Annotated in this window: 52 protein-coding genes and 5 pseudogenes (1 of these 57 running past the window's edge); 25 read left to right on the plus strand and 32 right to left on the minus strand. The window is 44.4% G+C overall.

Going from position 1 to position 57,671, the window contains the following annotated elements:
* The first annotated feature begins 584 nt into the window (after positions 1-584).
* Positions 585-2,057: a group II intron reverse transcriptase/maturase gene (gene ltrA, locus ACMAZD_RS17555; protein ID WP_435247182.1), complete on the plus strand. Its 1,473-nt coding sequence runs from the start codon at positions 585-587 to the stop codon at positions 2,055-2,057.
* Positions 2,058-2,263: 206 nt separating this feature from the next.
* Here ltrA and ACMAZD_RS17560 read toward each other — a convergent pair whose 3' ends face one another.
* Entirely contained in the window at positions 2,264-2,551 is a 288-nt protein-coding gene (locus tag ACMAZD_RS17560; protein ID WP_435249985.1) for a putative quinol monooxygenase, read from the minus strand.
* The gene (locus tag ACMAZD_RS17565; RefSeq protein ID WP_017092320.1) at positions 2,544-2,783 is read right to left on the minus strand and encodes a DUF2798 domain-containing protein; all 240 of its coding nucleotides are present in this window, start codon (positions 2,781-2,783) and stop codon (positions 2,544-2,546) included. The genes ACMAZD_RS17560 and ACMAZD_RS17565 overlap by 8 nt, the downstream gene beginning before the upstream one ends.
* A gap of 86 nt (positions 2,784-2,869) precedes the next feature.
* On the opposite strand from ACMAZD_RS17565, the gene ACMAZD_RS17570 reads away from it, so the two are divergent.
* A complete protein-coding gene (locus ACMAZD_RS17570; RefSeq protein ID WP_435249986.1) occupies positions 2,870-3,727 on the plus strand; it encodes a LysR family transcriptional regulator in 858 nt (285 codons plus the stop codon).
* 291 nt (positions 3,728-4,018) lie between these two features.
* A complete protein-coding gene (locus ACMAZD_RS17575; protein ID WP_435249987.1) occupies positions 4,019-4,267 on the plus strand; it encodes a hypothetical protein in 249 nt (82 codons plus the stop codon).
* A 101-nt stretch (positions 4,268-4,368) separates the two neighbouring features.
* Here the strand turns inward: ACMAZD_RS17575 and ACMAZD_RS17580 are convergent, their stop codons facing one another.
* Both ACMAZD_RS17580 and ACMAZD_RS17585 read right to left on the minus strand, forming a co-directional pair.
* Positions 4,369-5,202, minus strand: coding sequence for a recombinase A (locus ACMAZD_RS17580; RefSeq protein WP_435249988.1), 834 nt, complete (start codon positions 5,200-5,202; stop codon positions 4,369-4,371).
* A 70-nt stretch (positions 5,203-5,272) separates the two neighbouring features.
* A pseudogene (locus ACMAZD_RS17585) lies at positions 5,273-5,556 on the minus strand (mechanosensitive ion channel domain-containing protein); the annotation flags it as partial.
* Between the two features lie 280 nt (positions 5,557-5,836).
* Between ACMAZD_RS17585 and ACMAZD_RS17590 the strand changes: the two are divergent.
* From ACMAZD_RS17590 to ACMAZD_RS17605, 4 genes are all read left to right on the plus strand, one after another.
* Positions 5,837-6,085, plus strand: coding sequence for a hypothetical protein (locus ACMAZD_RS17590; RefSeq protein ID WP_102436510.1), 249 nt, complete (start codon positions 5,837-5,839; stop codon positions 6,083-6,085).
* 980 nt (positions 6,086-7,065) lie between these two features.
* The gene (locus ACMAZD_RS17595) at positions 7,066-9,129 is read left to right on the plus strand and encodes a protein-disulfide reductase DsbD family protein (RefSeq protein WP_435250551.1); all 2,064 of its coding nucleotides are present in this window, start codon (positions 7,066-7,068) and stop codon (positions 9,127-9,129) included.
* A 3-nt stretch (positions 9,130-9,132) separates the two neighbouring features.
* Positions 9,133-9,702 (plus strand): protein disulfide oxidoreductase, encoded by a 570-nt coding sequence (locus tag ACMAZD_RS17600; protein WP_435249989.1) that lies wholly within the window; start codon positions 9,133-9,135, stop codon positions 9,700-9,702.
* A 123-nt stretch (positions 9,703-9,825) separates the two neighbouring features.
* On the plus strand, positions 9,826-10,545 hold the full coding sequence (locus ACMAZD_RS17605; RefSeq protein ID WP_435249990.1) for a thioredoxin domain-containing protein: 720 nt from the start codon (positions 9,826-9,828) through the stop codon (positions 10,543-10,545).
* A 310-nt stretch (positions 10,546-10,855) separates the two neighbouring features.
* Here the strand turns inward: ACMAZD_RS17605 and ACMAZD_RS17610 are convergent, their stop codons facing one another.
* Positions 10,856-11,875 (minus strand): succinylglutamate desuccinylase/aspartoacylase family protein, encoded by a 1,020-nt coding sequence (locus tag ACMAZD_RS17610; protein ID WP_435249991.1) that lies wholly within the window; start codon positions 11,873-11,875, stop codon positions 10,856-10,858.
* Positions 11,876-12,249: 374 nt separating this feature from the next.
* Here ACMAZD_RS17610 and ACMAZD_RS17615 point away from each other — a divergent pair, with 374 nt between their 5' ends.
* The 3 genes from ACMAZD_RS17615 (at position 12,250) to ACMAZD_RS17625 (ending at position 14,981) form a co-directional block, all read left to right on the plus strand.
* Positions 12,250-13,248 (plus strand): porin, encoded by a 999-nt coding sequence (locus tag ACMAZD_RS17615; RefSeq protein ID WP_102277456.1) that lies wholly within the window; start codon positions 12,250-12,252, stop codon positions 13,246-13,248.
* A 155-nt stretch (positions 13,249-13,403) separates the two neighbouring features.
* Positions 13,404-14,294 carry a DMT family transporter gene (locus ACMAZD_RS17620; protein ID WP_435249992.1) on the plus strand — a complete coding sequence of 297 codons (891 nt, stop codon included), beginning with the start codon at positions 13,404-13,406 and terminating at the stop codon, positions 14,292-14,294.
* A 69-nt stretch (positions 14,295-14,363) separates the two neighbouring features.
* Complete coding sequence (locus tag ACMAZD_RS17625) at positions 14,364-14,981, plus strand: glutaredoxin domain-containing protein (RefSeq protein ID WP_102277454.1); 618 nt, start codon at positions 14,364-14,366, stop codon at positions 14,979-14,981.
* Between the two features lie 160 nt (positions 14,982-15,141).
* On the opposite strand, the gene ACMAZD_RS17630 is transcribed toward ACMAZD_RS17625, so the two are convergent.
* The 3 genes from ACMAZD_RS17630 to ACMAZD_RS17640 all read right to left on the minus strand — a co-directional run bounded on the left by ACMAZD_RS17630 (position 15,142) and on the right by ACMAZD_RS17640 (position 17,158).
* Positions 15,142-15,276: a hypothetical protein gene (locus ACMAZD_RS17630; RefSeq protein ID WP_017105644.1), complete on the minus strand. Its 135-nt coding sequence runs from the start codon at positions 15,274-15,276 to the stop codon at positions 15,142-15,144.
* Between the two features lie 236 nt (positions 15,277-15,512).
* Positions 15,513-15,863 carry a hypothetical protein gene (locus ACMAZD_RS17635; RefSeq protein ID WP_017105643.1) on the minus strand — a complete coding sequence of 117 codons (351 nt, stop codon included), beginning with the start codon at positions 15,861-15,863 and terminating at the stop codon, positions 15,513-15,515.
* A 101-nt stretch (positions 15,864-15,964) separates the two neighbouring features.
* Positions 15,965-17,158 carry a multidrug effflux MFS transporter gene (locus ACMAZD_RS17640; RefSeq protein ID WP_435249993.1) on the minus strand — a complete coding sequence of 398 codons (1,194 nt, stop codon included), beginning with the start codon at positions 17,156-17,158 and terminating at the stop codon, positions 15,965-15,967.
* Positions 17,159-17,266: 108 nt separating this feature from the next.
* On the opposite strand from ACMAZD_RS17640, the gene ACMAZD_RS17645 reads away from it, so the two are divergent.
* On the plus strand, positions 17,267-18,163 hold the full coding sequence (locus tag ACMAZD_RS17645; RefSeq protein WP_102351486.1) for a LysR family transcriptional regulator: 897 nt from the start codon (positions 17,267-17,269) through the stop codon (positions 18,161-18,163).
* Between the two features lie 175 nt (positions 18,164-18,338).
* The gene (locus ACMAZD_RS17650) at positions 18,339-20,204 is read left to right on the plus strand and encodes a putative bifunctional diguanylate cyclase/phosphodiesterase (RefSeq protein WP_435249994.1); all 1,866 of its coding nucleotides are present in this window, start codon (positions 18,339-18,341) and stop codon (positions 20,202-20,204) included.
* A 206-nt stretch (positions 20,205-20,410) separates the two neighbouring features.
* On the opposite strand, the gene ACMAZD_RS17655 is transcribed toward ACMAZD_RS17650, so the two are convergent.
* A complete protein-coding gene (locus ACMAZD_RS17655) occupies positions 20,411-21,700 on the minus strand; it encodes a peptidoglycan DD-metalloendopeptidase family protein (RefSeq protein ID WP_435249995.1) in 1,290 nt (429 codons plus the stop codon).
* A gap of 383 nt (positions 21,701-22,083) precedes the next feature.
* On the opposite strand from ACMAZD_RS17655, the gene ACMAZD_RS17660 reads away from it, so the two are divergent.
* Entirely contained in the window at positions 22,084-23,031 is a 948-nt protein-coding gene (locus ACMAZD_RS17660) for an IS30 family transposase (protein ID WP_435248156.1), read from the plus strand.
* Positions 23,032-23,092: 61 nt separating this feature from the next.
* Positions 23,093-23,389 carry a hypothetical protein gene (locus ACMAZD_RS17665; protein ID WP_435249996.1) on the plus strand — a complete coding sequence of 99 codons (297 nt, stop codon included), beginning with the start codon at positions 23,093-23,095 and terminating at the stop codon, positions 23,387-23,389.
* Positions 23,390-23,528: 139 nt separating this feature from the next.
* On the opposite strand, the gene ACMAZD_RS17670 is transcribed toward ACMAZD_RS17665, so the two are convergent.
* From ACMAZD_RS17670 to puuE, 12 genes are all read right to left on the minus strand, one after another.
* Positions 23,529-24,047: a hypothetical protein gene (locus ACMAZD_RS17670; protein ID WP_435249997.1), complete on the minus strand. Its 519-nt coding sequence runs from the start codon at positions 24,045-24,047 to the stop codon at positions 23,529-23,531.
* 291 nt (positions 24,048-24,338) lie between these two features.
* Positions 24,339-24,812: a GNAT family N-acetyltransferase gene (locus ACMAZD_RS17675; protein ID WP_435249998.1), complete on the minus strand. Its 474-nt coding sequence runs from the start codon at positions 24,810-24,812 to the stop codon at positions 24,339-24,341.
* Positions 24,813-24,862: 50 nt separating this feature from the next.
* Complete coding sequence (locus ACMAZD_RS17680; protein WP_435249999.1) at positions 24,863-26,098, minus strand: MFS transporter; 1,236 nt, start codon at positions 26,096-26,098, stop codon at positions 24,863-24,865.
* Between the two features lie 38 nt (positions 26,099-26,136).
* Positions 26,137-26,640 carry an RDD family protein gene (locus ACMAZD_RS17685; RefSeq protein ID WP_435250000.1) on the minus strand — a complete coding sequence of 168 codons (504 nt, stop codon included), beginning with the start codon at positions 26,638-26,640 and terminating at the stop codon, positions 26,137-26,139.
* A gap of 84 nt (positions 26,641-26,724) precedes the next feature.
* On the minus strand, positions 26,725-27,189 hold the full coding sequence (locus ACMAZD_RS17690) for a DUF2846 domain-containing protein (protein WP_435250001.1): 465 nt from the start codon (positions 27,187-27,189) through the stop codon (positions 26,725-26,727).
* Positions 27,190-27,522: 333 nt separating this feature from the next.
* The gene (locus ACMAZD_RS17695) at positions 27,523-27,996 is read right to left on the minus strand and encodes a GrpB family protein (protein ID WP_435250002.1); all 474 of its coding nucleotides are present in this window, start codon (positions 27,994-27,996) and stop codon (positions 27,523-27,525) included.
* Between the two features lie 16 nt (positions 27,997-28,012).
* On the minus strand, positions 28,013-28,252 hold the full coding sequence (locus tag ACMAZD_RS17700; RefSeq protein ID WP_435250003.1) for a hypothetical protein: 240 nt from the start codon (positions 28,250-28,252) through the stop codon (positions 28,013-28,015).
* A gap of 300 nt (positions 28,253-28,552) precedes the next feature.
* Entirely contained in the window at positions 28,553-29,872 is a 1,320-nt protein-coding gene (locus ACMAZD_RS17705) for a urate hydroxylase PuuD (RefSeq protein ID WP_435250004.1), read from the minus strand.
* 14 nt (positions 29,873-29,886) lie between these two features.
* On the minus strand, positions 29,887-30,447 hold the full coding sequence (locus tag ACMAZD_RS17710; protein ID WP_004732859.1) for an ureidoglycolate lyase: 561 nt from the start codon (positions 30,445-30,447) through the stop codon (positions 29,887-29,889).
* A 14-nt stretch (positions 30,448-30,461) separates the two neighbouring features.
* The gene (alc, locus tag ACMAZD_RS17715; RefSeq protein WP_435250005.1) at positions 30,462-31,448 is read right to left on the minus strand and encodes an allantoicase; all 987 of its coding nucleotides are present in this window, start codon (positions 31,446-31,448) and stop codon (positions 30,462-30,464) included.
* A 122-nt stretch (positions 31,449-31,570) separates the two neighbouring features.
* Positions 31,571-32,086 (minus strand): 2-oxo-4-hydroxy-4-carboxy-5-ureidoimidazoline decarboxylase, encoded by a 516-nt coding sequence (gene uraD, locus ACMAZD_RS17720; protein WP_371724933.1) that lies wholly within the window; start codon positions 32,084-32,086, stop codon positions 31,571-31,573.
* Positions 32,087-32,109: 23 nt separating this feature from the next.
* Positions 32,110-33,030, minus strand: coding sequence for an allantoinase PuuE (puuE, locus tag ACMAZD_RS17725; protein WP_435250006.1), 921 nt, complete (start codon positions 33,028-33,030; stop codon positions 32,110-32,112).
* A gap of 410 nt (positions 33,031-33,440) precedes the next feature.
* On the opposite strand from puuE, the gene uraH reads away from it, so the two are divergent.
* From uraH to ACMAZD_RS17740, 3 genes and pseudogenes are all read left to right on the plus strand, one after another.
* Positions 33,441-33,794, plus strand: coding sequence for a hydroxyisourate hydrolase (gene uraH / locus ACMAZD_RS17730; RefSeq protein ID WP_102280338.1), 354 nt, complete (start codon positions 33,441-33,443; stop codon positions 33,792-33,794).
* Positions 33,795-34,061: 267 nt separating this feature from the next.
* Positions 34,062-35,405, plus strand: coding sequence for an NCS2 family permease (locus tag ACMAZD_RS17735; protein ID WP_435250007.1), 1,344 nt, complete (start codon positions 34,062-34,064; stop codon positions 35,403-35,405).
* 432 nt (positions 35,406-35,837) lie between these two features.
* A pseudogene (locus ACMAZD_RS17740) lies at positions 35,838-36,090 on the plus strand (hypothetical protein); the annotation flags it as partial.
* Between the two features lie 39 nt (positions 36,091-36,129).
* On the opposite strand, the gene ACMAZD_RS17745 reads toward ACMAZD_RS17740, so the two are convergent.
* From ACMAZD_RS17745 to gcl, 5 genes and pseudogenes are all read right to left on the minus strand, one after another.
* The gene (locus ACMAZD_RS17745; RefSeq protein WP_435250008.1) at positions 36,130-36,738 is read right to left on the minus strand and encodes a TetR/AcrR family transcriptional regulator; all 609 of its coding nucleotides are present in this window, start codon (positions 36,736-36,738) and stop codon (positions 36,130-36,132) included.
* A 209-nt stretch (positions 36,739-36,947) separates the two neighbouring features.
* Positions 36,948-38,258 carry a glycerate kinase type-2 family protein gene (locus ACMAZD_RS17750; protein ID WP_435250009.1) on the minus strand — a complete coding sequence of 437 codons (1,311 nt, stop codon included), beginning with the start codon at positions 38,256-38,258 and terminating at the stop codon, positions 36,948-36,950.
* A 319-nt stretch (positions 38,259-38,577) separates the two neighbouring features.
* Positions 38,578-39,474, minus strand: a complete 897-nt coding sequence (locus ACMAZD_RS17755; RefSeq protein WP_435250010.1) for a 2-hydroxy-3-oxopropionate reductase — start codon at positions 39,472-39,474, stop codon at positions 38,578-38,580.
* A gap of 37 nt (positions 39,475-39,511) precedes the next feature.
* The gene (hyi, locus tag ACMAZD_RS17760) at positions 39,512-40,288 is read right to left on the minus strand and encodes a hydroxypyruvate isomerase (protein WP_435250011.1); all 777 of its coding nucleotides are present in this window, start codon (positions 40,286-40,288) and stop codon (positions 39,512-39,514) included.
* A gap of 153 nt (positions 40,289-40,441) precedes the next feature.
* Positions 40,442-42,215, minus strand: a pseudogene (gene gcl, locus ACMAZD_RS17765) (glyoxylate carboligase).
* Between the two features lie 303 nt (positions 42,216-42,518).
* Here gcl and aceB point away from each other — a divergent pair.
* Positions 42,519-44,144, plus strand: a complete 1,626-nt coding sequence (aceB, locus tag ACMAZD_RS17770; protein WP_435250012.1) for a malate synthase A — start codon at positions 42,519-42,521, stop codon at positions 44,142-44,144.
* 102 nt (positions 44,145-44,246) lie between these two features.
* A pseudogene (locus ACMAZD_RS17775) lies at positions 44,247-44,688 on the plus strand (GlcG/HbpS family heme-binding protein).
* Between the two features lie 143 nt (positions 44,689-44,831).
* Here the strand turns inward: ACMAZD_RS17775 and ACMAZD_RS17780 are convergent.
* Together ACMAZD_RS17780 and ACMAZD_RS17785 are read right to left on the minus strand one after the other, a co-directional pair.
* Positions 44,832-45,269 carry a DoxX family protein gene (locus ACMAZD_RS17780; protein ID WP_435250013.1) on the minus strand — a complete coding sequence of 146 codons (438 nt, stop codon included), beginning with the start codon at positions 45,267-45,269 and terminating at the stop codon, positions 44,832-44,834.
* Between the two features lie 364 nt (positions 45,270-45,633).
* On the minus strand, positions 45,634-46,116 hold the full coding sequence (locus tag ACMAZD_RS17785; protein ID WP_004732835.1) for a MarR family winged helix-turn-helix transcriptional regulator: 483 nt from the start codon (positions 46,114-46,116) through the stop codon (positions 45,634-45,636).
* A 123-nt stretch (positions 46,117-46,239) separates the two neighbouring features.
* Here ACMAZD_RS17785 and ACMAZD_RS17790 point away from each other — a divergent pair, with 123 nt between their 5' ends.
* Positions 46,240-47,133: a DMT family transporter gene (locus ACMAZD_RS17790; protein ID WP_435250014.1), complete on the plus strand. Its 894-nt coding sequence runs from the start codon at positions 46,240-46,242 to the stop codon at positions 47,131-47,133.
* An 80-nt stretch (positions 47,134-47,213) separates the two neighbouring features.
* On the opposite strand, the gene ACMAZD_RS17795 is transcribed toward ACMAZD_RS17790, so the two are convergent.
* Entirely contained in the window at positions 47,214-48,479 is a 1,266-nt protein-coding gene (locus tag ACMAZD_RS17795) for an MFS transporter (RefSeq protein WP_435250015.1), read from the minus strand.
* A gap of 91 nt (positions 48,480-48,570) precedes the next feature.
* On the opposite strand from ACMAZD_RS17795, the gene ACMAZD_RS17800 reads away from it, so the two are divergent.
* The 4 genes and pseudogenes from ACMAZD_RS17800 to ACMAZD_RS17815 all read left to right on the plus strand — a co-directional run bounded on the left by ACMAZD_RS17800 (position 48,571) and on the right by ACMAZD_RS17815 (position 53,974).
* A complete protein-coding gene (locus ACMAZD_RS17800) occupies positions 48,571-50,307 on the plus strand; it encodes an SgrR family transcriptional regulator (protein ID WP_435250016.1) in 1,737 nt (578 codons plus the stop codon).
* Positions 50,308-50,540: 233 nt separating this feature from the next.
* Positions 50,541-51,458, plus strand: a complete 918-nt coding sequence (locus ACMAZD_RS17805) for a DMT family transporter (protein ID WP_435250017.1) — start codon at positions 50,541-50,543, stop codon at positions 51,456-51,458.
* 251 nt (positions 51,459-51,709) lie between these two features.
* Positions 51,710-52,551: pseudogene (locus ACMAZD_RS17810) on the plus strand (helix-turn-helix domain-containing protein).
* Positions 52,552-52,636: 85 nt separating this feature from the next.
* Positions 52,637-53,974: an MATE family efflux transporter gene (locus ACMAZD_RS17815; RefSeq protein WP_435250018.1), complete on the plus strand. Its 1,338-nt coding sequence runs from the start codon at positions 52,637-52,639 to the stop codon at positions 53,972-53,974.
* A gap of 60 nt (positions 53,975-54,034) precedes the next feature.
* Here the strand turns inward: ACMAZD_RS17815 and ACMAZD_RS17820 are convergent, their stop codons facing one another.
* Together ACMAZD_RS17820 and ACMAZD_RS17825 are read right to left on the minus strand one after the other, a co-directional pair.
* Positions 54,035-55,387, minus strand: coding sequence for a sphingomyelin phosphodiesterase (locus tag ACMAZD_RS17820; protein WP_435250019.1), 1,353 nt, complete (start codon positions 55,385-55,387; stop codon positions 54,035-54,037).
* A gap of 386 nt (positions 55,388-55,773) precedes the next feature.
* The gene (locus ACMAZD_RS17825) at positions 55,774-56,196 is read right to left on the minus strand and encodes an organic hydroperoxide resistance protein (protein ID WP_435250020.1); all 423 of its coding nucleotides are present in this window, start codon (positions 56,194-56,196) and stop codon (positions 55,774-55,776) included.
* A gap of 130 nt (positions 56,197-56,326) precedes the next feature.
* Here ACMAZD_RS17825 and ACMAZD_RS17830 point away from each other — a divergent pair, with 130 nt between their 5' ends.
* The gene (locus ACMAZD_RS17830; protein ID WP_435250021.1) at positions 56,327-56,785 is read left to right on the plus strand and encodes a MarR family winged helix-turn-helix transcriptional regulator; all 459 of its coding nucleotides are present in this window, start codon (positions 56,327-56,329) and stop codon (positions 56,783-56,785) included.
* Positions 56,786-57,297: 512 nt separating this feature from the next.
* Here ACMAZD_RS17830 and ACMAZD_RS17835 read toward each other — a convergent pair.
* Positions 57,298-57,671 carry the final stretch of an MFS transporter gene (locus ACMAZD_RS17835; RefSeq protein ID WP_435250022.1) on the minus strand. It continues 808 nt past the right edge of the window, so 374 of the gene's 1,182 nt are visible here — the last part of the coding sequence; the start codon falls outside the window, past its right edge — the gene reads right to left on this strand; it ends in the stop codon at positions 57,298-57,300.

Consider the following 57,671-nt stretch of genomic DNA (forward strand, 5'->3'; position numbering starts at 1 on the left):
TTGTCCGTGCGACGTGAAGTCGCATGAAGCGCTGTTCACCGCGATAAGAGTGAACCGTTTGTATCACCAGACGACCCTAAGGCTCTGAATAAAGCAGCGAGCCTGACAATGTAACGAAGTTTGGCACTGTGCCAAACGGGAGCAAAACCGTGAGGGAATGCTCCTCCTGATAACCACGAATTGGGTGAGTGCTAGGGAATCAGTATGATGAACGAAAGTGAATCCATGTAAGGTGCGTCATATTTGAAGCAGCGGAAGTGGTTAATACGCTGTGGCCAAACGGCGATGGGAGTAGGAAAGAGGTTGGACAATACTCTTTCGTGATCGATAGGCTCCTCGCACTATAGTGGGCATCTACCCTGATATTGCGCGACATGCGGAACACGGTAAGCCAGTATCGTTCCTTCGGGAAAGCTGTCTGTGAAGAGAGCCGATAGCGGTGCTGGTAAAGGAGGTTGGAAAAAGCGAATGCTGCATTGTAATGATGCAGATACAGACGGATATCTGACACGAAAGTGTGCCCACTTCCAACTGGTCTCCCATTGCAAGATGATTTGGAAAACTTTATTTAAGAAGGAACGCAGATGATCTCTTCTCATGAAGTGAGTGCCCCTTCTGGCAGCGCCCAATGGCAATCCATCGACTGGAAAGCGGTTGAGCGCCATGTGTTAAGGCTCCAGATGCGCATTGCAAAAGCAATCCGAGAAGGTAAACACGGTAAGGCGAAAGCACTACAGTGGATACTGACTCACTCGAAAGCAGCAAAACTTCTCGCTGTTCGTCGAGTATCACAAAACAAAGGCAGTAAAACGCCAGGAATTGACGGCGACATCTGGAACACCGATGCACGTCGAATGGCGGCAGTCAGCTTACTGAGCAGAAAAGGCTATCGAGCTAAACCGCTCAGAAGAATCTATATCCCGAAGAAAAACGGCAAACTTAGACCATTAGGTATCCCGTGCATGATAGACCGAGCGCAACAAGCGTTACATCTTCTAGCACTAGAACCTATATCGGAAACAATTGCCGACCCTAACAGCTATGGCTTTAGACCTAACCGAAGCGCAGCCGATGCAATACAGCAGTGCTTCAAATGCCTGTGCAAAAAGGGAGCAGCACAATGGGTTCTTGAGGGAGATATCAAAGCTTGTTTCGACAAGATAGGTCACCAGTGGCTACTTGATAATGTCCCGACAGACAAAAGGATGCTCAAGCAATGGCTGGAATGTGGCTATATAGACAAAGGGCTATTCTACAAAACGGCAGAGGGAACACCACAAGGCGGGATAATTTCACCCACCCTGATGTTGCTCACTCTTGTCGGACTAGAAAAGTTAATTAAGTCTATCGCTCGCAAGACAGGCAGCAGAGTAAACTTTATAGGTTATGCTGACGACTTTGTTATCACGGGGTCTTCAAAGGAAGTCCTAGTGAATGACATTAAGCCGCAACTGATGGCTTTCTTACAAGAAAGAGGTTTAGCGCTTTCTGAAGAGAAAACGCATGTGACTCATATTAATGATGGCTTCGACTTTCTTGGCTTTAACGCCAGAAAGTACAAAGGAAAACTGCTCATTAAACCGAGTAAGTCCAACGTATTATCATTCTTACGAAACATGCGTGACCTCATTAGAAAACACGCAACAATCCCAGTAGCCGATCTCATCAAGATGATGAATCCAAAACTACGAGGATGGGCGAATTACTATCGCCATTGTGTTGCTAAACAAACCTTCGGCTATGTTGGACATCAGATGTTTCTAGCGTTATGGCGATGGTCAGTCAGGCGTCACCCAAACAAGGGACGTAAATGGATCGCACACAAGTACTTTCTAAACTATCAAGGGCAATGGATTTTCCATGGCTGGTTTAAAAAGGATGGACTGTATGGCGTGATCCGACTGTTTCAAATCGGTCAAGTGCCAATCAAGCGACATGTAAAAATCATGAGCCAAGCGACACCGTTCGATCCTTTTTGGAAAGGTTTTCTCAATGAACGTAAGGTGAAAAATACAGGTCGTAACTCATGGTTTGATCCTGTCGCCACTGCTTTGTGAGTTGCTGGGTAACAATAACGCCTTAGTGGAGGCTTGAGCCGTATGCAGTGAAAGTTGCACGTACGGTTCTTAGGAGGGCGGCACCTGGTAACAGGTGTCGCCTATCCGACAAAAGTGAGTTTTAGCTGAAGCTAGACAACTTTTAAATGATAGGGAGGTTAGACCTCCCTACCTATCTAGTGACTTACTCAGATATATCTGAGAATTTAACCCTCTACATTGGTCATTTTGTGTATTTCTGGCTCTTGAGCTAATGCGGTTTTATAAAACTCAAATATCGGTGTGATATATGGCTGGGCATAGTGTTCTTCTAGGGCAGCTTGGTCCGCCCAGTTTTCAACCAAGATCAGCTGATCTTTCGCTTGGTTTTCATGTAGCTCAAAACGCAAGCAACCCGCTTCTTCTCGAGTAGCAGTTAAAATGCCTTCAGCTTTTTGTTTGCACTCTGCATAAAATTCACTTTTGGGGGTAATAAAAGCCACAACACTAAGCATTGTTTTTCTCCTTTTGGGGTGTAAATTGACGCATCAATTTTTGGGTCAATACCATGATTGGTTTATTCAACAAGTAGGCCGCTGCAAACGAAGCAGGCCAAGCATTAATAAAGGCAAAGCCCCACCGGTTGATGAAATCTTCTGGTAAACCGAGATTGATGTAAGTGACCCACGCGGACACCATACTTGACATCGCGCATGAGAACAGAGCTGTGAAAAAAAGTTTTGTCATAGCGCTTCCTCCTGTCTGTATACTGTATGGATATATCGTATCGTCGGCCATACGAGATTTAGAACACTAAGATTGCGGAAAACCTTATGCTGGATGATTTTTTATTATTTGTTGAAGTAGCCCGTCGAGGCAGTTATTCAAAAGCGGCACGAGACTTAACAACTACCGCGCCTACCTTGTCCAAACGCATCTTATTGTTAGAAGAGAGATTAGGTGAGTCACTATTTATTCGCTCCTCTAGGGGAGTCAAACTCACTAGCTTTGGCAAAGGGTTATTTGAGCAGCATGGCGAGACCACCCTAAATCTTCATCAGGCCGTGACTGAAAGCTCGAAAAGTGAAGCGGTTTCCTTCGTCTTACATTGCCCGCAAAACTTAATCATTGGCCAACTATACCCAGCGCTTGAAGCCTTTCTGCTAGAAAAAAGTTATGTGGATGTCGTTATTGAGCCTGCCAACACAAATGTGCTGCTTAGCCAAACTTCTTTTGATTTAGCCATACGTAGTGGAGAGCAAAGAGACTCGTCTTTTTACCAGAAAAAGTTAGCCAGTATTGCCGTATGCATTGTCTCAAGACGAGACTGCAAAAGCCGAGAGCGACTCATTATGCCGTACTCTAAGACGCAAATTTCAGGGCAAGACTTGCTCAGTATCGAGCGGCAATACTCTAAGGTTTCTCGGGTCAACGACATTACCTTGGTACGCAAACTGGTCGCGTCAGGCATGGGTGTAGGGCTATTGCCTATGACAGAGATCGCCGATTTGTATAGTGAGATGTCCGGGCACGTTCAATACGACTCTGAGATACTTTTTACTCGGCCTATGTATGCCTTGTGGGCGAATAAACCAAAGCCTTCGTCACTGTCCCAAGATCTGATCACATGTATCGAGAGCTGTGTTCAAAACACTCCTGTTTTACAAGGGCGCATGGTTGATTTGACGTGATTGGGTTGGCTGCTAAGGGAAGGTAATTTCTCCATATATCAACGATTGTTGGTGAGATGATATTAAACCGACCTAGCCAAGGTTATTTCTCTTTATAGACCGCATCATACTGTTTCCCTACAAAAATTAATATCAAGTTCATGGATAATTTACTTACCATCTTTAATCGAAGTAGATGGTGTCAAGGTTGTTGCAATGGACGAGTTTGGGGGCGATAGATATTAAGCTGGAGAAAATATCGATATCCGTTTATCAGTTGGCCTCCACGATGAAGACGAAGAATGGGAGTCAATGTTTTCAGGTAACCCCGAAGCCAAGAAAGAGCTAGAACATCAATGGGGCTGGCGCTATTGGGCATACGGTATCTTGATAGAAATAGATCCTGAGGTAATAGCTGATGTGGGTATTACACATCTATCAGCACCAATCGAGACTAGTGGTCCAAGAGTGGTAGGAGAAAGATTGCATTCACCATCGATAGAGTGGATGCACACAGCAGCTAACAAGGCGCTGCTGTCGGACAACTTTTCCATACTCTAATTAATCCGTTAAATGCTAATTTAGTCATGTCGCTGCGAAGCTTTTGTCCAATGGTGACTTGAGAAAACTAACATACTACATAGGGAACTTTTCCGGCTTAGTTATTCGTTATCTTCACTCAGAGCAAATTTGATCTCGTCAGAGGAGAAGCCTTTACGGCTCAACATCGCATAGGCCTTTGAACGCTCTTTGTGATCTTTAAGATCATAAGATTTCTTCTGCAACTGTTCTAAACAAGAAGAGTAAAAATCTAGCTGCTCTTCGTTAATTAATCGGTCGACCAATTGTGGCAATTCAGTCGTGTCGATTTTTCGCTGTCTGAGCTCTTGCTGAATAGCGGTCAAGCCTTTGCCCTTACGAGCGTACTTGAGTACTTCTTTCTCCAAATCTGCTTTCTCAGCCTTGATTTGGATATTACTTTTCAGTTCATGCGTTTGTGAGTGCTGGTCAATCGCAACTTTTACTTGCTGATAGCTAAAACCACGCTTTTGCAGCGTCGCAACCAGCTTTTCACGACTCATGGTAAAGCTTGTGTAGTAATGGTTGATTCGGTCTATCAAGATAGTTTGTTCATCAATAGATTTTTCGAAGGACACCTTATGGATAGCATCAGAAATCACTGAGACCGTCAGGCCCTTCTTTTTCAATTTTTCGACAATATATTGAGAACCAAATTCACCAGAAAACGCTTGTTCCACGAATTGTTCAGCAAACACTTGGTCAGACTTAAGATACCCAAAGCCTTTCAGGGTACTCAAAGTTTCATCGATCCATTCTTGATTGTCGGTTTTCATTTTGAGCTTTGCAATCAGCTCGCTTTCCGTCATATCTCGCTGAGTTAAATGCCACATCGCAGAGTTCATGACGCTTTCGATTCGGGTCGCTTTTCTTACCGGTGTATTTCTAGTATTCGTTTTTTGCTGTGAATCATCCATTCGATTTCAACTGTCCAAACTGAGCCTACCCCATCATAACGTAATTCTAAGCTGGGTGAAGTGACATAAAAGAATGAAGCTTGATCATATGTTCTAGCTTTTTAAGCACTAGAGGGTGCGCAATGATGATGTCGTTTAATACCGCTTTTGCTTTATCGATGTCATTGGGATAACAAATGCCATGCCCACACGTCTAACACGCTCTGCTGTGATGTTGTTTATAACGTCACTCCAGATCTTGTTGTTCGGGGTCACTAAGCGTTGGCTATCAATGGTTTGAACGGTTGTCGACACTAAACTCATGTCTTTTACTGTGCCTTGAACACCAGCCACTTTAGCCATGTCGCCAATATTACAAATAGACAACGCCAAACCTTTATGATGTTACTTCATATGAATGTCTAAATTTACCCTATAAGTAGTAGTAAAAAGAATATGGATAACAAGCATTTAAAAGTATGTTGTGTTAAATATTCACAAAATATCAGCTCGAATCTAATATTTGAGAGTTCCAATCCCTTCTTATGACCTGTAGAGTACGCAACCAACAAAGAATAACGGCCAGAATCATCACTTAGGCACATGCACAAAAACGCCTTTAATCCGATGTCGGCTCATAGCAAGAGAATAAAAAATGAACAACGAACTTGATATTATCGATTCCTTAGAAGAACTGGAAAAGTTCCTAATCTCAGTTGAAGCTGGCGGTTTGGGTCTTGAAGGCGTTGAAGGCGTAGGCATGGCAACCAATAATTCAGACGGTCGTCATTTCGTTGCTGTATTTGATAGCAACCACAAGGTTCTACTTGCTCGTTGGATCACTAAAGAAGTCTTTGAAAATGGTAAAGACCTAGTTCGTAACGGACCTCGTCGCACTCATTAAGGCGCCCGAATAGAACCTAGAACACCTCAGACTATAGATTGAGCCCAATTCAGTTCCTAACGAGCGATTGGGCTTTTTTGTGTCTGCTATTTAGTTAGCTTTTTCAAACACAACCACGCTTGCCCCTCATAAATGCGTATCTGGCTCGCTTAAAACGTTACTTTGAAACTGTCACCTAGGCGAGAAATAGGGTCAGTTGATAAGAAAAACAACGGTCAGAAAAAAGAACTAATTATTATGAACTTAAACCGATACTTGATGCCTCACTCGCTAGGTTTGGCATTTATGCATCCCTTTTGCTTTGACAATTTTATGACTTGTAGCTCAGAGCAAAGTTATCTAAGCTAGCCACAATTCAACGAGCTCGCTTTAGCTACTAACTATTTATTGACTCGATTACTGACTAATTTGCTGAATACACCATTACTTTTCTTATCTAAACAGAACCGCCGACAAAAGTATTCGCTTTGGGCGCTTTTCCTTACCGGACTGGTTACCGTAACCTGTCTGGCGAGTACGCTGTCTGCAAACAAAGTAACCATTTCAGCTTCCTTAATTGGACAATCAATACTTGTCGGCGCAGAAACTAGCCACCCACAAGCAATCGTCGCTTCTTTCGATAAAATGTCTGAGCTCTATGCCAGCGTTTTTGGTTCCGAAGCTTCTAAAACTCTGTCAGCGCCAAACTCTAGCGCGTGCAGCCTAAGCTCCAAAATGCTCACATTCGCGACACCTAAAATAAGTTGGCTGATTCCTTTTATCCTGTTTATTGCTGTTGCATACAGCCTATCACCGCACATATCGAGATTGTCTAGAGATAACCATCGCTCTTCTCGACCTACAAAACACCGCTTACATCTAAAGCACTGTATATTTAGAGAGTAAATAACCGGGCTACTACACCCTTTTATTTATTTTTTGGAGATACATTTGTGTACAACACACTACTAACTAAGTTTGTCGATTCGTTGGCATTCTGCATGCGTACATGCGCAAAAACACTAGTCACTGCCCTTTTGATTATGACGCCATTTACTGTTTTGGCACAGACGACGGGCTGGCTCAGCATGCCTGAACATCCACCAGTCAAGATGCGAATGATGTCGACGGGTGAACAATCGGACGACGGTTCTAAGATTCAAACCGTGCTGGATGTCGTTCTCGACGGCGATTGGAAAACCTATTGGCGTAGCCCTGGCGAAGGTGGTATTCCGCCAAGTTGGGACTGGTCTGGTTCAACAAACATAGAGTCGGTAGAGTGGCATTGGCCGATCCCTAAGTACTACGAACAACTGGACGTGATGACGTTAGGCTACAAAAAACACGTCAACTTTCCCGTTACGTTGACACTGAAAGACAATACGAAGCCAGCACTGTTTAAGGCATCGTTCACCTTTCCGTCGTGTACCAATATCTGTGTGTTAACCGATTACGACATCGAACTGCCGATTGATCCGCAAACATTAGAGCTCGATGAAGAAGCAATGTTCTTGTTCAATCAAGGCATGAGCCAATCTCCACGAGAAGCTAACCGCACTTCAGTGAACGGCCTGTTCTGGGATAAAAGCAAACAACAACTGGTGACTCAGCTAACAAGTAAGGAAGGCTGGGATAAACCGATGGTATTGATTGATGGACAAGAAGTGCTTGATGACTTCTTCTCTCCACCAACCGTCCACATCACAGACAATACAATGACCGCAGTATTCGATGTGAGTAACTGGATCGGCGAGGTCGACTTAACGGATCGCACAGTGAGTATTACCGTTTCAGATACTAACTTTGCCGAAGAGATGACCGCGCAAGTTGGGTCAGAGCCGATAGCTTACCAAACAAGCAACAACAGCTTTCTAGTCATCCTTGGCTTTGCGTTAGTGGGCGGTTTAATCCTCAACATCATGCCGTGTGTTCTACCCGTATTAGGAATGAAGTTGAACAGCATCATTCAGAACCAAGGCGCTTCAAATCGCCACATCCGACTCTCATTCCTAGCGTCTGCTGCGGGGGTTATCACTTCGTTTTCGCTACTAGCTCTAGGCATGACCGTTCTGAAAATGGGTGGCAATGCGATTGGTTGGGGAATCCAGTTCCAAAATGTTTGGTTCATCGGGTTCATGCTGATCATCACCGTATTGTTCTCAGTTAACCTACTCGGTCTATTCGAATTCAGACTTCCTTCAGGCTTAAACACTTGGATGGCAACCAAAGGCGATGACTCACATTCCGGTCACTTCATCCAAGGCATGTTTGCGACACTATTGGCGACGCCTTGCAGCGCTCCATTCCTAGGAACCGCAGTAGATTATGCTCTGGGAGCAAGTTACCAAGAGTTGTGGGCTATCTTTATCGCACTCGGCATTGGTATGAGCGCACCTTGGTTGATCTTCGCGTTATTCCCGAGCCTAACTAAATTGCTACCAAAACCGGGCGCGTGGATTTTCAAAGTTAAGTTGGTATTCGGCTTAATGATGTTCATCACCAGTCTGTGGTTAACAAGCCTACTGAGCCCATTCATTGGCAAGTTCCCAACCATCTTGTTGTCACTGTTTATCGTCGTTTCAGTGCTAATTTGGATTGGCATAAAATTAGGACGCAAGGTACTGGTTCCTATCATAGCAACCACAACCTTGGTATTTGGTGCTGTATTGATCGTCGGCAGTGTTACTGCTGATAACTGGGCAACGCCAATTGTCGATAACCTTGATTGGCAGAAACTGGATGCGAAACAAATCCCTCAGTTGGTCGAAGAAGAAAAAACCATCTTTGTCGACGTGACTGCTGAATGGTGTATCACCTGTAAAGCCAACAAAATTGGCGTCATTCTTCAAGATCCTGTCTACAGCCACCTGCAACAAGAAGATATTGTTTTGATGAAAGGCGATTGGACAACACCAAGTGAAAGTGTCACTCAATACTTACAAAGTAATGGGCGATTTGGTGTGCCATTTAATATCGTTTATGGCCCGAGCTATAAAAATGGTATTCCATTGCCCGTGATTCTAGACAGTGACACTGTTATTCAAGCCATCGACGCTGCGAGATAATTGATGAAGACGCCCAATAATGAACAAAGCCCTAGCTCTGCTGAAGATAACGCTGTAAAGGCTGAAACCAAAAAGCCAAGCCGTCTTAAGAAGTGGGGAAAGGAACTCGTTTCAATGATACTGATCGTTGGCGTGGTTTCGTTTGCCATGGACTTTTACCACAGCAGAAATATGCCTCAAGGAGATGCGATTCCAATCGTGGGTCAGTCGATCCAAGGTGAGGATATTGATGTTATCGAGTTAAGCAAAAGCGGTAAGCCCGTTATTGTCTATTTTTGGGCGACTTGGTGTAGCGCATGCAAATTGGTGAGCCCGACGGTTAATAGCTTCAGCGACTCCCATCAAGTAGTTTCTGTAGCACTTTCATCTGGCCCAAACGAACGTGTTCAGCGCTTCTTAGACGCCAAAGAGTATGACTTCCCTGTTATCAATGATCTCTCTGGATCGATCAGCAGAAGTTGGGGGGGCAATGTCACGCCAAGTATTGTCATCATCAAAGATGGAAAGATTAGCAGTATCGCAACCGGCGTTACTTCCCCTATCGGCCTGTGGTTAAGAACCTACTTTGCATAACTCGCTCACTAAGAAAAACAGAGCAGAGCAAATGAACCGATTAAAGCCAATTTAACAAACAATAATACCGTGAGCGCGACCTCAAATTCGCTCACGATTATCAAGAATTAGAGAATAAACATCATGAAAAAACATCTGATTAGCGCACTGATTTTAGGCTCACTATTGAGCACAAGTGCCTTTGCTGAGTTAAGTACAGAACAAACCCAGCAACTCGAAGAAATTAACCAGTTCCTGAAAGAGAATCCTTCTACGATTTCAGGGCTGCATACCAGTTTAGAGCAGTACGTAGCTGGCCAAGCGCAAGCAAAGAAAGCTCAAGCAGAGAGTCACGATTGGTTGTATAACAATGACACTCACCCAATCACGGGCAACCCTGACGGAAAATCAGTCATCGTTAACTTTACTGACTACAACTGCCCTTTCTGTAAACGCTTAGAGAAAGGCTTAGTGAAATTAGCGTCTGAAAATAGTGATATCAAAATCATCAATGTGTACTTGTCATTTAAGCAGCAGCAAGTAGACGACCTTGATACCAATGCGGCTCTCTACGCGATGAAAGTATGGAAAGATAATCCAGAAGCCTTCCCTGAAGTCGATAGATTACTGATGGCAAAAAGTGGTAGCCACACAAAATCTTCACTACAGGCTGTGGCGAAGAAAACAGGAACAGAAGCCCAGTTGGACACGACCTCAGAGCAAAGCGACATACTCATGACCAACCACCAAACCTTTACCACTCTAGGTTTAACCGGCACTCCAACCATGATAATGAAGGGAAATGTTTTACCGGGATATGTGCCTTACGATCGGCTGAAAGACATCGTAGATGACGCTTTCTAATTGAATCTAGAAAGGTTGTGAGTCTTAGCAAAAATTGAAGATGAAACTGATAAAGCCTACTGGCGTTAACATGCGGTAGGCTTTTTATGGCTTTGAAACAATCGTTTTGAAACAAAAAAGCAGTCGAAGTGTCACCATCTCGCGATGGGTTCTTAATTTATCCTCGTGACTCTAAGAGCAGTTCTGTCGATGAGTCAAAGACGTATTAACTCTGGACAACTGTCCTTTAACAGAGCTTAGCTCGGTCTTTATTTTACGTATTTCGAATGACGGTAGCTTTCGCCAATGGCTCGCTCTACCTAGCAGTTATCTAACTCAACAAACGACACACAAGAGCACCCGGTTCCCTTAATGCATCCACATTATAACTAAGCACACGTCCTGCAGACGGTGCGTTATAGCGACGGCATTCGTTACCAAATGCATCATATTGAATGGCTAACAATTCACCTTGTTCTACGCTTTGCAGGAGTTCAACCTGGGGTAGAACAAAACCACCGATATCGGCACGAATAGACACAACATTGTTGCCTTCGATCCAATCAAGAGCGGGAAGTTGCTTAGGCTCTTTTATTTGCTCACCGACAGCCTCGGACATCTCATAGTAAGACAACATGTTAAACACGCCGTCGACCGCCCTTTGAATCATGTCAGGTTGAGTAAATTTACCCATCCCCACTTCGACCGTGATACTTGGGATACCACTTCGGTTCCATACGGTTTCTAAGATACCTGGGTCACCGGGATCGTTGAGCACACAATCGGGCTGCATTAATCTCGCCATCTCCAAACATTGATCAATCCGGTAATCAGCAAAAACATAGAGAGGATAAACCGCACCGCGCGTTTGAGTATGAAGATCGACCGCAAACGTTGCATTGTGTTTAAGCAAACGCTCCCACAATGAAGCCACAAAACGCTCGGCAGCCAAACCATGGGCATCACCGGGAAAAAGTCGATTGAGGTTAGCAGGACATGAACCCGGATCAGAAGAGATAAAGTCGCGGCTATGATTTAACAAACCAGACAGGTTGACCGTAGGCACAATAGTCACGATACCTGTTAAGGTCTTACCAATGAGATCTCTGATAATTTGTTGAGCAGCCAACACGCCATTCAACTCATCACCATGAATACCGGCGGTGATCATCAACTTGGGTCCATCTTGGCTTCCTTTAAAAACAGACACTGGCATATTTTTCGGTTGCCCTAGCCCATCGCTGGTCACTTGGAACCAAAACTGATGTTCCCCAATGGGTAGGTCGTCCACATTCAAGGAGCCAATAACCTGTCTATCTTGTAAAACATCACCTAAGTACTCTGTTTTCATGAAACCTCTCCGTCCTGTTGAGCAGAATCTATTCGCTTTGAAGTTTTTGCATCATAGAGGATATAACCACCAGCACAAACTGTTATTCGGCGACAAGAGTTCACCACCTACCTTCATTTCTGTTCAACTACCGCGAAGAAACCGCTAATCAAAACTTAAACGGACTAATAGAAAAGCGCCTGAACTTGTATAACTATTCACTAATTACTCAGTCAATTGAAATAAAAGTGCAATAAAATCAACATTTAAAAGTTCCCTATTCAAGAAAATGTAATTTTATAGAAATGAAAGCTTAATTTATCTGCTCTAAATTAGCTTCATATCGAAACGGAGAGCGCATTGCTCACGGATTTTAAAATACAAGGTAAGTGATTATGAAAAAGGCAGTTCTAGCTTCTGCGGTGGTAGCAGCACTAGTTTCAGGTTCATCTCTAGCAGCAACAGTTTACAGCTCTGATGGTACCGAGCTTAAAATTGGTGGTCGTGCAGAATTCCGTGGTGATTTCATTGGTTCAGGCGGTAAAGAAATCGAAGGAACAATGAAAAATAAAAGCCGTGTACGTTTAAATGTTGGCGGTACTACAGAAATCACCAGCGACCTATCTGGTTTCGGTTTCTACGAAGCAGAACAAGGCGTAAATTCTTCAGCTGACAATGATGAAACTGACAACTTTAAGCAACGCTACATGTACGCTGGCCTTCAAGGTAACTTTGGTGCTGTTTCGGTAGGTCGTCAAGATACAGCTGCAGCTCAAATCTCAGAAATGTCGGATGTTACTATCTACTCTGGTGACCAAAAAGCATTCATCAATGCCGGTGACGAGCAGATTAACAACACGTTTGTATACGCTTACGATGCAGACGCACTTTCTCTTAAAGCAAGTTTGATTGCTGGTGAAGACAAAGATACTGACGGTTACGGCATCTCTGGTATTTACACACTACCTATGGGCTTAGGTTTGGGTCTTGGTTACTCGGGCAATGACAACGGTGCGGGTAACGGATCTGCAACCGCTGTGATTGCTGGTATCAACTACAAAATGGATGCTTTATACCTAGGTGCGACCTACACAATGGGTGACCTAGACGACAAAGCGAATACTGAATTCTCTGGTGTAGAAGTTGCGGCTAAGTACAAACTAACAAGTCAATTCGAACTAGCTGCTCTTTACCAAAAACAGGAAAAAGATTTGACTCAGAACGTAACTGTAGATAAAGCTGACTTCTTTGAATTAACGGGTACTTACAAATTCAATAAATCTATTCGCACATACGTTGCTTACCAATTAAACAACCTAGACGATGTGAAAGTTGCAGGTCTTGAGACACAAAGCGAAGACTCACTTCGTTTAGGTCTACGCTACGACTTCTAATCTAAATTTAATTTAGATAGACGCTAAAAAGGTTGGGCAATCGCTCAACCTTTTTTCATATTCAAATATTCTGACCAACTTCATCAATGCTTTTTCTGGTTTCATTGTGTTAAATCCGTATCATAGGTGAACCACACCAAATAATTAGAAGCATCATGTCACAACACCATCCGATTCAAGGCGCTAGCTGGATGCTAACCGCTGGTTTAGCCTTTGCTGTCATTAACAGCCTTACTCAAATCGCTAGCATTCATTTCGGACTTACTTCTACCACCGTCGCCGTCATTCAATACGCTATCGCATTGCTTGCTATTCTGCCTTACCTTAAAACGTTAGGGATTCGCCGCGCGCTAAAAACTGACAACTTAAAATTGCACGTGTTCCGAGTTTTCTTATCGGTTATTGGTATTCAGCTGTGGATATGGGCGCTGGCTTACCCTGTGCCGATTTGGCAAGGTATTGCTCTTCTTATGACTTCGCCACTTTTTGCGACTATTGGATCTGGGCTTTTCTTAAAAGAAAAAGTAGGCGCCGCTCGTTGGGGTGCTACCTTAGCGGGCTTCATCGGTGCAATGGTCATTTTGGAACCATGGGCAGAAGATTTTAGCTGGGCAACGCTACTGCCTGTTGGCGCTGCATTCTTTTGGGCGTGCTACTCTCTAATGGTGAAAAAACTGTCATCGCAAGACAGCCCATCGACCATGGTGGTTTACCTTCTTCTTTTAATCACACCCTTTAATCTTCTTCTTGCTGCGCCCGATTGGCAAACCCCGAGCGGTGGCACTATCTGGGGAATATTAGTGATCATTGGCGTAATGACTGCCCTTGCACAATGGGCAATCGTAAAAGCGTACTCCGTGGCCGATGCCTCTTTTGTTCAACCATTTGACCACGCTAAACTTCCACTCAATGTATTAGCTGGCTGGATAGTATTTAGTTGGGTTCCACCTGGTCGTTTATGGCTAGGAGCCGCTATTATTATTGCGTCAGTTGCTTTTATTACCCACTGGGAAACAAAAAGACCATCGAAATCGAAGAAATTTTAAAGCGAGTGAAATAAATAACGCTACTGTCCGTTCTATATTGATAAGAGAATTTTAAACGAGGTCGTAACCATGAAGAAACCAGTCAAGATTACACTATACCGTTGGGCAGGCAGCTGGGGTCCATTTAAAGTCAATATCCCATGTGGAGAATGTACCCTTACTAAAGACATTCTTAAGGACACTTTTGAGAATGAATTAGCCGATGTCGATGTCGAACTGGAAGTGAAAGATTGGTTGTCTCATTGGTGGGAACCACTCAAGCTGGGTTCTTGGCATGCGCCGATTCTTGTCGTTGAAGGCAAGGTTGTTAGCCAAGGCGAGGCACTCAATCGCGGAGTGTTAGTTCAATCAGTAATCAAAGAATGGACGAAACGAGACAGCTTGAAAGGCAACATTGTTTACGGGAAAGCGACATGCCCATTCTGCGTCAAAGCAAAGAAAATGCTTGATGAAGCGGGTGTGGAGTACCAATACCACGATGTCGTGAAAGACAGCGCCGCTCTATATCGCATGATTCCAGAAGTAAAAGCGCACATTGGTGAAAAAACACCAGTCACCGTCCCTCAAATCTGGCTTGATGGTAAATACATTGGTGGAGCTGACAACTTAGAGGCATGGATGAAAGAGAATGGTTTAGACACTATTCCTAATAATGTTATCGATTTATCCAACCAATCAGCAAGCTGATCTTGCTCAGACTAAATCATTAGTCCAGTGGTTAACTAATCCGTGTTTTTTGTGTCCATCCACAACAAAACAGAGCGATGAAATACATCAATCGCTAAAACGAAAAAGGCCTTAAACTTCATTCAGTTTAAGGCCTTTTAAAATTCCGTTTAAAAAATGCTTACTTAGACATTTTCTTCATCATTCGCTTAAAGAACGATGGTTTCTTGCGCTTTGGCTTGCCATACAAGGCTTCGTGCATCATGTTTTTTGCAACCATTTGGCCAAGGTATGCGTGGCCTAGTTCGTAATTCATGCTTATCTCCGCACATAATCAATTTTCTGATGTGCGGATTTTACATTTAAAGCATCCCAAAAAAAAACTCATATCAAACTTATGTGTAATGGAATTACAGATTACATGGAAGTTTACAAATAAAACGCAAACTAAACGCAACAAAAAAGCAGCCTAATAAGCCGCTTTTAAAAAAAGGCTGAGTTCTAAAAAACCGTTAGTTCTAAAGATACCTTTCAAACGAAGCTGTTATAACACTAGCTACGCTTTGGCTGTCTGTAAGTTTTACCAGCAATCTGGTACGTGTCTTTTTGCTTTAATTCGAACATTGTCTCAAAGAACCAAGCTGCAAATTTGATTAAGTCATCGCCTTCATTCATAACATGTTCGATGTACTCTTGCTCTTCGCCCTGTTCATTCTCTTGAAGCGTCACGTGGTAAATACGCTTTTCGCCGTCAACTTCAGCTAACGCAAATTGACCAGTCAGTGATTCTGCAGCCTCAGCGACTTCAGTATCCTCGTTGGATTTCAACAACTCGAGCGCTTGAGGCAAGCCATCCAGTACACAGATCGCTTTTACCAGTACTTCAAATTCATTTTGCTGCATGTTTTACACCTATTAAATGGACCGAAGTATTGTAGGAAACCATCAACACAAATACAACGCTTTAACTAGAGCGCGCAACTATAAACCTGTCTAACTATATTCTATTGCTGCAGAGTCGATTTTTTGTTGGCTCGAGTTGAAGACCACAATACACAGCCCATACCCGCACCAATAATCAAGTAGAACACGCCAAGCTGTAGGTGAGTCGTGACCCAGCTTTCTACTAAGTATCCACCTAATAAGCCCGCCATACACATTTGAATTGAGCCCGACAACGCAGACACCGCGCCAGCTTGCTTCTTGTGAGGCCCCAACAACATACTGATCGATAGAGGGAAAGAAATGCCCTGCGCTATCGCTAGCCAGGTAAATGCCCACACCAGGTTAAAGATGGATAGCTCATGTGTTAACAACCAAGTGCCAGACGCCAACACAATCAAAATCGCTAAGCTCATTAACTGCGGCGTACTGAATCGGCGATTGAGTAAATTCAACGCTACACTGCCGATCAACAACCCAGCCGAAGGAACAATCATCAAAGAGCCATATTCAGCCGCGGTCAATCCCAGTTGCTCTTGCATCAAGAACGGGAACAGCGATAACGACACCAAGCTTGCCATGTAACTCATCCAGTTATAACTCGCGCTGCTAATCACCTGGCGGTTGGTCAACAAGCGCCCGTAGTTCTTCACTACTTGGCTGACTTCAAAACGACTCTTTCCGTAAGGCAGTGTCTCGGGCAACACAAAGTAACCGAGAATATATATGGCCAATAAATACAATAGAACAAACAGGAACACCGCCTGCCAGCCTAGATGAAACGAGATCCAACCACCAAACACTGGCGCAATAATCGGCATGATAGAAGCTGTGATTGAAATATAAGAGAGCGCCTTCGTGAGTTGAGGGCCATCATAACTGTCCCTAAGAACACTGCGCCCGAGCACCGAAGCACTGCCCGCGCCTAAGCCTTGTAACAAGCGGCCAACTTCTAAAGCGGTCATATTGTCAGAAAATACAAAACAAACGATGGTACCAATCAGATAAACCCCCTGACCCAACAAGAAGATAGGTCGTCTTCCCACCGCATCAGACATCGGGCCATAAAATAGCTGCGACAAGCCAAAACCCACAAGAAACAGTGTAACGAGCAATTGCACATCCACTTGGGTAACACTTAAGTCAGAAGCGATTAATGGCAATGATGGGAGGTAGATACTCACACCCACTTGCCCCGTAGCAATGATCATCATTGCTAAGAGTAACGGCGTTTTTTTAAAGGTCGATTGGCTCAAAAAATTCCCTGTTCGTTTGTTATTTTTTCATGATATAAGTCTATATTCAAAACCAGTAATTGATAATTAACCAAATTGGAATTTAATTAAGTCCCAGTAGGAAATAATATGGATTGGATTCTTAACGTAAAAAGCTACGTAAGAGTGGTAGAAGAAGGCAGCTTCAATGGGGCCGCACGCAAACTGAATACCACAAGCTCAGCCATCAGTAAAAGAGTGAACTGGCTAGAAGAGCGCATCGGAACTCAACTATTAAAACGCACGACTCGCTCGATTAGCCAAACCGAAGCAGGCGCACTCTTTTACCTGCGAGCCAAAGATCAGCTCGATAATTGGCAGTCGATTATTGACGAGACTCGCTCAGTAAACCAAACACCAGCAGGCCTGCTAAAAATAGGGGCAACCATTGCCGTTGGCTCTAAGTTTTTAGTGCAATACATGGACGACTTCTTAGAAAAATATCCAGATATCAAGGTACAGCTCATCACCACCACTTCCGGACAATTACCTGAACTTGGATTGGATTTGGTGATCAGTCGAGAACTGGAACAACTCAACTCTTTGAGCTTCAAGAAAACCCCCTTGTTTGAGCACAAAGCCGGTTTCTATGCCGCACCAAGTTATCTAGCCAAACATGGTTACCCCACCTGTGAGCAAGACTTAGAGCAGCACAACTCTCTTATCTGGGGAGAGCGCCCGACTCGAGAAGTGACACTCACCAAAGGGCAACGAATCACGTTGAATGGAAACTTCGCGACCACCAACCCTGAAGCATTATTTCATGCGGCGAAGCGGGGAATGGGCGTGCTCTTGACCATCAAAGCAATGATCAAAGAAGATCTCAAACAAGGGACATTAGTTCCAGTCTTACCAAACATCACTGCTGACGAGGTGATGGTTTACGCGTACTACCCTAAGCTTGACTACTCACATACACGAACAAAACTCTTTTTGGATCACCTGAAAGAGAGGTTAGACAGAGAACGCAGCACTCAGATTCTGTGAAATAAGTCGCAACTAAGTTTGAAAAATCATACAACACCGTCAATAATAAACTGGACGCATATTAATCGTGTGCGCAACTTGAACTGATACAAGGCCATACTCTTAAAAATCATGCTTATAAAAATCATACATATACAGCTTACACACTGATTCTGGTTAGCTACGGATGGTGACTATGACTCAACATACGCACAGCAACATAATAGACACAGAGCGCATTGGGCGTTTACTTAAATTGGAAGGTATCGATCTTTTAGAGTCGGCCGTGCTTACTTTGCATCAAACCTTTGGGACTCAATACACCAGCATCATTGAGAAAAAGAACTTCCCAGACCAAGTGGTGCCTTTGGTGATTGCGCAATCTGACCACGTACTGCATGACAAAATCAATCCGCGTCATGGTCACATCTATCAACAAGCCGTTAATCAAAGTCACACTGACTGCTCTTCCGCTCAATACATTATTAAATCTTTGCCAACGTCAGCGTTTAGGCAAGAGATCACCTCTCAAAACTCGATTGCGATACCCACTCGAACTCAGAGTGGCGAAGTCATGGGTGTGTTGTTTTCGACCTTCACATCACCTCTTAGTCCTAACCAACAGCAAGAAGTGATCAAACATCATCAACTTTTCGCAGACATCGTCATCCATACCCTGCGTGAGATGTGGTTCAACGATCGTTCAGAGCAGTTAGTCAATCAACTCAGCTACGAGGTGTCTCACGATAGTCTTACAGGGCTGCTTAACCGCAGTTGTTTGTCAGATACGTTAGAGTCAATCACTCAAAAGAGTGTCACGCCTTTTACAGTGGCTCTGTTGGATATAAACAGCTTCAAAGCCATTAACGACATGCACGGCAATTACATCGGCGACAAGGTACTCCAGCATGTCGCTGAAACACTGCGCCGAACATTGCCAGAAAACAACCTAACCTTTCGTACAGCCGGTAACGAGTTTGCTTTCATTACTTATCATAACGACCCAATCGGTGTCTGCGAACAGATAATAACCAAGATAAAGCAAGGTTACTGCAGCGTTGATCTGAAGATTGATTTCGATGTCAGTATTGGGATTGCTCGCTCAGATGGAAATATTAAAGATGTAGAACAGATCATCTTTAATACCAGTTTGGCTTTAAAAGAATGTAAGCAGCACCCTGACACGCACATCCAATGCTATGACTCTCATTTAATAGCACGCTATCAAAGAAAAGCTGAGCTGATTGCGGCTTTACGCAGTGAGCTTGAAAGCTCAACCTCAAGTAAAACAGCATCCAATGGTAATAAAATCTATAACCTTATATCTGACAACAATGGAATGTATGTGGTAGTCCAACCGATCGTAGGTAAAGACGATACACGTTGGGAATATTTTGAGGTGCTCACTCGTTGGAAAACAACTCAACACGGCGACATCTCTCCCGCAGAGTTTATACAAGTAGCAGAAGAGTCTGGCCTTATCGTCGAGTTAGGTGAGCGTATTATCGAACTCGTTTGCCGAGCAAAAATCACACTTGAGCAAGGCTTAGGCTATAAAATCAAATTGGGTATCAACTGTTCAGCTCACGAACTTAGTGATTCTAAACGCTACCTTGCCTACCTTACTAAAACGATCAAACAGTACAACTTCGAGGCGAATGAGTTTGTTATAGAATTAACTGAAACCGTATTGCTTGCGCCGACGCCTGAAGTCAAAGGTGCCCTGAACTACCTCCGAGAACAAGGCTTCACCATTGCGCTGGATGACTTTGGTACTGGCTACTCAAGCCTGAATTACATCCACAGCTACCCTATCGATTGTATTAAAATTGATGCCGTTTTTATCCAGAACCTGTTAACTAACTCCACATCAGAGAGCGTCGTTTGGTTGATCATTCAATTGGCGCAAAGACTGGGGTTATCACTCGTCGCTGAAGGTGTCGAAGAGCGTGAACAGTTAGATAAACTCCACTCGATGGGGTGCGACAGTATCCAAGGTTACCTCTATTCTTGTCCACTGCGCCCAGAAACCATCGTCAGCAACATAAACGCAAGCGTATGAAGACGGAACTCTTCATGCTTCTGAGCTTCTGAGCTTCTGAGCTTCTGAGAAAGCGTAGCTTAAACAACAAAAAAGCCGCAAGGGCAGAATTGAACACTGAGGTATTCAAATCCGCACTCGCGGCTTTTCAATGTTTAGATGTATAGGCTACCAAGCTATTCGCTTATTCAACAATTAGACTCATCAGCGATATCAACTCGCTATGACTAGCTGTTGTTTGATTGCTCCTCTAACGCTTTTTTGAGTAACTTGTCGGCTTCATCTCTTGCGGCTACGAATGTCGCTTTTTCCTTTTTCGGCACAGAATCGGCCATCGGAATATTTGCTGTCATCGCGTTAACAGGACGACCACGTTCAATCAGTTCATAATGCAAATGCGCACCCGTCACTCGGCCAGTCTTACCTGATAAGCCAATACGTTGACCACGAGAGACTGTTTGTCCTTTACGCACAAGGATCTTACTTAAATGCAGGTAGCGCGTTTTGTAAGTGCTGCCGTGCTGAATCACCACATAGTTACCCGCGTAAGGGTGTTTACGAGTCATGATTACTTTACCGTCACCCGTGGCTTGAACCGGCGTGCCAATTGGCGTCGCGAAGTCTGTACCGTTATGTGGTGAGATTCGACCTGTCACAGGGTGCAAGCGTTTAGGGTTGAACTGAGAACTCTGATGCCAACTGCTGCTCACAGGGTAACGCTGGAAAGCGCGTTGTAGGCTATCACCGTCCGCATCATAGTATTGACCATCAGTGTGAAGATAAGCAGAAACAACGCGGTTGCGGTTAATGATCTTAATCGCTTCAATTTCACGTTTTCCGGTTGCAACACCATCAACGAATTGAGCTTTCTGAAGTACTTCAAACTGATCGCCAGCACGTAGGTCACGGCTAAAATTCAGCTTGTCTTTAAGAAGAGTCACAATATGGTCAACCTCAAGGCTGTTCAGGCCGACTTTATTTGCCGACATAGAGAAACTGCCTTGAATATCACCCACTAGAGGCTTTTGCTTCCATTCACCAGGAATAGAAATGTCTTCAAATTCGTAACTGCCATCATCAAGCAGTCGGTAAACCGCTTTATCAGCAACACTAAATTGGATTTCCATCTTGGACAGATTACCCGTCGCCTCATCACGCCAAAAACGTAATGTGTTACCAGGACGAAGCGTGTCTAGCGCAAGGAAGTTTAAATCCGTTTCCATCACACTCATCATCGATTTATAAGAAAACCCAAGTTGAGTGAAGATGCTACTCAAGTTATCGCCCGTTTGAATTTGATACTCAAACGTCGGCGGCTCAATGATGACAACAGAAGGTGCAAGGATTGACTCAATAACGGTTGAGTCCGGTAAATTCAGATCGATCGTTTTTGTCAGATCTGATTGAGAAGTTTGTAAAGCAACACCGATGACTGCAATAAGCGGCAGTCCTAAAATAGCTGCTTTTTTTAAAGGTGAAAGCTCAGAAAACGGAGAGGAGAATATTTTTGAATACACGGTAAACAGGTCTTTCTACGATATAAAAGCATAGGATATGCTTTTCAAACGCATAAATCATCAATGCATTGTCATAATATGATGCGAATCTTACTCCTCGCACCTAAGTCATTGAGTTACCGTCAATGTAAAACGCTTTATCGCAAATAAAATTAACCGCTAAATTTGAAAATAAGAAAGCAGAAACACCTGATTTCTGCTTTCTATTGATTTAAGTTATTCCGCTTCGCTTAATTAATAAACAAGCGATATTGATCTTGAGATCCTCACTGGATACCCCCGATTTCAGATAATAAGTGCGACATTCATGGAAAGGTGTAGAAGAGGAAGCCAACTGCTGAAAGTGGTACGCTCTTCTCGCCAAAGAAACAAGCAGTACTACCATGAATTATCAGCAGTTGACCGAGGGCAGAAGATACCAGATTTCTGCTCTTTTGGAACGGGGGATTTCGGTTTCTGAAATAGCTAAAACTGTTCAGTGCCATCGCTCTACGGTATATCGTGAGCTTAAACGCGGCAGTAGAGGCAGTCATTATTGCCCAAGCGAAGCTCAGGTATTCTCAATCAAAAAACGCACATCAGCTCGTAAATACAGAATACCTCAGGAGCGTGTTGATTTTATCCGTCTCCTTTTGGAATCGGATTGGAGTCCAGAGCAGATTTCCAGTGTATTAACGAGAGTCGGTGCCGCTGTCAGCCATGAGTGGATCTACCGATTTGTTGCGCAGGATAAACGCTTGGGAGGCAAGTTATATCGCCACTTGAGGCAAGGTCACAAGCGGTATCGTCGCGGTAGAAAAGAGAAAGCGCCAGCGATCAAGAATGCTGTTTCTATCGATGATAGGCCAAGCATCGTTGACAGTAAGGAGCGATTGGGTGATTGGGAAATCGACACCGTATTAGGCAAACATGGCACTGGTGCTATGGTGACAATTTTAGAGCGTAAAACACGATTTTACGTGGTCAAGAAAGTGCCATCGAAGTCAGCAGATGATGTCACCAAAGCCACCATCGAGCTACTCATGCCTTATAAGGAACATGTCCATACCATCACGGCAGATAACGGGAGAGAGTTTGCAGGCCACGAAACCATCGCAAAGGCGTTGGAGGCTGATGTGTACTTTGCCCACCCTTATAGTTCTTGGGAGCGTGGAGCCAATGAGAATGCTAACGGGCTTTTAAGGCAATATGTGAAGAAAGGAACCGACTTAACAACGGTAACAGACAGCGATATTGAATTCGCTGTATCACGGATAAATTATCGACCGAAAAAGTGTTTAGACTTCAAGCAACCAGCGATTGTCTTTAAAGAAATGGTATTGGCTGCTTGATATTGGAGAGTGTCGCACTTCGGAGTTGAATTCGGGGGATATTAACAATAAAGACTTTACCGTGATAGATAATGAACTATTAAATCAAAATGATAATGGCTGGGACATCCGAAATAAGTGTAGATTGCCGAAGACACATTTAGCAACAAAAGAAGAATATCAAGATTTATGGAACTATCTGAGCAAAAATGATCTGCTGGACACGCTAGATTACCAACAGTTTTTATCATCAGATGGCCCACGTTCATACTATATTTGGCAGCTTACTTTCAATGATAATAAAATGACAAGCAATAAGTTTAGAATGAAAAATAAAATCGGAACAAGTAATGGCCTTGTATGTGTCAGGGAGCATTAGAAATGGGGACTATTAATCATATATTCCAAATTCTTGATTAAAATGACACCTTGAACAACGGTATTACTTCCATAGAAAAAGCCTATACTAAACGAGGGTGATCCTACCCTCGTTTTTTGGCCCAGTACCTTACGTAAAACTAACTAGATCTATCTAATTTGAGTTCTGCTGTCACCTTCGTTAAACGCAACGCTATTGCAAGACAGACTAAATAAGGGCTTAAATACCAAAAGATACTTTCCAGTGGCTGCTTCACCTGTGCCTCTCGGGTTTTAATGTACTGGTTTTTCTGCTTTTCATACTGACTCAGCATACCACTCACCCATACCGCATCACTTTCAACCAGCGACACGCTCGGCGCAGGAACCGTAAAATCCGATGCGTTGGGTAACAAGGTGAAATCGACATCTTTGAACATGATCGCCGTATTCAAATACCACAAACACGCTTCGTGGTGCTGAGCGTGATTATCTAAAGATGGTTGACCGGTGCAGGTATCACTTCGCAGCTTATCCAAAGAAAACTTCTGAACCGATTCTAAAATCGCCACCGCTCTGGTTTGTTCTGTTCTAACCCAATCACCCGCTACTTTCGCACGAATCTCAGACACTGCACCCAGCATCCCGATACCTGCCAAGAACGGCCATAAGTAATCCATGAGCTTCCATTTGCGTCGGCTCAAGTTGAACCCACACCAAATCGGAAGATGAAAAAGGAGCGTTAGCCCAAGCGATAGCAAAACAAAATTCAAGGAGCTAGAGAGCATGAGTTCGCTATCAAAGAAGTTCTTCATAATGAGAGACTTGCCTGTATAACAAAGAGAAATTTGATACTAGGTTCGATGTTAGAAAAGAGTGTAAGAGAAAAGTAAAAACAGCACCAAGAATTGGGACTAGTGCTGTTTATTTGAACATGTCGCGGTATTAAAAGCTTCCTCGATGGAAAAGCGTTAGCCTTGAATTAATCGCTTTTCCATCGGAATACAATCGAGGCTAATACCTCTAGGAGAGTGATAAGTAGAAAGCTGGTCGCCAATAAAGCCACACGAACGATAAAACGCAGCGGCATTCAGAGTTGATTCTAACTTCATTAACGACAAGTTGTGTTGAATCGCGAGCTCCTCTAGGAACTGCAACATCTGCTTCGCTGCGCCTTTCCCGGCAAAATCAGGGTCTACGAAAATAGCATCAACCATACCAGTTTCGGTGTTTATCTTACCGCTACCAATCACCCGACGATTAACCTCTGAGACATGAAAGGTTTCAACGACATCACTGATGAATCCATCAGACATTCCACCCTGCGTCCATATTGACAGCTGTTCGTCTGAATAATAAACGGAACACTTTTCGATAATGGCTCGGCTGCGAATATCGAAAATATCCTGAGCATCAGACTCAACCGCTTTTCTAATGGTAATCATAAGCCTATCTCTGGTGATTAAAAGATACTACTTGCGAGTAAATCGAATAACTACTCGGTGACTAACGCTGGAGATTGCTTCCCCTTAGCTGACATAAGATAAAAACCAACGGCACCAACAACTGAAATTAATATCACACTAAACCAAGTGAAAGTGTACCCATAATCATCGATAAAGTAGCCAATCACGATAAAACTAGGCATAACGAAAACCGTTCGCAAGGTAATGAGCACGCCTTGAATGCGTCCACGATGACTCGAAGGGGAGTTGTTTGCTAAATATATGCCTTCTTTTGTCAAAAGAAGAACCTCGCCCGCAGATAGGAATAGCCAAGCAAAGAAATGAACAGGAATATTCGGAAACAACATGACGAGCATATAACCAAAGGCAAACATGAAGCCTGCATATGCAAGGCTTACGGTTTCAGCCTTACCTGATGTGAACTTCATTAAGATTGGCGTAATTAGCACCACCACAATACAAGCGTAAGTCATGAGTTGCCCGAAAATAATTGGGCCTTGCTCTCCAAACACATGGCTCAAATACAGTGGACTCGCCATCGTCATTTGATTTAGCGAATACCACAGTAATCCACATAGAAAAGTGAACAACAAAAGCCGTGGCCTTGATCTTAAAACTGACCAAACCGAACCAGAAACGGGCTGTTCCAGTTCACTCTCGCTGGTCGATTCCGTTCCAGGTTGCAACTTCACAAATGCAGCCACAATAAAAACACAAAAAAGAGCCGCAAAACCGTTGCCGAAAAATATCCAGTCAATGTGGTTCCAGAACAAGTACCCCGCCATAACAGGACCAAGAGCTGAACCAAAGTTATAGGCTAGATAACTCAGTGACATGACTGCATCACGATTCTGAGGGGTAGAAAGATCCGCAACTAAAGCATTACTCGCGGGTAAAGCTAAACCGCCAAAGAAATAGGCACAAAGCAAAAACACAGGGACGACGACCGGAGCATCGCCGAAGAAACCACAAATAATCAATAATACAGCACACATAAACTCGCCAAACACCATGACCCGTTTATGTCCCAACCTGTCGGCTAGTCTCCCACCTAAAAAGCTCCCTAAAAGGTAAGAGCCCGTCACACCCATGGCAAGGGAACCTGCGACTGTTGCGGAATAACCCAACTTATCGGTTAACAGTAAGACTAAAAATGGAACGATAAAGTTACCCATTCCCAGAATCATTCTAGCCAGTGCTAAATAATAGATGTTATTCGGTAAATACCTGTAAATAGAAATAGCTGAGAAAAGCTTATGAATCATGAAACCCCTAAAGCATGTAAGTGCTTGATTATTAAACCCTATTCGATAGTGCTGAAATCTAGGTTTCTCGGCACCGAAACACTAACAACCTGACTTCCTGCGATAAAATCATGTAGGCAACGTTTATCTTTGCGCAAAATAAGCAGACAATCTAGCGTCGTTATAAAATGACCAATTACAGGTATGTACGTCGCGATTGTCATAGGTATCATTCGTTTACCCACTATTTTGAATAACCCTAGTTGCTTGCCCTTCATATCGACAATCGCGATTTCCATTAGTTTTTTGCCAATCGTCTGTCCCTTCTTATGCAGCAAATATCCGTGTAACAAAAAGAACACCAACCAACCGTAAGCTGAGGCTATAAGTAGTTCTGTCGTATCAATTTTCCCTGTATCGAATATTTTTTGAAAATAATCGGTATAGAGAAAGATTGGCGTCATCATAGCTATACCAATCAGGCAATCAATCAAACTTGCCCCTACTCGGGACCATCGGGACGCGAGTACAATTTCAGGGGTGTTTTCTATTACTTCAGACATATCCTTTCCAACGTCAAAGTACCTATAAATTAAAAAACGTCAGAAACTCGAAGCTCTGACGTCATCTTGAATTAGATTGAATCACTATATAGAAGGACAGTTACCGCTTTCAGCCATTGAGATTTTGCGCACTTGAGCTTTCCCTACTTCTTCATCGACTAACTCAACACCTGCACCACCGACAAAAACACCCATTTTAATGTATTGGTTAACGAAGTAATTCCGACCTTCAGCAGTAAAAAGGGATACGTGATTTTCAGAAAATTCAGATTCCGTACTGACGACATGTTCTTCGTTCCCTTTGACTTCGTGATAAAAGAACACACCAGGAGCCGTTTCACCTACGCACTCTCCATCCACGTATACATACTTTTTGAGCGCGCCACCGACAAAAGTATCTTCACGATAAATATAGATGCCTGTATTACCTTCTTTAGGAGCAGGAAACGTTTTTGCTTGATCAGAAACTGAAGAGTCGACTGTTGGCACAGAAGCACATCCAGATAATGCAAGAAGAAGAGCTGAGCAAAGAAATACCTTATTTTTCATGTAATAACCTAGACTTTATAAAAATACGAGAAACATAACATATGCAAATGATTTTGCTTTACACTTGCATGCATATATGTGAGCTACGTTGCACAATGGTTAGATAAAATTCAGAAAATTAGTTAAATATAACTAAACCATTGTTTTGTATGAACTTAATCACTTACATGCAACTTTAATCAAATGGTTAGAGGATCTATTTTTTGCAATCACCTCTAATGAACAGGAGACGTTACGAGGTGAAAGCCTTTAGATAGTGAGAACCAGAAAACGTACGTCTAGTGATTTAACTAGGGTTTATCGATTGGAGACAAAGGGGGTAAGGAATGCTGACTATTTCAGATCCAGCACATGCTCTATATAAGCCGACTTCTTTTCACGGTACTTTTCTTGAGACCAACCTGCACAACCCATTTTGAGGGTGTTATATTGCTGAACCAATGCCGGATTCGTACGTAGCTTGTCACGAAACATTAGAAAGCATTCAAACTCAGAACCATTGGCGACAACTTGCAACGCCACGTCATCAGAAGATGTAGATTCCAACATACACAGTTCAGGAGTTCTTAACGTATCGAGTTTCTCTGTAAAGGCTAGTGTTGTGAGTATCTCTATTACATCCTCAAGTTCGCTAAGATCAACACCTACGAAGATATCCAAATCGCCCTTAGATACTGCAGATGGAATCGAAGATGCGCCTACATGCTCAACTCTCGCATTAGGGATTAGTTTTTTGATGTCTCGTTCGTATCGGACAAATAGCTCATTGCAAGCTGCTTGGTATTGTTCAGCGGGGTAAAATTTCATATATCCTTACTCCGAATCACAAACTATTGAATACACCAATTGCTAACAGAAGCAACACGATGCTAATCGCTCCAATATAAGAGATTCTGGTTCGCTCTTTTTCAGTTGGGATCAATGGAGGGAAGCACCCTAATGTGAATACTTTACAGACTATCCAGCCAGATCCGTAACCAATAAATTCGATCACTAGCGACTGAAACAGATAACTAAAGAATGAGCTCAATGCCCTAAAATACGCGACTATCAAGTTTTCCATTTCTTGTCCTAACTAAAGTCAACTTGGAGCAAAATACCATGGGTAGAGATTCATATGAAGAGCCTTATACCGAACAACTCTCATATCTCCCTATGATCTATTTAATATTTCAACTGAATTTTTTCGATTAATTTTATCCAAAAACAAAAAGCCCGGTTATAGGAACCGGGGAAACAGGGTGGGATGAGTTTGGCGCGTGCCCGTAAACCACACTCCCCCCAAGCCTCACCTAAGACTCATGCTCTTAGGTAAAGGATGCTGAGTACTGATATTACAAGGTACTACTGTTGCAAAGTATGGTTATTGAAGCGTAGCGCCTTGCTCTACCCAAGTGCCGATGAGTGCGCGTTCTTCGTCGGTCATTTGAGTCATGTTACCGAGCGGCATCACCTTGGTTGTTACGGTTTGAGCAACAATCCTTGGTACGTTGGCTTTAATCTCTTCTGGGGTATCAAACATCACACCGGCTGGCGCAGCAGCAAAAGCGGCGTGGCTTGGGGTTGATGAGTGACACACAGAACAGCGCTCTTGAATGACTTTGTTGATGGTTTCAAAGCTTACACCTGCGCTAGCAGTTTGCATTGCGTGGTCTGCAGGAACAGCTTGAGAACTAGCCGTAGTTGAAGCAGGACCGTTTTCAGCAAGCTCTTCTGTCGCCGATTCCGTCGCGCTTACTTGCACTTCTTTAACCACTGGTGCTTGCACAACCGGAGTCATCTGCTTTTTCGCGTAAGGTGAGGTCACAAACGCAAGCGTGATCATACCTAATGCTGCTACTGGTATTGTCCATGCAAACTTCTGGCTACCATGACGGGTGTTGAAGTAGTGACGCACCAAGATACTGAAGACCGCTAAGCCAGCAAGAATCAACCAGTTATATTCCGAACCATAAGTACTTGGGAAGTGGTTACTGATCATGATGAACAGCACTGGTAGTGTCATGTAGTTGTTGTGACGAGAACGCAGTAGACCTTTCGCTGGCAATGCCGGATCTGGCTCGCGCTTCTCTTCAATCGCTTTCACCAAGTTACGCTGCGCAGGCATGATAACGCGGAATACGTTACCCACCATGATGGTACCAATGATGGCACCAACGTGGATGTAAGCACCACGGCCACTGAACACTTGAGTTAAGCCATATGTCGCTGCGACCAGCAACAAAAACAGCACAACGCCAAGCAGTACGGGGGTCTTACCTAATGGTGAATCACACAGTAAGTCGTAGATAAACCAACCGACAACGAATGAACCAATACCAATCGCGATTGCCGTTGTTGAATCAAGGCCAGAGCCCGGTGCAATCAGGTAAATCTCAGCGTTGAGGTAGTAAACCACACCCAGTAGACACACACCGGTGATCCACGTGAAGTAAGCTTCCCATTTGAACCAATGCAGGTGCTCGGGCATTTCTGGTGGCGCAAGTTTGTACTTCTCTAGGTGATAAATACCACCACCGTGAATCGCCCATAAGTCGCCTGAAAGGCCCGTTTTTGGGTTTACTCGGTTAAGGTTGTTTTCTAACCAAACAAAGTAAAATGATGCGCCTATCCACGCAACACCAACAATCATGTGAGCCCAGCGTATTGCTAAATTCAACCATTCTGTAATATGCGGATCCATAATAAACTCCTGTATCACAACGCTTTAGCTAAGCGTTGCTCTTCCTTATTGTCGTCCGTTGGCAGATCGTCCAAATGCAATGCCACTCGGTCGCTGTCGAAATAAACTTCGTCACAGTTGTGCCCTTCGCCGCCTCTATCGACGATCAAGAACTGGTCTTGATCAGTAAGCGCAAGAACTGGGTGATGCCACACCCCTTTGTGATAGTTCACTCCTTGACGGCCGTTGCTCAAGAAAGCTCGGCTATTGGCTAATGTTGGATCGTCGCCTTTTGGCGCAACAACAATTAAATAGGGTTGACCAAGTAATGGAATGAATGCCTGAGAACCAAGTGGATGACGCTCTAACATTTTGATGGTCAGTGGGTAGCTCAACGGTGTGGCTTGGAAGATGCTGATGATCGCTTCTCCGTCTTGGTCTTGCACATCCGTTGTCGCTAGCTTGTGGTAGCGACGTGTTGATCCACTGTTGATCATGAAGAAATCACTATTATCGGACTCGATAACATCACCAAACTCTGCAAAAGCCTGCTTGGTTAACGGTTCGATAGATAAACGACGTATTCCATTACTCATACTCATTTCCTTACCTATTTCGCTTTCGTACCAAATAGACGCAAACGGCTGATACCACCATCTGGGAATATGTTTGCACGTACGTGGGTAATCACACCAAGGTCGTTTACCTCAGAAATGAATTCGTGAATCTCGTGTGCTTGCAGCTTTTGTGCAGGCAACAGTTCACGCCAGAATAGGCTTTGTGTTTCCACTTGGTCGTCGGTACCACCTTTCACGTAAGCCGCTTGGATTGAGCAGCTGTCTGGGTAGTTACCTTTGAAGTGTGCCGTATCCACAACGATACGTTCAATATTACCTGGGTGGCCTAATGCCACGATTACCCAATCGTTACCCGGTGTACGACGACGAGCTGTTTCCCAGCCATCACCCATGTTTTCACCGCGGCCTGGGCCTAAGATGTTGGCTTTGTTACCGTAGTGCTCATCGCTACATGCGAGTGCTCGGCCACCGTGTTCAACGGCTGCTAGGTCGACTTGTTGCTGAGAATCTATTGCGTCCCAATCCACGCTTGGTCGGCCATAAACACGTAAGCGTGCGACACCGCCGTCTGGGTAGATGTTCAAACGTAGGTGCGTAAATACTTGGTCACTTTCGATTGCTTCAAGATGATGATGATCACCTTGTAGTGCCAGTGAAGGCAGAATTTCTTGCCACTCTGTTGAGTCAGTTGGCTCACCTTGTGGTGAATAACATGCGTCGATTGATGCCGAAGGTGGGAAGTTACCTGTGAAGAATGAAGTATCAATATCAACGCCAGCAATGGTGCCAGCTAGGCCAAGACGAACGACACAGTAGTCGTAACCTTCGCCGCGTTTGCGTCTGCTTTCCCAGCCGTCCATCCACTTGCCGTTATCGTCGTATAAGTCGTCTTTCCACTCAGGTGCTGCATGGCTGATTAGACGGCTTTTATCTGCGAAAAAGTCGTCGGTTGCGAAGATAGCTTCTGCGCCGAGTTTTTCGTCTGCAAGGTTGATGTACTGTTCAAATTTATGTGTCATGTCCGTGTAATCCTATGAAATTAATCAAGTAATAATAAAATGAGAACTTAGTGGCTTATGTTTTTACAAATCAAACCTTTAGGCACTAAGACTGGGCTGAGATAGCTGTTAACTCCGTTAACTTACATATCCCAGAGACGAAACATCGCGATCTTGTTGATCTCTTGAATCGCCGTAGCAAACTCAGTTTCACTATCATTTCCTAATCGCATCTCGAACGACTCAAGAATTTGGTAACGATTGGCTCCCTTCACCGCCATGATAAAAGGGAAATTGAAGCGACTTTTGTAGCTGTTGTTGTAAGAAGTGAATTTTTCAAATTCTTCGGCGCTGCATTGGTCGATGCCCGCCCCCGCTTGTTCTTTGGTCGACGACTCGGTGAGTTCGCCGTTTACTGCTGCTCTTCCCGCTAAATCTGGGTGAGCGTTGATCAAAGCCAACTGTTTGCCTTGGTCGGCATTTAACAAGGTCGATGCCATTTTCAGATGAAGATTCTCAATGTGATCATCTTCGGCATTCAAACCTTGGTCATACACCACTTCTGCAACCCACGGGCTGTGTTCGTAAACATCAGCAAAGTGCGCGACAAAAGTGTCACGGTCCATGGTGGTTGGTTGGCAAGATCGAAATTCAGTCACGTTAAGCCTCCTTGCTGTTCGTTCTAATTTTGTTGTCCGTTGTATGGGTGATGTTGGTGCCAGTGGTTAGCAATATCGATTCGACGACATAGCCACACGCTGTCATGCTGTTTTACGTAATCTAAGAAACGTCTTAATGCAGCAATACGTCCGGGACGGCCAATAAGACGACAATGCAGCCCAACCGACATCATTTTAGGTGCGGTCTTACCTTCCATATAAAGGGTGTCAAACGTGTCTTTTAGATATTGGAAGAACTGCTCACCCGAGTTGAAGCCTTGCGCCGTTGAAAAACGCATGTCGTTCACATCGAGAGTGTATGGGATCACCAATTGCGGATGACCGGTCTCGGTGTGCCAATAAGGCAGGTCATCATCATAGGCATCTGAGTCGTAAAGAAAGCCGCCCTCTTCTGCGACTAAGCGACGAGTATTTGGACCCGTTCGACCTGTGTACCAACCTTGTGGGCGTTGACCCGTCACTTGTTGGATGATCTCAATCGCTTTAGTCATGTGGTCGCGCTCTTCAGACTCATCAATGTATTGATAGTCTATCCAACGATAACCGTGGCTACAGATTTCGTGACCCGCTTCGACCATGGCTTTGGCAACGTCTGGGTGACGCTCAATCGCCATTGCGACAGCAAATACAGTCAGTGGGATTTCATATTCATCGAACAAGCGAAGAACACGCCACACGCCTGCACGGCTACCATATTCATAGATGGATTCCATGCTGATGTGACGTTCGCCTTTGATCGGTTGTGCTGACGGTATCTCTGAAAGAAAAGCTTCAGACTCGTCGTCTCCATGTAACAAACAACGCTCACCGCCCTCTTCGTAGTTCAATACAAAAGAAACCGCGATGCGCGCATTACCTGGCCATTGAGGGTTTGGAGGGTTAGCTCCGTAACCGATCAAATTTCTTGAATAATCCTTATTCATCCAAGTACTCCTAACATAAGTGGTTGGCTTAGCCGCTCTTTAAGGGAGTCACCAAATGATTCAATCAAATGGATTCTCGATAAACAGAGCAACCTTACCCCTGTATATTTATTGTATACAATTATTTATCTCAATGTAAAGATTTTGTTATTTAAGTTAAATTTATATACTATTAACGATTTAAAACAACAACTTAACAAAAACAAAACTCACCAAAATACGATAATCAAGATCTATAAAGTCAGAAAAAACGACACAATGGTTAACATTTTTACAACAATTAGCTTTACTAATTGTATACAGTTCGTACATAGTTAGTGATAACAAAGTGACCAGTTGCATTCTTTGCAAGGTCGAAACAGACAGATAAACCACGGAACAGAGGAGCGCCAAAGCGCTATTAAAGGACTATGGGAAGATTAACAACACACGTATTAGACACGACTCACGGCTTACCGGGTGCGGAGATCAAGGTAGAGCTTTATAAGGTCAATGAAGGCTCAACAGAGAAGCTGGCGACGGTAATCACTAACTCCGATGGCCGAACCGATGCGCCAATTCTGGCAGGGAATGATTTCCGACCGGGGAAATATCAATTGGTGTTCTACGTAGCGGATTACTACAAAAGCAAGGGTGTGGAATTGGATGGCGTGCCTTTCCTAGACGATGTGGTTATTCGTTTCGGCTTAGATGATCCAGAAGCACATTATCACGTTCCTCTTCTCGTCTCGCCTTACAGTTTCTCAACCTATAGGGGCAGTTAGTCCCGTGTCCTAGAACTTTGAACTAGGCACAACCATCGAATAATAAACAGATTCATGCGTGATGTGTGCATCCCAAAAGGTGTGCACTCACTAAACACGCTCATATAAAAATACTAACAACGTTAATGGTTAGAGATTAACAGCTAGAAAACAGATGGTTAGAAACTGATAACTAAAGAAATAGCGGCTAGGGAAAAACCTTAAAACTTAATATTGAAATCTCGCTGTATTCAATAAATGGATCACAACATAAAAGGACTTGCTGACATGAGTGAGAGTAAAACAGAAATACTCAACCAAGATGCGAATAACGGAATTTTAGAGAAGCTCTTTAAAATTAAGGCCCACGGAAGTAGCGTAAAAAATGAGTTAATAGGTGGTGTCACCACCTTTGCAACCATGGCTTACATCATCTTCGTTAACCCACAAATTATGGCCGCATCGGGTATGGATGCAGGGGCGGTATTCGTCGCTACCTGTATTGGTGCTGCGATCGGTTGCTTGTTAATGGGCTTATTTGCCAACTGGCCTGTCGGCCTTGCACCGGGCATGGGCTTGAACGCCTTCTTCTCGTTCACGGTTGTAAGCGAAATGGGTTACAGCTGGGAAGTCGCACTGGGTGCAGTGTTTATCTCCGGTATCTTGTTTGTCGGGATGAGTTTCTACAAAGTACGCCAATGGATCATTGAAAGTATTCCTGTGAGTTTGCGTTACTCCATGACAGCGGGTGTTGGTTTGTTCTTAGGTCTAATTGGCTTAAAAACAGCGGGTATCGTCGTCGAAAACCCAGCGACATTGGTATCACTAGGTGACTTCACCAAACCTGAAGCCCTACTAGCCGCTATCGCCTTCTTGATCATCGCGGTTCTGAGTGAGCGCAAGATTTTTGGTGCGGTGCTGATCGGTATTTTGAGTGTGACTCTAGTCGGTATGATGCTTGGTTTAGTGCATTACAACGGCTTCTTCGCGGCTCCACCAAGCTTGGCTCCTACGTTCCTAAAAATGGACATTATGGGCGCTCTTGATGTTTCAATGATCAGCGTTATCTTGGCTTTCCTTTTTGTAAACATGTTCGATACCGCGGGTACTTTGATGGGCGTGGCTGAGCGTGCAAACCTAACTAATCCTGAAACGGGAAAAATTGAAGGCCTAAGCAAAGCGCTTAAAGCCGACAGTATTTCAAGTGTGGCAGGTGCGTGTGTGGGTTGTCCGCCAGTAACCAGTTACGTAGAAAGTGCCGCAGGCGTTGCTGCAGGCGCACGGACAGGCCTATCTGCGATTGTGGTTGGCGTGTTGTTCTTAGCCGCGATTTTCCTATCGCCACTTGCAGGCATGATCCCCGCTTACGCTACCTCTGGTGCCTTGATTTATGTGGCCTTCGTAATGATGAGCAGCATGCAACACGTTGATTGGAAAGACTTCACCAACGGTGCACCTGCAGCCATTACAGCGTTAATGATGCCACTGACGTTCTCTATCGCGAATGGTATCGCACTGGGTTTCATTACCTACACGGTATTGAAATTTGCGACAGGAAAAACAAAAGACGTCTCAATTTCGATGTACTTCTTAGCCGCGATTTTCGTCGCGAAGCTAGTCTTCATCGGTTAATCACCCAACGTAACTATCGCTTGGCTTGTTCGCAGGCCGAGCTATCAAGAAACCCGTTACAACAACATTTTTAAGAAGAAGCTAATTGTGCTAATGAGTAAAGAGCAGATGCCGTACTTAATTAGTGCACCTTTTTTATGACCCTACGCAGTTTGTAGAAGTCATTATTTGACCACCATTCGCCTGTAAACGGAAACGGAAAACCCTGAGCCAAAAACGAACTAAATGGTTCACTGACAAACGTAAACCGATTTCCGTAGGATCTGGGCTGATTAGATCATTGAACGTTGTAACGACCATGATTCGAATTTATCTTTCACTACAAATACCAATATTCCCTGAAAAGACTGAGATCGCTAAGGGCTACTATGAATGGAAAGCATCTGGATTAAGACTCCTCTCGCAATCTACACTGGCTCACTGGCTGATGCAGAAGGCGGTATTGATTTACAAGTCGAGGCAGCAGAGAAACTGGGCGTTAGAGCCATATTCACACGCGGTTATATGAGCCTTGGGGAAGATGAAGGTGGGCTGGCTCAACAAACGCACTTGGCTCGCTCATGGTATTTACTTCAATCCAGGAGAGATCAAGCGCTTGGGTAAAGCAGGAATTGGTATCAGCCACTGCCTGACGTCCAACATGATGTTGGCTTCCGGTATTTGTAAGAACAACGACAGAAGTGCTTATAGTAACTCACACACCTAAATAAACGTTTAAACAACGTTAGCTTTTCACACCACAGCCTTTTATCACCAGCTGAGTGATGAATTTAGCGGCATCTTCATAGTCTTTATCATCGAGCTGATCTTTCTGCATCACGCTGCAAATCTGCCAGCCAAAATCGGCGTAGGTTTGAGTGGCTGCCCATATAGTGAACATCAAGTGATGAGCGGGAACATCGTCCATTAGAGCTTTTGCTGACCAAGTTGAAAACTTATCAAGAATCATCTGTGATTGCTTATACAGCTCATCACCAATCTCTTTCGGCAGTACTTTCGCGCCGGACATCACTTCATTGGCAAATACCTTAGATGCGTGTGGATGGTCGCGAGAGATAAGCAGCTTGGTTTGAATATACTGAGACAAGGCTTCAACAGGGTCGCTGAGCTCTTCTATCGGGCGAGATGCTTCTAGTAATGGCTGAGTAACGGTTTCAAGCACAGCGTTATAGAGCTTATCTTTAGAACTGAAATAGTAGAATACGTTAGGTTTGGGAATGTCGGCCGCTTTTGCGATATCCGCCATTTTTGTTGCGGCATAACCATGAGTGGCGAATTGTTCACACGCGACTTCGATGATTAAATCTTGATTCTTCTGTCTGATCCTAGACATATTGTATCCTTTACAGCTCATTACTAAAGCCATAGTAATCAACGTGCTTCATTAGTCCAGAAGATAATGCCATAACTCAACTCCAGCGCTTATCTCATCTGACGAAACATTTACAGCCTCCACAAAATCAAAATAGCCACCTTGATGTCAGTACACCGGCGACCATTTGAATACTCTGTAATTTTCTCGCAATAGACGAGTTTCTCAGGCTACAAAATCAATATTGCGCGGAAGTCATTCACATTAGTGAGCGTCGGCCCTGTAGTAAGAAGTACACCGATTTGCTTAAAGAAGTCGTAGCTGTTATTGGCATCGAGGTAGTCTTGCGCTTTAAGCGACAGGCTCGAACCTTGTTGCCATGTTTGAGGCGTGATCCATGCGCCCGCATTGTCTTCCACGCCATCAATCCCGTCGGTATCAGCAGCCAGAGCGAAGATATTGTCTTGGCCCCTAAGCTCGTTATACAAGCTCAACAAGAACTCACAATTACGCCCACCGCGACCATTACCTTTAACGGTTACCGTGGTTTCCCCACCGGAAAGTATCACGCAAGGCGTCTCAAATGGGTGCTTGTTATTAGCCACTTGCTTAGCCAGTGCAGCATGAACCTTCGCGACATCTCGCGCTTCTCCCTCTATGCAATCACTCAACACATAAGCGGGAATACCTAAGCCTTCAGCTTCTGCAGCGGCAGCTTCCAACGCCGACATTGGGGTCGCGATAATATGGTGCTCTACGTTCTTCCAACAGGCATCATCTGGCTTAACGGTCTCTGACTCTGGATTATTAAGCCATTCAAATACCGAGCATGGTGTTTCTATTTGATAACGTTCTAAAATGGCCATCGCATCAAAACGCGTAGAGGTGTCGGGGACGGTTGGGCCAGAGGCAATAACACTAATGTCATCGCCCGGCACATCTGAAATAGCTAAAGAGACCACTCTTGCTGGGTAAGCAGCCTTTGCTAGGCGACCACCTTTGATTGACGATAAATGCTTGCGCACACAGTTCATCTCATCAATGGCGGCGCCTGATTTAAGCAGCGCCTTATTGATTTGTTGCTTCTCTGCTAGGCTGATGTCACCGCCAGGTAAGCTTAATAGTGCAGAGCCGCCACCCGATAATAGACAAATAACCGTGTCGTCAGCGCTCAAGCCACTCACCATTTGCAGCATACGTTGGCTTACTTCTAAGCCCATCACATCTGGCACGGGGTGCGCCGCTTCGAGCACCTTAATGTGTTCGCAAGGGGCGGTGTGCTCATAACGAGTCACCACTAAACCTTCAAGGTCACGCAGTGCTAGGTCTTGTTGTTTTTTTGCCTGCCAAACCGCTTCAAGCTCTGCTGCCATTGACGCGGCTGCTTTTCCTGCTCCTATAACGACAGTTCGCCCAGCTTGATTAGCAGAGCGATAAAAAATGTCTTGAGGAAGAAAAGGTTCGATGTGATTTTTAGGTAGCGCCTGATTAACAGCACTTAAAAAAAGGGTTTGCAGAAACTGCTTAGCATCAATGTCCATCAGCCACTCCTTAGTCGACGGAGAAAAAAAGAACCCCGATACAAGGCCAAAGGGTGCCTGCTAAGATCAAGTTGGAAAGGAACAACTTCAACCTCTGCCTCGTATCAGGAACGCGTATAAAAGGAGACGAAACTACGCGATTTATAAACAAACTGTTTGAAACTGTGGGGCTAGCACATCGCTGTTCTATCGAAGCTTGAAAGTCGGTTTACTGTTCGACATAACTGCGATGGTGAGCCCATATTCATTAGCTTTGCCCCCTAGACAAGCGATAGGCGAAAAGGCTAATGAACTGAGACGGGTTAATCGTTGAAAGAGATTAACGAATCGAGTGATCAGAACGTTTCTCAATCGCTTGGATAAGCGCAGAGTGGTCCCAACCTTCACCGCCCATCTCGGCACACTCACCAAACAACTCTTGAGCGTTGGCCGTATTCGGCAGCGCAACCCCTAACTCTTGAGCGCCCGTAAGCGCAAGGTTCAGGTCTTTCTGGTGAAGTGAGATTCTAAAACCAGGATCGAATGTGCCTTCAACCATACGCTCACCGTGTACTTCCAAGATCTTAGAGTTAGCAAAGCCACCTAATAGCGCCTGACGTACGCGTGCTGGATCTGCGCCTGCTTTAGAAGCAAAGACTAACGCTTCAGACACGGCTTCGATATTCAGCGCCACAATGATTTGGTTTGCTACCTTACAGGTTTGACCCGCACCGTTGTCGCCTACTAGCGTGATGTTCTTACCCATGATTTCGAACAGAGGCCGTGCTTTATCAAAGGCGTCTTGCGCACCGCCCACCATGATAGTCAGAGCCGCGTTAATCGCGCCCACTTCACCACCTGAAACTGGAGCATCGAGGTATGAAGCACCACCTTCGTTGATGCGCGCTGCAATGGCTTTGGTCGCGATCGGCGAGATTGAACTCATATCGATAACCAGTTTCCCAGTTGCTCCGCCCGCCGTGAGGCCTTTCTCGACGCCGTTGTCACCAAACAGGACATCTTCAACTTGAGGGGTATTCGGCACCATTAGGATAATGATATCCGCAGCTTCAGCCGCTTCTGCTGGTGAGTGGCAGACCGCTGCTCCTGCTGCTACAAGATTGGCAGGTGCTGCATTAAAGTGATCCGACAAAATCAAATCGTGACCTGCTTTTTGAAGGTTACTCGCCATAGGTTTACCCATGATGCCAGTTCCGATAAATGCAATTTTAGACATGTTGTTCTCCTTAACGTTTTAGGGTTACCAGACGGAATTAACGGTACTGGTGTAGCCAACCAAGGCCTTCTGTCGTTGTTGTTTTCGGCTTGTATTCGCAGCCAACCCAGCCTTGATAACCAAGCTCATCAAGATAGTTGAGCACGAATGGGTAGTTGATTTCGCCAGTACCCGGTTCGTGTCGGCCTGGGTTATCAGCCAGTTGCACGTGTGCGATTTGACCAATGTACTGCTGCATGGTCGGCGTGAGATCGCCTTCCATAATTTGCATGTGATAAATATCGTATTGGATAGAAAGGTTATCGCTCCCTACCTCTTTAATGATTGCTTTGGCTTGCTCAGTCGTGTTCAAGAAGAAGCCCGGAATATCACGGGTGTTGATCGCTTCTATCACTAAGCTGATGCCTTCTGCTGCTAGCGCGTTCGCCGCGTAATGCAGGTTAATCACAAACGCCGATTGTGCGTCTTGTTGGGTGACACCTTGCGGAATAATCCCCGCCAAGCAATTCACTTGAGTACAACCGAGTGCTTTTGCATAAGCGATGGCTTTAGGTACACCCGCTTGAAATTCTTCAACTCTTGCTGGGTCTACCGCGATACCACGGTCGCCAGCGTCCCAATCACCCGCAGGCAAGTTAAATAACACTTGCTCTAGGTTATTAGCGTCGAGTTTTGCTTTGATTGCCTGAGCATCAAAGGCGTAAGGGAAAAGGTACTCCACGCCTTGAAAGCCCGCTTCTGCGGCAGCTTCAAAGCGATCCATAAAATCAACTTCAGTGAATAGCATTGACAAGTTTGCTGCAAATTTTGCCATGACTCTGTCCTTATTCTTTATTTGGTAAAACTATGGCTGTTTAGTGAAGCAACGGTTATTTGGTGTAGCTACGGTTGCTTAGTAAGACTCCGATTTCTTGGAGACTGTCCGTAGAGCTAAACCTCAGTTCTACGGATACACATTACTTAATGATTACTTGTACGCTAGCGCCGTTGGGGCATCGCCACGGCTTTCAGCAAGTGGCTCAAACTCGTTGATGGCGTTGATCTCTACGCCCATAGCAATGTTGGTTACTCGCTCAAGAATCAGCTCAACAACAACCGGAACCTTATGCTTATTAATCAGCTCTTTGGCTTGCTCAAACGCAGCGGCAATTTGGTCTGGTTCACGAACTCGAATTGCCTTACAGCCTAGGCCTTCAACAACGGCAACATGGTCAACACCGTAGCCCTCAAGCTCTGGCGCATTCTGGTTATCAAACGCCAGTTGTACACAATAGTCGATATCAAATTGGCGCTGTGCCTGGCGAATCAATCCTAAGTACGAGTTGTTCACCAACACATGAATGTATGGCAAGTTAAATTGCGCGCCAACGGCCAGTTCTTCGATCATGAATTGGAAATCATAATCACCAGAGATAGCGACAATATCGCGATTTGGATCGGCCGCTCGTACACCCAATGCGGCTGGTGTTGTCCAACCTAGCGGGCCAGCTTGACCACAGTTGATCCAGTTACGTGGCTTATAAACATGCAGGAACTGAGCGGCAGCGATTTGCGACAAGCCAATGGTGCTCACATAGCAAGTGTCACGGCCAAATGCCTTGTTCATCTCTTCATAAACACGCATCGGTTTCATTGGCGCTTCATCGAAATTGGTTTTACGCAGCATGGTCGACTTGCGTTCCTGACACTCACTTGCCCAAGCATTTCGATTCGGCAGTTTGCCAGCGTCACGCCACTCTTGCGCCACTTCAACCATTAACTCCAGCGCTGCCTTGGCATCAGAGACAATGCCTAAATCTGGGCAGAACACGCGACCGATTTGGGTTGGTTCAATATCAACGTGAACAAACTTACGACCTTCGGTGTAAACACCCACAGAGCCAGTATGACGGTTTGCCCAACGGTTACCGACACCAAGCACAAAATCAGAGTTGAGCATGGTTTCGTTACCGTAACGGTGAGAAGTTTGTAGCCCTACCATACCCGCCATTAAGTCATGATCATCAGGGATCGATCCCCAACCCATTAAGGTTGGAATCACAGGAGCACCAGTGATCTCCGCAAACTGTTGCAACAATTCGGACGCGCCAGCATTAATCACACCACCACCCGATACAATCAGCGGTTTTTCCGATTGAGACATCATGGTTAATGCTTTCTCAACCTGCGCGCGAGTTGCTTGTGGCTTATAAGGTTCTAGCGGTTCATAGGTATCGATATCAAATTCAATTTCAGCCAGCTGAACATCAATCGGTAGATCAATCAGGATCTGGACCCGGACGACCCGAACGCATTAAATGAAAGGCTTTTTGAAATGCGCGTGGCACTTGTGCAGGTTCCAGCACCGTAGTCGCCCACTTAGTCACTGGTTTAGCGATAGATTCAATGTCGACCGCTTGGAAATCTTCTTTGTGAAGACGAGCACGCGGAGCCTGGCCTGTAATACATAGGATAGGGATCGAGTCAGCTGAGGCAGAATAAAGACCCGTGATCATGTCCGTTCCCGCAGGACCAGAAGTACCAATACACACACCTATATTGCCTTGATTGGTACGCGTGTACCCTTCAGCCATATGGGATGCACCTTCTACGTGGCGAGCTAAGAAGTGGTCGATTCCTCCGAGCTTTTTCATAGCCGCATACATAGGATTTATTGCTGCGCCGGGGACACCAAATGCGATGTCTACACCTTCACGTTTAAGTACTTCTACCGCTGCTTCAATCGCTTTCATAATTGCCATTCGAACCTCCAGTTCAGATTGTACACAATTAAACTAACTTTTGTGTACTATGGACCATCCTCGCTATTTATCAACCCCAAATTGAAACAATTTTATTACATAACACCGTCATTTTGATTAAGCACCAACCTTGAAGAGCTTACAATTCATTGCTTTACATAAAATATCTTTACATAAAAATAAATGACAAAAAGACCAAATGATAAATACCTTTTGCTTGTTTACAATTTATGCAATATAAATATCATTAAAAAAGAGTATTTTGTGTACAAAATGATGACACATTGTTCAAAGGAGACAGCAATGATGAATGACGTAAAAGAGAGAGAAGAAGTACAATGTATGCAGGTACTTGGGAAGATGGACAACTCCGAGTATAAAGAAATCTTGTCTAAAGATGCATTAAAATTCTTAGAAGCCCTTGTTAACAAGTTTGGAGATCGCCGTCATACCCTGCTAAATGATCGCGACATAAAACAAGCTCAATATGACAACGGTGAGTTACCCAATTTCAGAAAGGACACCATCTCCATTCGTCAGAATAAAAAATGGAAAGTGTCAACGCCGCCACCAGAGTTACTGGATCGCCGCGTAGAGATCACCGGACCTATCGAAAGAAAGATGGTGATCAACGCGCTAAATTCAGGCGCGAAAGTCTTCATGTGTTGCTTTGAAGATGCCTCTTCCCCGACTTGGGCCAACATGGTCGAAGGGCAAATTAACCTAAGAGACGCCAACCTTGGCACCATTAGTTATTTCGATGAGAAGAAGCAGAAGCGTTACCAATTAAACGACGATCCTGCACTTCTGATTGCACGCCCACGAGGGATCCACCTTCCTGAGCAATCCATCCAATTCAACAATCAGCCTATCGGCGGTTGCTTGATGGACTTCGCGTTGTACTTTTTCCATAACTATCAGTCACGTACACAACAAGGCTTAGGCGTTTACTACTACATTCCCAAGCTTGAGAGCATGGAAGAAGCACTGTGGTGGGACGATATTTTCAGCTTCACCGAAAACTATTTCCAAGTACCCAAAAGCACAATCCGCGCGACGGTTTTGATTGAGACACTTCCAGCCGTATTCCAAATGGAAGAAATCTTGTACGCCATGCGTGATCATATCGTAGCGATGAACTGCGGCCGCTGGGACTACATCTTCAGCTACATCAAAACGCTGAAGAACCATAAAGACCGCATCCTGCCTGACCGTCATGGGATCGGCATGGATCAAGAGTTCCTTAACGCGTATAGCCAACTGTTGGTGCGCACTTGTCACGCACGCGGTGCACTGGCAATGGGGGGCATGTCAGCCTTCATTCCGGCAAAAGATCCTCAAGAGATGGCACGTGTAACTGCCAAAGTTATCGAAGATAAACAAAGAGAATCTCAGAACGGACACGATGGCACATGGGTCGCGCACCCTGCACTGGTTGATTTGGCGATGTCGATATTCGATAAGCACCTTGATGGCAAAGTAAACCAAATGGATTTCCAAAGCCCAGAGCATGTGATCAATGCAGACTCGTTGCTAAAACCTTGTGAAGGCAGCCGTGACGAAGCGGGCGTTCGTAAGAATATACGCATCGCGCTGTATTACATCGAAGCTTGGATCCAAGGCTACGGCTGTGTACCTATCTACGGCCTTATGGAAGATGCCGCCACCGCTGAGATCTCGAGAGCTAATATCTGGCAATGGATCCACCATGGGGTAACACTCGATGATGGCCAAACCTTTACCAAATCATTATTCCACTCTTGGCTTTACCAAGAGCTAGACACAATAAAACATGAAGTCGGAGACTCGCGCTATGCAGCAGGTCGATTTGAAGAGACAGCCGAGCTTTTCTATCAACTTTCTACAGCCGATGAGTTTGCTGCCTTCCTAACTTTACCCAGCTATGGGCTGTTACAAGAGTCCAGTTAGGACTCTTGTACCGAACTGAATCAGTCAATGATGCTCACCAATAAGAGTCATGATTGGCTGACTTAGCTTGGTAAACGGCCCCTTGAAAAACTAGGAGATAACATGGGAAGTTTGACTCTACAACAAGCGTTAACCATCATTGATGGCACCTTACAAGCAGGAAACAAGATCCACACTAAGCCTTTGACGGTCGCCGTCTTAGACAGCGGTGGCAAACTTATTTCTTTGCAACGTCAAGACGGCTCTAGCATGATGCGACCAGACATCGCGATCGCTAAAGCATGGGGAGCACTCGCACTGGGCTGTTCCTCTAGAAAACTCGCCCAAGATGCTGACAACCGACCAGCATTCATCTCCGCCGTAAACGTGCTGGCACACGGAAACATGGTGCCAGTTCCAGGGGGGCTGCTAATTCGAGATAAGGATTAAAACGGTACTAGGTGCTATCGGCGTGAGCGGTGACATTTCAGACATTGATGAAAGCTGTGCTATTAATGGTATTGGTTGTGCAGAGCTGTTTAGTGACGAGATGCTGCGAGCTTAATCCGTCACTTAACACCATATTTAAAACAAACCATACTTTAAATTCTGATTCAGAAACAAAAAACCGAAGCCTTGAGCTTCGGTTTTTTATTCATAAGTTGCGCCAACAACACTAACGAATAAGGTACGATTAGACAAAGAACGCTAACGTACAAGAACCATTAAGCGCGTCCATTTGGTGTCTTGCTTCAGCTTGTTAGACAGCCAGTAATCAACACTAAACGATCCTGCGCCAAGTACTGCTAACGCCAGATATCCACCAGCAACAGAGACGTTTTTGTAGAAATGAATCATTTGACCCGATGAACTTGGATCGAAGTGAAACATAACACCAGAAACCAAAGAGAAAAGTGCAATCGATAACGCTGTAAAACGAGTCATAAACCCAGCTAAAATCGCAAGTCCACCACCGAGTTCAAGCAAAATAACCAAAGGCAATAAGTGAGCGCTGACGCCTTGAGATGTCATGTACCCCGCGGTTCCTTCATAGTTAAATAACTTTCCCCAACCCGCTTGAATAAACAAGTAAGCCAATAAAATACGAGCGAAAAAAGTCAGTGTGTCGTTCAATCTAGTGTTCATAGTTCTAAGCCTTGATAAATTTAATTGCCGATAGGTTATTCGACTTAGCATTAAGATGATAACGAGAAAAATAGAACAACTTGTTTGAAATTTTAGTAGAGATACTCGCATACAAATTACTGACTAAACCCGAAGATTGAACAACCGCAATGCTGTTATCATTGCCTTAAATTCATTTAAACACTCGATTTGAAAAAGCTAAAGAAGTGCTGAAGAGCCTCGGCTCAGCCTAAGCCATCTAAATGAGTCAGAGAAATAAACCCATTTAACAAGCACAAAAAAACCGAAGCTCATCACTTCGGTTTTCAAATCAAATTAAGCTCGCTCAGTTCACTACGTTCAGCAACCTAATTCAACAAGTCGGTTACTCGTAAGCACTCAGCCATGTTTTAAGCAACTGGTTAGTATTTTTTTTCTGACTAGTAGACAGTGATTTAACGAGCTTTTTCTGCGTTTCGACATGCTCTGTCATCATTTGATCAATTAGAATAAGGCCATCTTTGGTTAACTGAACACTCACGCTGCGTCTATCTTCTTTGCTGTGCTCACGACTGATCAGCCCTTTGGCTTCTAGCTTATCAAGGCGATTGGTCATCGCACCTGATGTCAGCATCATCGACCCGATCAGTTCTGACGGAGTCAGTCGGTAAGGCTTTCCAGAACGTCGCAACGTCGCCAGCACATCAAACTCACCCAGCTTCATGTCGTATTTTTTATGAAGCTCAGCAACTTGCGTCTCCATATACTTAGCAATACGCATAATCCGGCCCATCATTGCCATAGGCTCAGTTTCTAGCTCAGGCTTTTCCTTTGCCCATTGCTCTACTACGCGGTCGATAGCATCCATTTGCGATCTCGCTCCGTTATTAGTCTGATTACTTCAAACTAGTTTAACATAAAGATACTTTACAACCACTAGTTCTCAGTATACAGTTCACACAATAGTTATCTTAACGTAAAGATATTTCAGATGAACATATTATTAGCAATGATCCCCGCGTTCTTTTGGGGAACAACCTATGCAGTGACGCAATTTACGCTACAGGAGTGGCCACCCTTATTACTCGGTGCTTTGCGTGCGTTACCTGCTGGTTTGTTACTGCTAGCAGTAAAGCCGACACTGCCTAAAAAAGGCGAGTGGCAGATCATTTTCACATTGGGCCTTATCAATATTGCGACCTTCTTTGGCTTGATCTTTGTGATGGCGCTAACACTACCTTCGGCAATTTCTGGCGTGGGTATGATCTCAGTACCTGTGTTCGCGATGCTCTTCCATTGGGTTGTGAAAAAGCAGCGCCCGCATTTGATTCAAGCCCTGTCTGGTATTGGTTTGATCACCTTAGCGTGGATACTGTTTAACCCAAGCCAAATCGCTCTGAACCCAATAGGTTTAGGCGCCATGTTCGCTGCAATTATGTGTATCGTCATCGGAAGTAGCATTACCAAATCACTGGGTAGTCGCATGCATTGGTGGAAGGTATTAACGTGGCAGCTGATTTTAGGCGGTACGATTTTATCTGTCGCGTCTGGCGTTCATGCGTTCATCGACCCGCCGCCTTATGTTAATGCTGTCACTCATTTCGATACTCGCAACGCAATGGGCTTGGTTTGGGTGATTGGGCTAAACACAGCGCTGGGTTACGGTATGTATGTATGGCTACTACAACGTATGACGGTGGTTGATTTCACCTTTGGTGGCATCGCCAATCCAGTGGCGGGCATCGTGACAGGTATGGTGTTAATGGGTGAATCCTTCACTGCAGTACAATACTCGCTCATGACAGGCATGATCATCATGTCACTGCTACCACAACTGATTCTTGCAATCCGACAGTCCAAAACCATCAAACCTGTTACGCAGTAAAGCTGCAAACTAAACTATAAAAACGCGCCTTAAATTGGCGCGTTATTTATTAATGGTCGTTACAAAACTTAAGCCTAAATCTAATCAATATATCGAACCTTGGTCACCATCACCCCAAAGGCAGCCAACACTTGAGCCACAAAACAGCTGACAAAAAGTACCGACAAACCAAACATTGTCACCAAGTATCCAGAAGCAGCCAAACCAAATGGCATCAAGAGTTTAAACAAAGACCCTGTAATTCCAGCAACACGACCAAGGTGCTTTTCCTCGAATGCTTCTTGACGATAGCTCCAAATACAAATGCTGCTGTAGACGCCAATCGCACTCACCCATAAGAACGACATCATCAATACGCCTTTTTCAATGACAACCATGTGCGCTGAAGTCATACCTTGCAGTAAATAGCTTTGACTCAGCAATGCAGGGAACAAGAATCCAAACGCCTCTAATACAATAGACAAAATAAGCAGTACGCCAAGCCCGATGCGCTTTCTAACCTTATCCGCGGTAAAAGAACCTAATAATCCACCGACACCGGACGCCGCGATCAAGTAACCCACCTCGATATGACTGAGCGCTAATTCAGCTTTGGCAAAATAGATGGCTTGAATCCAGAAAATTGCACCTGTGGTATTAATCACCATCACGACCAAGGTGATGTGCCACATGTTCTTGTTCGCATACAAAATAGACCAGCCTTCTTTTAGTGCGCTAAACACCGACTGATGGACAACGGGCGTAGACGGTTTGAGGTCCAACTTATTGACCTGCCAAAAAGCAAGCACGTACATAACTGCGATAAGTAGAAACACGTTATGTAACGCTGATAAGAGAAGCAATCCCCCAGACAAAACCGGACCAACAGTTTCTAACAAACTATACAAAGAACTCATTCTCGCGGTGGCGGTATTTTGCATGTGCTGAGGTAAAACATTTTTCATCATCCCAATACGCGCATTGTGATAACCATAGTTAAACGCCATCATCAGGAACGCGCACGGAAACAGTGCGTACAAAGGGTTCGGCAACCATCTTACTGCAATATAAGAGACGACCAATACTGCTGCTTGCCCGATCAACATGCATTGTGACCACTGCTTTTTATTAAACCTATCAACCCAAACACCGATGAACAGAGCTAATAGTAGGTTGGGTAAAAACTCGACGGCTCTCATCCAACCCATCATCTCTGAAGACTCTGTCAACTCGTAAACCAACAAGGGCAAAGCAAGGTCATATATTTTGGTACCAAAGGCAACAAAGAACGCCGTCGAAAACAAAACAATAAAGCTCGAGTTTCTCCAAATTGAGTTGGTCACCTTTGAATCTTTTACACCTTCCATTTTTCATTCCTTTTAAAAACAATCGAATAACTCTATTATCGAGATTAAAAGATGAAGAAAAATAGAAAGATTAAACAAGGATTTCACCTTTATGCATTACTGGAAGGCTCTGGCATTTTTACGTTCTCGGGTACTCGTTAACCAACCGACCTCACTCTCTTTAACTGAAATAACGAATGCGCTAGGTTGTACCAGACGCAACGCTCAATTGGTGATCAAAAAGCTAGTCAGCGAAGGCTGGATTGACTGGAAGTCGGGAGTTGGCAGAGGCAACCTACCCACACTCACGCTATTAAAAAGCTTGGACCGTGAGCTTGAGATACGAATAGATGAATTGCTCTCTGAGAATAAAGTGGATCAAGCATTGGATCTGGTTGATGAATCACAACGGGATCAGTTTCTACTGGGTTATATCAGCCGCTATCAAAGCTTGCCGACTAAACTAGATATTCTGCAAATCCCTTTTTATCGGGGAACACACAGTCTGGACCCGATTGAAGTCACACGACGCACTGAAGCTCACATCACTAGCTACCTTTTTAGTAACTTACTACGTTTCAACAAGTCAACTCACTCGTTTGATGGTGATCTTGCCATTGATTGGTACCAAACAGAGCACCGTTGGCACTTCACGTTACGCAAAGGCTTAGTCTTTCATGACGGTTCACCGATTCTAGCGCAAGACGTCAAAGCACACTTTCAACGTCTGATAGGAAGCTGTCATCACAATAGTCAGCAATTTAAATGCATCTCCGCTATTACTGTTATCGATCCGCTTCACCTCTGTTTCGATATCAATTCCAACACAGGCTACCTTCCGTCACTGCTGTCGTGCTCAGCCGCAGGTGTTGCCAAAGAAGTAGGAGGGAATATAATTGGTAGCGGCAGCTTTAAATTGGTGGAACAGTCCGAATGGCTAACCAGACTCGAGGTTTTCAGCTCCTACCATGGACACCGACCTTGGGTAGACGGTATAGAAATTTGGAATGTTGGTGATAAAGCCAAAGACTATGAAATACACTGCGATATTGTTCACTCACACCCACATTACCAGCACTCATCCATCTCAAACGAGCTTGCCGAAATAGAACAGTGGGAAAAGGGGTGCGAGTACGCTGTGATAAACCCACATCGACACACTTGGCTATCAAACCCAAAACACCTTAAATCACTGAGTGAATTACTACGTTTGCTGGGGATCGCTAAAGACATACCTCTGGACACTGTCGGCTACGCCGCGGGGATGCTATCGACGTCCAATCAATCAACACAGCCAAAGATAGAAACGGCGAATAACAAAAGCCCATTGCAAATGGCTCGACAATTCGCAGACCAGCTTAGCAAGCCTAAACAACCGTTAAAGATCCTAACCTATCAGCTGTTTGACCACATAAAAATGGCTCGCCACTATTGTGAGCGGTTGAATGAACTTGGTTTTATCTGCGAATATCAAGTGCTTGAGTTCCCAGAATTTTGCCAGTCAGATAACCTAAAAGATGCTGACATATTAATTAGCGGCGAAGTATTTTCAGATAACCACGATAGTAGTTGGATGGGGTGGCTACAAAGTTCTATCACATTAGAAGTGTGCCTCACTGATGAGCAAAAACAGTGGCGAGATAAAAGCCTTGAACGGCTCTGGAAAATAACCGATTACCAACAACGACAACCTCTCTTCCTAAACATAGAAGCGCAATTGATCGCATTCGGAATCTATCGACCAATTTTTCACGTTAAACAGCAGCTCAATTATGCCAAAACCGTGAACCCTGTGGAGCAGTTGGCGAACGGCTGGATTGATTTTAACCAAATCACTATGCGCCGCTAAATTGGTCAATTCTCAACCCGAACTAAACCTCACAAAGAATAATGACTTTATGTAACTGTTAATTGATAAAAATATTTACCTTTAAAAGCCAACATTATAGATTTAATTTCTCCATTCACCTTCAATTAGAGACAAAAAGACAAATTTTTTCTCCGACGACCTCCTTATACTGTGACACGTCATTAGGGCGCTACAAGCCTATGATTTAAAATAATTATTAATGAGTAGTCACCATGAATTCGAAGTCGCTAACTATCTTGCTTTTTGTCTCTGTTTGCTTAATTTGGGGAACCACTTGGTTCGCTATGGAAGTGGCATTGCATTCTATACCACCAATTTTTGCTACTGGACTGCGCTTTTTACTTGCAGCCCCTCTGCTTGCAGTACTAGCAAAAGCCTTCAATCAACCTTTGCTGTTTCCTAAGGGCAAGCGTCAATGGCTACTTATTGTAGCACTGATGTATTTCGCGATTCCGTTCACTTTGATGATCTACGGTGAGCAATACATCTCTTCTGGTTTGGCTTCGATCATCTTCGCTAACATGCCTGTTGCTGTGATGCTGATGTCGGGTTTGTTCCTTGGTCTACGCTTAGCGAAGCATCAAATATTCGGCCTAGTTACCGCGGTTATCAGCCTGTGTTTAATTCTTGGCAACGAAATGCAAATGGGTGGTGATGACTACTTTATCGGTACGGTTTGCCTAGGTCTTGCGGTTGCGATTCACGCGGTAATGTACGTGTTAGTTCAAAAACACTGTAAAGGCATCGAGGTACTGACTTACAACGCTGTACCAAGTTTCATTGCTGCAATTTTCTTGTTTGCAGTATCGGCAGTAGGTGAGAACGTGAACGTAGAATCTTTCACTTGGGATTCTATCTCAGCGGTCGTGTACCTAGGTTTTGTAGCAAGTGTCGGCGGTATTGTGGCTTACTTCAAACTAGGTCAGGTTTCGACGCCGTTCCAAGCATCCATTTGTTTCCTTATCTTCCCAGTGGTTGCACTGTTGATCTCTTGCTACATCAATGGCGAAGTTCTCTCTGAACAATCACTGCTTATGATGATCCCTCTACTTTGTGGCATCTTGCTGACCAAGGCACCAAAAGGGATCTTTAAGCTACGCTCTTCGTTAAAAACAGCGAGCAACAACTAAGCTCTATGAATCATCCTAGAAGCCCGTAATGTGCTTCTAGGGTTTCATTTAGCTACTCGTATCAAAACTTCTACCTCACTCCCCTTTGCATACACTCCTATATGTTTCACCTCGTCCATTCTGTCACTGCCCATCACTCATAGATAATGGCAAGCGAATGACTTAAAAGTCGCAATCGACTACATTAGAAACACCAATCATTGTCGGCTTTGGTCATAGCCTTCAGCCCCCTTCTCCAATAAAGGAATGTCATGAGTACTCCCATCAAACACATGCGCCTAATCAAGGGTCAGCCCTGTCGTGTGACTGAGTTGTCTAACAGCGACGATGCGTTCTTAGAATCGCACAGACATGAGTATTGGGAATTAGTGTGGTGCGTGGATAACCAAGGTAGTCAGAGTATTGATTTCGTCGACTACGACAACAAAGTCGGGCGCATTTTCACCATCGCACCAGGTCAGGTACACCGCTCAGAACTGGTGGAGAAAATGCTCGTTTACTGGTATTTACGCCACGCTTTGTCAAAACTAATCATCGCAACACACAACTAGTCGACACTGTTTTTGCCATGCATCAAAGTCGTCCTCCCTATTTGGATTGCAGTGAGGAAGGCAACCGCTACCTGCTACCTATTTTCACCATGATCAAAGAAGAGTGTGAGCGAGTGGATAGCGACTGGGATTTAGTAGAATCACTCATGAATAGCTTTTTGCGCTACATATTACGCTTCGCCAACCAATTCTCATTGAAAGGTGAAGTGCGCGACAGCCGAGTAAACAAGGTTGTTGATTTAATTGAGCAACACTACGCTACGCACAAACATTGCGAGTTTTATGCGCAAGCACTGTCGATCACGAACAAGCGCATCAACGAAATCGTTAAAGCGGAACGGGGTAAAACGGTCACTCAGTTAATCCATGATCGAACCATCTTGGAAGCTAACCGAGAATTGATCTTTTCTACCAAAACCATCAAAACCATCGCCTTTGAACTCGGCTTCGAAGACCCCGCCTATTTCAGTCGTTTTTATCGTGGGCAGATGAAAGAGTCTCCTGCAGAGTTTCGAACTCGATGTGCAGATAGTGCAATATAACACGCAGATAATCCCTTTAATCCACGTTTAAATGTACCAATAATACCCGAAAATAAATTCATCACATTCGGGTATTTTTTATTCTATGGCTATCAACCTAAACACTGATCCTATTTCAAAATCCTTTTATCAGTACCTATGGCCAGCGCTTACTGGCATGTTAATTAAATCCTTGTTCATAATGGGTGATACACTCATCGTCGGGATGGGGGTCGGCTCCGAGGGAGTTGGGGCAATGGCATTAATTGTTGTGCCATTCTCCATTTTTACCGCCATTGCAATGATGGTTGGAATTGGTGGCGCCACCAAAATGTCGATAGAAATTGGCACAAGTAAATCCAGAGCCAGCCAAATCTGGTTTAGTCAATCAATCTTGCTCACAGCGCTGTTTTCGAGCATAACGGTTGGAGTCGGCATAGTCTGGCTAGATGAAATCATTGCCTTGATTGGAGCCACAGGCACTATAGCAAAACATGCTCACGATTATCTGTCTGCGATGTTACCTTTTTTCATCATCTACTCACTCGCTTGGGTTCTATCCTGCTTTGTGCGCAACGATACAAACCCTAAACTGGCCACTTATGCCATGTCTTTTGGTGCGATTGCTAACCTAGCGTGCGATTATTTTTTCATCATAAAAATGGATATGGGAATGGCAGGAGCAGCCTATGGCACCGCGGTCGCGCAAACACTAATTGCATTAATTTTGCTCACTCATTTCATCAAAGGAAAAGGCACGCTGAGGCTTCACTTAAAAGGCATCGGATTAAGTAAAGCGAAAGAAATTTTAAGTATAGGCACACCTACTTTCTTTCTTGAACTCACATCAGCAATGACCATTATTTTGTTCAATTATGTCCTACTACACCAGTTCGGTGAGGGCTACATTATCGCATACGGTTTAACCACAAACGTTGGTATATTTGCCCTATTTGTCATGGTAGGCATCGCACAAGCATGTCAGCCAATCCTTAGCTTTAATCACGGAGCAGGACGCCCAGAACGCATTGATGACATTCTAAAACTGGGGGTGAAAGCAGCCATGGGCAGTGGTACTTTCTTTCTGTTAGGTATCTGGCTGTCGGCACCACTGATTGCCTCAATTTACTTAGGTAATGCGAATGACTTAATCCCAATCGCCGCAAGCGCGCTGACGTTCTACTTCTTCGGCGTACCTTTGATGGGGTTAAACATGGTGATTGCCAACCTGTTCCAAGCCATTGCCAAGCCAAAACAAGCGACGCTTATTTCCTTATGTCGAGGGTTTGTGTTTGTTGCGCTAGGTGTATTGCTACTGCCTAAGCTCTTCCCGCAAGACGGCATTTGGGCAAGCATTGTCTTTGCAGAAGCGCTCACCGCGGTGATCAGTTTGAGCATGTTGCTAAACTACAAACGTAAAGCCCTTTTGCCGGCCTATTCTTGATATTAAATAAATCGGGCCTACAGACTTGCTGTAGGCCCGGATAGATTAAGAAAAAACGACTTATTCATGTTCATCAAAGACGAATTGGCCCTCAACACTGAAGTGATCTGACAAATGCCACTCCCCCCAAGTCTCTTCGCTAACTCGCTGTCTCAACTTAACCGTATTCGTATTTTCAAAGGCTCTACGATGCTCTGAACTAACGAGTACATAATCGAGGTATTCAGATTGGGAGCCACCAGAGTATTTAGCAGACGCGTATGAGTTTATACTCGGATCAAATGTTGCTTCTCGATAACCTTGGTAAGTAGGCGGATCGACCTCAAGCGTAGCCAACATAAGCAAGTACTCAATAAAATCGCTATTTTTATCGATATTAAAGTCACCTGCATAAATGACTGCCTCGTCGGCTGGAATTTGCTTAGTCAACATAAAAGTACGCAATAAACCAAGCTGCAAGCGACGCAATCTTTTGGCAGCCTTTGTATTGAACGAAGCTAGGTGTGTATTGAAAATATGGTATATCTGACCATTTTTATCGATTTTAGTGTAAACAATTCCTTTATCAGCATAACAATCTGTCCCAGAGCAATGATCAAACACCAAAGCATCCGTCTCTAAAATTGGGTATCGACTTAACGTCACAACACCACCATCATAGAGTGCAGCGCTATCACCGCCGACAACATCGGTTTGGTAAGGGTATTCCAGCTCTAAAGCGTCAAACATTGGATCTCTCGCGCTCGAAAACGCTTCCTGTAAGACCAAAACATCATAGCCGGACAAACTGTGTTCCATCAGAGCAGCACGAGCATCAATGTCTGAAGAGACAGAAGGAATCATCCATAGGTTATAAGTAGCAACCGTCAGCACATGATCTCGGTACTCCATGTCGGCAATATCATGGTCAGCAATCACAAACTCAACGTCATCAAAGCCAGAGGTATAAACCGCTTTTACTCCGAACTCAGTATGACTTCCGTCACCTCGGTTAAGATTGGTCACGTAGGGATTATAATCCGTTTTTAAAACGAACCTTTTATACCCGTAGGAAAGCGTGGTACCAGCCCCATGACCGACTAAACGCAATTGCGCCACCGGAGTACCGGTTTCCTCTATCCATCCTCCATAACCGTTTGCACGTTCAACATGCATAAAATAATCATAGGTTGCACCGTTGACTATCCCGTAATAACGATTAAAGTCAGCTACCTTAACTCGTTGGTAAGCGGGTATGATAATTTGCTCTGAGGTCAAACGGTACTGGTTGCCGTTTTCAATTGGAGCCGTCGCATCTGCGATAAAGTTGATACGGACAGGTTCATCCGTGCGGTTTATGTAGTAGACAGAAGTAGCTAGTGCTTGGAACGTCATTGCCCACAACAAGGTGGCAATAGTTAATGCTCTCATCATTAATAATCCTTATTAGTTGTTACACGTAGACTTGCGGGTCCAAGCTAAACCCTATATGCAACCATGTGCAAACCAAAAGGAATCAAAATGTGCGGTGTAACCGAAGTGTTATTGGAATGTTAATATTATGTAATCTTATTTAAAATTATGATCGATTATTGCCCATGATATGCAGTTTTAATCTCAAGGCTGAAGGACTAAGCATTTCACGCACTAGCTAGTTTTTATGACAACCATCAATATCGACCGAAATACACTGCGTTCTTAGAACATTTGAAGCCACCGCTCTTACCCGCTAGAGTCGCGTTAAATGTTCTCGCCTAATACCAATATAAAAAGCCTGCGTAATTGCAGGCTTCCTTATCTTTGTGCCATGGTAGAACGGCTTAAATCGCTTCCCCATTTACCGTTACTGCGACATCAACGTTGCCGCGAACCGCGTTGGAGTATGGGCACACTTGATGTGCGCGACGAGTTAGCTTCAACGCTTCTTCTTGTGACATATTTAGCTCAACCGCTAGGCTCACCGTCAGTGCAAATCCACCGTCATCATTCGGTCCAATACCTACTTCTGCAGTAACGGGGGCTGGCTCTATATCCATTTGACCTTCACGCGCTACGTGCTGAATCGCACTAGAAAAGCATGCCGAATAGCCCGCCGCGAAAAGTTGCTCTGGGTTTGTTGCCGAACCCGTACCACCCATCTCCTTAGGATAAGCCAGTTCTAACTCTAAAAGACCGTCATTTGTTTTTACTTGACCATTGCGACCAGCCACTGCAGTAGCCTGAGTTTTATAGATTGTAGTCATACTAATTTCCTTTTCATTTTAAGTTGTGCGCTATCTAATTGCCCGCAACCTTATATCGAATTAAAGATCGTTGCAACTATATTGCGCACAATTTATTATTCTTTTTTCTATAAACAGCTAGGCAACGCCAATGAGCCAGTGTTACACCGACAACATCATGACCGACGACGATAAACTCTTACTCGAAAACCAAACTTGCTTCCCGCTCTATAGCTCAGCGAATGCTGTGATTCGAGCTTACCGTCCGCTGTTGGACGAGCTTGATCTGACCTACTCACAATATTTAGTGATGATAGTGTTATGGGAGAAAGACGGTGCCAGCGTGAAAGAATTAGGATCACAACTGTATTTAGACTCAGGCACACTCACGCCGCTGCTTAAACGATTAGAAACAAAAGGCTATGTAGAGCGTGGTCGCAGTGAAACGGATGAGCGCGTTCGTGTACTCAATCTAACCGAGCAGGGTCGTGACCTCAGAGAACACGCCAAGTCAGTGCCAAACGCCATGATGTGCAAAATTTCATTAGAGCAGGATGAAATGATCATGCTGAAGAAGCTGTGCGGCAAAGTGCTCGATAATCTGGGCTAACAAAACGGATCGCATAAAGACGACTCTTAAATCAGAAACAAAAAGCGCCGTAGTCAGTGGCTTACCGTCTATAGGCTGTATGTATCTGTTTGCTCCAAACATTGCTGCTCTTTATCTAGGGAGATCGCGTCACCTGATTGAATTTAATGCAACTTCACTCATATTATTCTTCTTATAAGCCCAACTAATGGGTATTAACCTAGTGGTGGCTAACCTTTTTAAGGCCGCAGCAAGCCCCAAACCAGCAAAACTCATATCAATTGCCCGCAGTTTTTTTTTCGTGGTATTAGGTATCATCATTTACCGAAGCGACTCCCAGAAAAAGGGGGGAGTCTTCTATTTGTTGAAACCTAATCGGCAATCTTCAGCTACAGTATGGTACGCAGCTGCAGAAAACACTTTGCTAGTTCTTTAGAGCATCAGAGCGTTTAAATGTGTAAACCGCAGAAACTAAACAGCTCCAATATCGCTATTGGAGCTGTTTTGTCATCGCGCGTTAGGTAACTGCTTAATTAGCGCCAACTAAACACTCGTACTTCATTACCCTCTTCTGGCTTCTTAGGGATATTCAAAGACAGCACCAAAGAAACCACAGCCATTGCCGCACCAATGTAGAACACGGTGGCAGGCGAAGATAGCCAAATCACACCAAACGCGACAGGAATGACAACAGCTGCAATATGATTGATAGTAAAAGAAACGCCTGCAGTAGAAGCCATATCGGCTGGGTCAGCAATCTTCTGGAAATAGGTTTTGATAGCTAGCGCTAAAGCGAAGAATAGGTGATCGACTACGTACAGCGCTGCGGCCCACTCAGCCGTTTGTACTAAAGCATACCCAACAAACACACCAACCAAACCGACATACTCGAAAATCAATGCCTTGC

Origin of the sequence: Vibrio sp. nBUS_14 (assembly GCF_051201655.1) — a bacterium.
GTDB lineage: Bacteria > Pseudomonadota > Gammaproteobacteria > Enterobacterales > Vibrionaceae > Vibrio.

Coding starts and splice junctions, on each gene's coding strand:
- ltrA (WP_435247182.1), top strand. CDS start 585: ATGATCTCTTCTCATGAAGTGAGTGCCCCTTCTGGCAGCGCCCAATGG.
- ACMAZD_RS17560 (WP_435249985.1), bottom strand. CDS start 2,551: ATGCTTAGTGTTGTGGCTTTTATTACCCCCAAAAGTGAATTTTATGCA.
- ACMAZD_RS17565 (WP_017092320.1), bottom strand. CDS start 2,783: ATGACAAAACTTTTTTTCACAGCTCTGTTCTCATGCGCGATGTCAAGT.
- ACMAZD_RS17570 (WP_435249986.1), top strand. CDS start 2,870: ATGCTGGATGATTTTTTATTATTTGTTGAAGTAGCCCGTCGAGGCAGT.
- ACMAZD_RS17575 (WP_435249987.1), top strand. CDS start 4,019: ATGTTTTCAGGTAACCCCGAAGCCAAGAAAGAGCTAGAACATCAATGG.
- ACMAZD_RS17580 (WP_435249988.1), bottom strand. CDS start 5,202: ATGGATGATTCACAGCAAAAAACGAATACTAGAAATACACCGGTAAGA.
- ACMAZD_RS17590 (WP_102436510.1), top strand. CDS start 5,837: ATGAACAACGAACTTGATATTATCGATTCCTTAGAAGAACTGGAAAAG.
- ACMAZD_RS17595 (WP_435250551.1), top strand. CDS start 7,066: ATGCGTACATGCGCAAAAACACTAGTCACTGCCCTTTTGATTATGACG.
- ACMAZD_RS17600 (WP_435249989.1), top strand. CDS start 9,133: ATGAAGACGCCCAATAATGAACAAAGCCCTAGCTCTGCTGAAGATAAC.
- ACMAZD_RS17605 (WP_435249990.1), top strand. CDS start 9,826: ATGAAAAAACATCTGATTAGCGCACTGATTTTAGGCTCACTATTGAGC.
- ACMAZD_RS17610 (WP_435249991.1), bottom strand. CDS start 11,875: ATGAAAACAGAGTACTTAGGTGATGTTTTACAAGATAGACAGGTTATT.
- ACMAZD_RS17615 (WP_102277456.1), top strand. CDS start 12,250: ATGAAAAAGGCAGTTCTAGCTTCTGCGGTGGTAGCAGCACTAGTTTCA.
- ACMAZD_RS17620 (WP_435249992.1), top strand. CDS start 13,404: ATGTCACAACACCATCCGATTCAAGGCGCTAGCTGGATGCTAACCGCT.
- ACMAZD_RS17625 (WP_102277454.1), top strand. CDS start 14,364: ATGAAGAAACCAGTCAAGATTACACTATACCGTTGGGCAGGCAGCTGG.
- ACMAZD_RS17630 (WP_017105644.1), bottom strand. CDS start 15,276: ATGAATTACGAACTAGGCCACGCATACCTTGGCCAAATGGTTGCAAAA.
- ACMAZD_RS17635 (WP_017105643.1), bottom strand. CDS start 15,863: ATGCAGCAAAATGAATTTGAAGTACTGGTAAAAGCGATCTGTGTACTG.
- ACMAZD_RS17645 (WP_102351486.1), top strand. CDS start 17,267: ATGGATTGGATTCTTAACGTAAAAAGCTACGTAAGAGTGGTAGAAGAA.
- ACMAZD_RS17650 (WP_435249994.1), top strand. CDS start 18,339: ATGACTCAACATACGCACAGCAACATAATAGACACAGAGCGCATTGGG.
- ACMAZD_RS17660 (WP_435248156.1), top strand. CDS start 22,084: ATGAATTATCAGCAGTTGACCGAGGGCAGAAGATACCAGATTTCTGCT.
- ACMAZD_RS17670 (WP_435249997.1), bottom strand. CDS start 24,047: ATGGATTACTTATGGCCGTTCTTGGCAGGTATCGGGATGCTGGGTGCA.
- ACMAZD_RS17675 (WP_435249998.1), bottom strand. CDS start 24,812: ATGATTACCATTAGAAAAGCGGTTGAGTCTGATGCTCAGGATATTTTC.
- ACMAZD_RS17680 (WP_435249999.1), bottom strand. CDS start 26,098: ATGATTCATAAGCTTTTCTCAGCTATTTCTATTTACAGGTATTTACCG.
- ACMAZD_RS17685 (WP_435250000.1), bottom strand. CDS start 26,640: ATGTCTGAAGTAATAGAAAACACCCCTGAAATTGTACTCGCGTCCCGA.
- ACMAZD_RS17690 (WP_435250001.1), bottom strand. CDS start 27,189: ATGAAAAATAAGGTATTTCTTTGCTCAGCTCTTCTTCTTGCATTATCT.
- ACMAZD_RS17695 (WP_435250002.1), bottom strand. CDS start 27,996: ATGAAATTTTACCCCGCTGAACAATACCAAGCAGCTTGCAATGAGCTA.
- ACMAZD_RS17700 (WP_435250003.1), bottom strand. CDS start 28,252: ATGGAAAACTTGATAGTCGCGTATTTTAGGGCATTGAGCTCATTCTTT.
- ACMAZD_RS17705 (WP_435250004.1), bottom strand. CDS start 29,872: ATGGATCCGCATATTACAGAATGGTTGAATTTAGCAATACGCTGGGCT.
- ACMAZD_RS17710 (WP_004732859.1), bottom strand. CDS start 30,447: ATGAGTAATGGAATACGTCGTTTATCTATCGAACCGTTAACCAAGCAG.
- alc (WP_435250005.1), bottom strand. CDS start 31,448: ATGACACATAAATTTGAACAGTACATCAACCTTGCAGACGAAAAACTC.
- puuE (WP_435250006.1), bottom strand. CDS start 33,030: ATGAATAAGGATTATTCAAGAAATTTGATCGGTTACGGAGCTAACCCT.
- uraH (WP_102280338.1), top strand. CDS start 33,441: ATGGGAAGATTAACAACACACGTATTAGACACGACTCACGGCTTACCG.
- ACMAZD_RS17735 (WP_435250007.1), top strand. CDS start 34,062: ATGAGTGAGAGTAAAACAGAAATACTCAACCAAGATGCGAATAACGGA.
- ACMAZD_RS17745 (WP_435250008.1), bottom strand. CDS start 36,738: ATGTCTAGGATCAGACAGAAGAATCAAGATTTAATCATCGAAGTCGCG.
- ACMAZD_RS17750 (WP_435250009.1), bottom strand. CDS start 38,258: ATGGACATTGATGCTAAGCAGTTTCTGCAAACCCTTTTTTTAAGTGCT.
- ACMAZD_RS17755 (WP_435250010.1), bottom strand. CDS start 39,474: ATGTCTAAAATTGCATTTATCGGAACTGGCATCATGGGTAAACCTATG.
- hyi (WP_435250011.1), bottom strand. CDS start 40,288: ATGGCAAAATTTGCAGCAAACTTGTCAATGCTATTCACTGAAGTTGAT.
- aceB (WP_435250012.1), top strand. CDS start 42,519: ATGATGAATGACGTAAAAGAGAGAGAAGAAGTACAATGTATGCAGGTA.
- ACMAZD_RS17780 (WP_435250013.1), bottom strand. CDS start 45,269: ATGAACACTAGATTGAACGACACACTGACTTTTTTCGCTCGTATTTTA.
- ACMAZD_RS17785 (WP_004732835.1), bottom strand. CDS start 46,116: ATGGATGCTATCGACCGCGTAGTAGAGCAATGGGCAAAGGAAAAGCCT.
- ACMAZD_RS17790 (WP_435250014.1), top strand. CDS start 46,240: ATGAACATATTATTAGCAATGATCCCCGCGTTCTTTTGGGGAACAACC.
- ACMAZD_RS17795 (WP_435250015.1), bottom strand. CDS start 48,479: ATGGAAGGTGTAAAAGATTCAAAGGTGACCAACTCAATTTGGAGAAAC.
- ACMAZD_RS17800 (WP_435250016.1), top strand. CDS start 48,571: ATGCATTACTGGAAGGCTCTGGCATTTTTACGTTCTCGGGTACTCGTT.
- ACMAZD_RS17805 (WP_435250017.1), top strand. CDS start 50,541: ATGAATTCGAAGTCGCTAACTATCTTGCTTTTTGTCTCTGTTTGCTTA.
- ACMAZD_RS17815 (WP_435250018.1), top strand. CDS start 52,637: ATGGCTATCAACCTAAACACTGATCCTATTTCAAAATCCTTTTATCAG.
- ACMAZD_RS17820 (WP_435250019.1), bottom strand. CDS start 55,387: ATGATGAGAGCATTAACTATTGCCACCTTGTTGTGGGCAATGACGTTC.
- ACMAZD_RS17825 (WP_435250020.1), bottom strand. CDS start 56,196: ATGACTACAATCTATAAAACTCAGGCTACTGCAGTGGCTGGTCGCAAT.
- ACMAZD_RS17830 (WP_435250021.1), top strand. CDS start 56,327: ATGAGCCAGTGTTACACCGACAACATCATGACCGACGACGATAAACTC.